This is a genomic window from Peribacillus sp. NPDC046944, assembly GCF_050272735.1.
Lineage (GTDB): Bacteria > Bacillota > Bacilli > Bacillales > DSM-1321 > Peribacillus.
On record NZ_JBNNML010000004.1, the window covers coordinates 288,357 to 346,027 of the forward strand.

General features: G+C 43.1%; 54 protein-coding genes (2 of these 54 cut by a window edge). 51 read left to right on the forward strand and 3 right to left on the reverse strand.

Annotated elements, in window-relative coordinates; all coding sequences use genetic code 11:
• Window positions 1-450, forward strand: the 3' portion of a protein-coding gene (pyrE, locus tag ACQKIC_RS09700; RefSeq protein WP_427591079.1) for an orotate phosphoribosyltransferase. The gene continues 186 nt to the left of window position 1, outside the view; 450 of the gene's 636 nt are visible here — the last part of the coding sequence; its start codon lies beyond the left edge, outside the window; it ends in the stop codon at window positions 448-450.
• Between the two features lie 283 nt (window positions 451-733).
• Here the strand turns inward: pyrE and ACQKIC_RS09705 are convergent, their stop codons facing one another.
• Window positions 734-1,483: an FxLYD domain-containing protein gene (locus tag ACQKIC_RS09705; protein WP_402956233.1), complete on the reverse strand. Its 750-nt coding sequence runs from the start codon at window positions 1,481-1,483 to the stop codon at window positions 734-736.
• Window positions 1,484-1,868: 385 nt separating this feature from the next.
• The gene (locus ACQKIC_RS09710) at window positions 1,869-3,596 is read right to left on the reverse strand and encodes an Rqc2 family fibronectin-binding protein (protein ID WP_427591080.1); all 1,728 of its coding nucleotides are present in this window, start codon (window positions 3,594-3,596) and stop codon (window positions 1,869-1,871) included.
• Between the two features lie 323 nt (window positions 3,597-3,919).
• On the opposite strand from ACQKIC_RS09710, the gene ACQKIC_RS09715 reads away from it, so the two are divergent.
• The 17 genes from ACQKIC_RS09715 (at window position 3,920) to spoVM (ending at window position 21,911) form a co-directional block, all read left to right on the forward strand.
• Window positions 3,920-6,598, forward strand: a complete 2,679-nt coding sequence (locus ACQKIC_RS09715; protein ID WP_427591081.1) for a calcium-translocating P-type ATPase, SERCA-type — start codon at window positions 3,920-3,922, stop codon at window positions 6,596-6,598.
• A 152-nt stretch (window positions 6,599-6,750) separates the two neighbouring features.
• Entirely contained in the window at window positions 6,751-7,626 is an 876-nt protein-coding gene (locus tag ACQKIC_RS09720) for a YicC/YloC family endoribonuclease (protein WP_427591082.1), read from the forward strand.
• 54 nt (window positions 7,627-7,680) lie between these two features.
• On the forward strand, window positions 7,681-7,944 hold the full coding sequence (gene remA, locus ACQKIC_RS09725) for an extracellular matrix/biofilm regulator RemA (protein ID WP_034313813.1): 264 nt from the start codon (window positions 7,681-7,683) through the stop codon (window positions 7,942-7,944).
• Window positions 7,945-7,954: 10 nt separating this feature from the next.
• A complete protein-coding gene (gene gmk / locus ACQKIC_RS09730) occupies window positions 7,955-8,569 on the forward strand; it encodes a guanylate kinase (RefSeq protein WP_402868230.1) in 615 nt (204 codons plus the stop codon).
• Window positions 8,570-8,572: 3 nt separating this feature from the next.
• The gene (gene rpoZ / locus ACQKIC_RS09735) at window positions 8,573-8,779 is read left to right on the forward strand and encodes a DNA-directed RNA polymerase subunit omega (RefSeq protein WP_402868232.1); all 207 of its coding nucleotides are present in this window, start codon (window positions 8,573-8,575) and stop codon (window positions 8,777-8,779) included.
• Between the two features lie 264 nt (window positions 8,780-9,043).
• Window positions 9,044-10,246 (forward strand): bifunctional phosphopantothenoylcysteine decarboxylase/phosphopantothenate--cysteine ligase CoaBC, encoded by a 1,203-nt coding sequence (coaBC, locus tag ACQKIC_RS09740; protein WP_402868234.1) that lies wholly within the window; start codon window positions 9,044-9,046, stop codon window positions 10,244-10,246.
• A 6-nt stretch (window positions 10,247-10,252) separates the two neighbouring features.
• Complete coding sequence (gene priA, locus ACQKIC_RS09745) at window positions 10,253-12,664, forward strand: primosomal protein N' (protein ID WP_402868236.1); 2,412 nt, start codon at window positions 10,253-10,255, stop codon at window positions 12,662-12,664.
• Window positions 12,665-12,746: 82 nt separating this feature from the next.
• Window positions 12,747-13,232, forward strand: coding sequence for a peptide deformylase (gene def, locus ACQKIC_RS09750; protein WP_402868238.1), 486 nt, complete (start codon window positions 12,747-12,749; stop codon window positions 13,230-13,232).
• Complete coding sequence (gene fmt / locus ACQKIC_RS09755) at window positions 13,229-14,188, forward strand: methionyl-tRNA formyltransferase (RefSeq protein ID WP_402987820.1); 960 nt, start codon at window positions 13,229-13,231, stop codon at window positions 14,186-14,188. Before def ends, fmt begins: the two co-directional genes overlap by 4 nt.
• The gene (rsmB, locus tag ACQKIC_RS09760; RefSeq protein ID WP_402868242.1) at window positions 14,175-15,527 is read left to right on the forward strand and encodes a 16S rRNA (cytosine(967)-C(5))-methyltransferase RsmB; all 1,353 of its coding nucleotides are present in this window, start codon (window positions 14,175-14,177) and stop codon (window positions 15,525-15,527) included. Before fmt ends, rsmB begins: the two co-directional genes overlap by 14 nt.
• Window positions 15,527-16,621 (forward strand): 23S rRNA (adenine(2503)-C(2))-methyltransferase RlmN, encoded by a 1,095-nt coding sequence (gene rlmN / locus ACQKIC_RS09765; protein WP_402868244.1) that lies wholly within the window; start codon window positions 15,527-15,529, stop codon window positions 16,619-16,621. The genes rsmB and rlmN overlap by 1 nt, the downstream gene beginning before the upstream one ends.
• 4 nt (window positions 16,622-16,625) lie before the next feature.
• A complete protein-coding gene (locus ACQKIC_RS09770) occupies window positions 16,626-17,375 on the forward strand; it encodes a Stp1/IreP family PP2C-type Ser/Thr phosphatase (protein ID WP_402868245.1) in 750 nt (249 codons plus the stop codon).
• 5 nt (window positions 17,376-17,380) lie between these two features.
• On the forward strand, window positions 17,381-19,399 hold the full coding sequence (gene pknB, locus ACQKIC_RS09775; RefSeq protein WP_402987823.1) for a Stk1 family PASTA domain-containing Ser/Thr kinase: 2,019 nt from the start codon (window positions 17,381-17,383) through the stop codon (window positions 19,397-19,399).
• 25 nt (window positions 19,400-19,424) lie between these two features.
• Window positions 19,425-20,306, forward strand: coding sequence for a ribosome small subunit-dependent GTPase A (gene rsgA / locus ACQKIC_RS09780; RefSeq protein ID WP_402868247.1), 882 nt, complete (start codon window positions 19,425-19,427; stop codon window positions 20,304-20,306).
• Between the two features lies 1 nt (window position 20,307).
• Complete coding sequence (gene rpe / locus ACQKIC_RS09785; RefSeq protein WP_402956252.1) at window positions 20,308-20,955, forward strand: ribulose-phosphate 3-epimerase; 648 nt, start codon at window positions 20,308-20,310, stop codon at window positions 20,953-20,955.
• Window positions 20,956-21,056: 101 nt separating this feature from the next.
• Window positions 21,057-21,710 (forward strand): thiamine diphosphokinase, encoded by a 654-nt coding sequence (locus tag ACQKIC_RS09790; protein ID WP_402868249.1) that lies wholly within the window; start codon window positions 21,057-21,059, stop codon window positions 21,708-21,710.
• A 120-nt stretch (window positions 21,711-21,830) separates the two neighbouring features.
• A complete protein-coding gene (gene spoVM, locus ACQKIC_RS09795; protein WP_034313769.1) occupies window positions 21,831-21,911 on the forward strand; it encodes a stage V sporulation protein SpoVM in 81 nt (26 codons plus the stop codon).
• 199 nt (window positions 21,912-22,110) lie between these two features.
• On the opposite strand, the gene rpmB is transcribed toward spoVM, so the two are convergent.
• Complete coding sequence (rpmB, locus tag ACQKIC_RS09800) at window positions 22,111-22,299, reverse strand: 50S ribosomal protein L28 (RefSeq protein WP_402868250.1); 189 nt, start codon at window positions 22,297-22,299, stop codon at window positions 22,111-22,113.
• Window positions 22,300-22,550: 251 nt separating this feature from the next.
• Between rpmB and ACQKIC_RS09805 the strand changes: the two genes are divergently transcribed.
• The 33 genes from ACQKIC_RS09805 to ACQKIC_RS09965 all read left to right on the forward strand — a co-directional run.
• Window positions 22,551-22,913: an Asp23/Gls24 family envelope stress response protein gene (locus ACQKIC_RS09805; RefSeq protein ID WP_402868253.1), complete on the forward strand. Its 363-nt coding sequence runs from the start codon at window positions 22,551-22,553 to the stop codon at window positions 22,911-22,913.
• 18 nt (window positions 22,914-22,931) lie between these two features.
• Window positions 22,932-24,602 carry a DAK2 domain-containing protein gene (locus ACQKIC_RS09810; protein ID WP_402868254.1) on the forward strand — a complete coding sequence of 557 codons (1,671 nt, stop codon included), beginning with the start codon at window positions 22,932-22,934 and terminating at the stop codon, window positions 24,600-24,602.
• Between the two features lie 238 nt (window positions 24,603-24,840).
• Window positions 24,841-25,503 (forward strand): L-serine ammonia-lyase, iron-sulfur-dependent subunit beta, encoded by a 663-nt coding sequence (gene sdaAB, locus ACQKIC_RS09815; RefSeq protein ID WP_402868255.1) that lies wholly within the window; start codon window positions 24,841-24,843, stop codon window positions 25,501-25,503.
• A gap of 42 nt (window positions 25,504-25,545) precedes the next feature.
• Window positions 25,546-26,430 carry an L-serine ammonia-lyase, iron-sulfur-dependent, subunit alpha gene (gene sdaAA, locus ACQKIC_RS09820; protein WP_427591083.1) on the forward strand — a complete coding sequence of 295 codons (885 nt, stop codon included), beginning with the start codon at window positions 25,546-25,548 and terminating at the stop codon, window positions 26,428-26,430.
• Window positions 26,427-28,478, forward strand: coding sequence for an ATP-dependent DNA helicase RecG (gene recG, locus ACQKIC_RS09825; protein ID WP_427591084.1), 2,052 nt, complete (start codon window positions 26,427-26,429; stop codon window positions 28,476-28,478). The genes sdaAA and recG overlap by 4 nt, the downstream gene beginning before the upstream one ends.
• Window positions 28,479-28,603: 125 nt before the next feature.
• The gene (gene fapR / locus ACQKIC_RS09830) at window positions 28,604-29,161 is read left to right on the forward strand and encodes a transcription factor FapR (protein ID WP_402868260.1); all 558 of its coding nucleotides are present in this window, start codon (window positions 28,604-28,606) and stop codon (window positions 29,159-29,161) included.
• A gap of 25 nt (window positions 29,162-29,186) precedes the next feature.
• Window positions 29,187-30,176, forward strand: coding sequence for a phosphate acyltransferase PlsX (plsX, locus tag ACQKIC_RS09835; RefSeq protein ID WP_427591085.1), 990 nt, complete (start codon window positions 29,187-29,189; stop codon window positions 30,174-30,176).
• Between the two features lie 23 nt (window positions 30,177-30,199).
• Window positions 30,200-31,147 (forward strand): ACP S-malonyltransferase, encoded by a 948-nt coding sequence (gene fabD, locus ACQKIC_RS09840; protein ID WP_427591086.1) that lies wholly within the window; start codon window positions 30,200-30,202, stop codon window positions 31,145-31,147.
• On the forward strand, window positions 31,144-31,887 hold the full coding sequence (fabG, locus tag ACQKIC_RS09845) for a 3-oxoacyl-[acyl-carrier-protein] reductase (RefSeq protein ID WP_402868264.1): 744 nt from the start codon (window positions 31,144-31,146) through the stop codon (window positions 31,885-31,887). The genes fabD and fabG overlap by 4 nt, the downstream gene beginning before the upstream one ends.
• Before the next feature lie 58 nt (window positions 31,888-31,945).
• Window positions 31,946-32,179, forward strand: a complete 234-nt coding sequence (locus tag ACQKIC_RS09850) for an acyl carrier protein (protein ID WP_053345291.1) — start codon at window positions 31,946-31,948, stop codon at window positions 32,177-32,179.
• 251 nt (window positions 32,180-32,430) lie between these two features.
• Window positions 32,431-33,174, forward strand: a complete 744-nt coding sequence (gene rnc, locus ACQKIC_RS09855) for a ribonuclease III (RefSeq protein ID WP_402868266.1) — start codon at window positions 32,431-32,433, stop codon at window positions 33,172-33,174.
• A gap of 20 nt (window positions 33,175-33,194) precedes the next feature.
• Window positions 33,195-36,758 (forward strand): chromosome segregation protein SMC, encoded by a 3,564-nt coding sequence (gene smc, locus ACQKIC_RS09860; protein ID WP_427591087.1) that lies wholly within the window; start codon window positions 33,195-33,197, stop codon window positions 36,756-36,758.
• A 26-nt stretch (window positions 36,759-36,784) separates the two neighbouring features.
• Complete coding sequence (gene ftsY, locus ACQKIC_RS09865; protein WP_402868269.1) at window positions 36,785-37,837, forward strand: signal recognition particle-docking protein FtsY; 1,053 nt, start codon at window positions 36,785-36,787, stop codon at window positions 37,835-37,837.
• A 133-nt stretch (window positions 37,838-37,970) separates the two neighbouring features.
• A complete protein-coding gene (locus tag ACQKIC_RS09870; RefSeq protein WP_427591088.1) occupies window positions 37,971-40,352 on the forward strand; it encodes a hypothetical protein in 2,382 nt (793 codons plus the stop codon).
• On the forward strand, window positions 40,349-41,284 hold the full coding sequence (locus tag ACQKIC_RS09875) for an ABC transporter ATP-binding protein (protein WP_402868272.1): 936 nt from the start codon (window positions 40,349-40,351) through the stop codon (window positions 41,282-41,284). The genes ACQKIC_RS09870 and ACQKIC_RS09875 overlap by 4 nt, the downstream gene beginning before the upstream one ends.
• Window positions 41,281-42,132 (forward strand): ABC transporter permease, encoded by an 852-nt coding sequence (locus tag ACQKIC_RS09880; protein ID WP_402868274.1) that lies wholly within the window; start codon window positions 41,281-41,283, stop codon window positions 42,130-42,132. Before ACQKIC_RS09875 ends, ACQKIC_RS09880 begins: the two co-directional genes overlap by 4 nt.
• Window positions 42,129-43,667 (forward strand): hypothetical protein, encoded by a 1,539-nt coding sequence (locus tag ACQKIC_RS09885; protein WP_427591089.1) that lies wholly within the window; start codon window positions 42,129-42,131, stop codon window positions 43,665-43,667. Before ACQKIC_RS09880 ends, ACQKIC_RS09885 begins: the two co-directional genes overlap by 4 nt.
• A gap of 7 nt (window positions 43,668-43,674) precedes the next feature.
• Window positions 43,675-44,679 (forward strand): AAA family ATPase, encoded by a 1,005-nt coding sequence (locus ACQKIC_RS09890; RefSeq protein WP_402868277.1) that lies wholly within the window; start codon window positions 43,675-43,677, stop codon window positions 44,677-44,679.
• Complete coding sequence (locus tag ACQKIC_RS09895; protein ID WP_427668611.1) at window positions 44,679-45,542, forward strand: DUF58 domain-containing protein; 864 nt, start codon at window positions 44,679-44,681, stop codon at window positions 45,540-45,542. The genes ACQKIC_RS09890 and ACQKIC_RS09895 overlap by 1 nt, the downstream gene beginning before the upstream one ends.
• Window positions 45,543-45,551: 9 nt before the next feature.
• Window positions 45,552-47,318: a vWA domain-containing protein gene (locus ACQKIC_RS09900; RefSeq protein ID WP_427591091.1), complete on the forward strand. Its 1,767-nt coding sequence runs from the start codon at window positions 45,552-45,554 to the stop codon at window positions 47,316-47,318.
• Window positions 47,308-50,094, forward strand: coding sequence for a VWA domain-containing protein (locus ACQKIC_RS09905; protein WP_427591093.1), 2,787 nt, complete (start codon window positions 47,308-47,310; stop codon window positions 50,092-50,094). Before ACQKIC_RS09900 ends, ACQKIC_RS09905 begins: the two co-directional genes overlap by 11 nt.
• A 106-nt stretch (window positions 50,095-50,200) precedes the next feature.
• Window positions 50,201-50,533, forward strand: coding sequence for a putative DNA-binding protein (locus ACQKIC_RS09910; RefSeq protein ID WP_402868284.1), 333 nt, complete (start codon window positions 50,201-50,203; stop codon window positions 50,531-50,533).
• A gap of 11 nt (window positions 50,534-50,544) precedes the next feature.
• The gene (gene ffh / locus ACQKIC_RS09915; protein WP_402868286.1) at window positions 50,545-51,885 is read left to right on the forward strand and encodes a signal recognition particle protein; all 1,341 of its coding nucleotides are present in this window, start codon (window positions 50,545-50,547) and stop codon (window positions 51,883-51,885) included.
• Between the two features lie 150 nt (window positions 51,886-52,035).
• Window positions 52,036-52,308 carry a 30S ribosomal protein S16 gene (rpsP, locus tag ACQKIC_RS09920; protein WP_053345299.1) on the forward strand — a complete coding sequence of 91 codons (273 nt, stop codon included), beginning with the start codon at window positions 52,036-52,038 and terminating at the stop codon, window positions 52,306-52,308.
• Between the two features lie 13 nt (window positions 52,309-52,321).
• Entirely contained in the window at window positions 52,322-52,552 is a 231-nt protein-coding gene (locus tag ACQKIC_RS09925; RefSeq protein ID WP_402868288.1) for a KH domain-containing protein, read from the forward strand.
• 221 nt (window positions 52,553-52,773) lie between these two features.
• Window positions 52,774-53,160, forward strand: coding sequence for a YlqD family protein (locus tag ACQKIC_RS09930; protein ID WP_402956278.1), 387 nt, complete (start codon window positions 52,774-52,776; stop codon window positions 53,158-53,160).
• A 10-nt stretch (window positions 53,161-53,170) separates the two neighbouring features.
• Window positions 53,171-53,689: a ribosome maturation factor RimM gene (rimM, locus tag ACQKIC_RS09935; protein ID WP_402868292.1), complete on the forward strand. Its 519-nt coding sequence runs from the start codon at window positions 53,171-53,173 to the stop codon at window positions 53,687-53,689.
• The gene (trmD, locus tag ACQKIC_RS09940; RefSeq protein ID WP_402956280.1) at window positions 53,689-54,423 is read left to right on the forward strand and encodes a tRNA (guanosine(37)-N1)-methyltransferase TrmD; all 735 of its coding nucleotides are present in this window, start codon (window positions 53,689-53,691) and stop codon (window positions 54,421-54,423) included. The genes rimM and trmD overlap by 1 nt, the downstream gene beginning before the upstream one ends.
• Before the next feature lie 131 nt (window positions 54,424-54,554).
• Complete coding sequence (gene rplS, locus ACQKIC_RS09945; protein WP_402868296.1) at window positions 54,555-54,902, forward strand: 50S ribosomal protein L19; 348 nt, start codon at window positions 54,555-54,557, stop codon at window positions 54,900-54,902.
• A gap of 210 nt (window positions 54,903-55,112) precedes the next feature.
• On the forward strand, window positions 55,113-55,667 hold the full coding sequence (lepB, locus tag ACQKIC_RS09950; RefSeq protein ID WP_402868298.1) for a signal peptidase I: 555 nt from the start codon (window positions 55,113-55,115) through the stop codon (window positions 55,665-55,667).
• 17 nt (window positions 55,668-55,684) lie between these two features.
• Window positions 55,685-56,557 carry a ribosome biogenesis GTPase YlqF gene (gene ylqF / locus ACQKIC_RS09955; RefSeq protein WP_402868300.1) on the forward strand — a complete coding sequence of 291 codons (873 nt, stop codon included), beginning with the start codon at window positions 55,685-55,687 and terminating at the stop codon, window positions 56,555-56,557.
• Between the two features lie 174 nt (window positions 56,558-56,731).
• The gene (locus ACQKIC_RS09960; RefSeq protein WP_427668613.1) at window positions 56,732-57,499 is read left to right on the forward strand and encodes a ribonuclease HII; all 768 of its coding nucleotides are present in this window, start codon (window positions 56,732-56,734) and stop codon (window positions 57,497-57,499) included.
• A gap of 21 nt (window positions 57,500-57,520) precedes the next feature.
• Window positions 57,521-57,671 carry the beginning of a hypothetical protein gene (locus ACQKIC_RS09965; protein WP_427591095.1) on the forward strand. 1,976 nt of this gene lie beyond the right edge of the window, so only the first 151 of its 2,127 coding nucleotides appear in the window; it begins with the start codon at window positions 57,521-57,523; its stop codon lies beyond the right edge, outside the window.

The window sequence follows — 57,671 nt, forward strand, 5'->3', positions numbered from 1 at the left end:
TTCCCGGATACTGAGCTAATCGCTGGCACCGCCACGGCTGGAATACCGCATGCCGCTTGGGTGAGTGATAAAATGGATCTGCCGATGTGTTATGTCCGCTCGAAAGCGAAGGAACACGGAAAGGGCAATCAAATTGAGGGGCGTGCTTTGTCAGGTCAAAAAGTGGTTGTCGTTGAAGATTTAATATCTACAGGCGGTAGCGTCATCACGGCAGTAGACGCTCTTAGAAAAGCAGGATGCGAGGTCCTTGGGGTCGTTTCCATCTTTACATACGAATTAGAAAAGGGAAAAGAAAAGTTTACTGCTGAAAACATTACGAACTACTCCTTAAGTGATTATTCCTCATTGATTAAAGTGGCTAATGAAAAAGGCTATATTACTGCAGGGGAACTGGAAAAGCTAAAAAAATGGCGTGAAAATCCCGAAGACTCCGCCTGGATTTCTGCATAAATAGAGCTAATGGGTTGATGTTTGATAGGTACGCTTAAACAGCACCACGTATTCTCTACTGAATATGGGGTGCTGTTTTATACTTTTTTGGTACCGTACCCCCATGACACATATACTATGCCATTACAGTTTTGGCTATGGTGGAAGTAAAAGGGGGTGATCAGGGTTCGTATTAACATAAAAAAGCACACCACTAATACAAGCGGTGTACCAAAGTTTGTTTCATGTGGAAACATTCTAGTTATCACTTTTTTAATAAAATAGCCTTTTTTATACTATTAAATTACCACTTCCAACTGTAAGCAACAGTTTTTACTTCTTTCGCTTTTCCTTTGACGGTAGCTGGAAGTTCTGGATAGTTCAGTTCGAATGCCGTTTTTCCACCTGCATTCAACCCAATATCTAATGAACCATTCAATACGCCTACCAATTTCCCTTCTCCATCATATAAACCAGATGCCAAACGAATGTCATCCGCTTTTTCATCCCCGTCATTTATCACATTCCCTGTGACAGAATAAGGATTATCTGAAAAATCACCGCTCAAAGCGTTCAACTTAACATTTTCCGTTTTTAAATAGGCTGGTTCCTCATCTGTTGTATCGAAATCTATATTAGAATACGCTTTATTGACCAATTTAGGGTCTTTCACAGAATCTAAAATAGTGGATTCACCAATATACGCCGTTTCACCTGGCATGATGACATCAGGTGTAGCCGTTATCATACTGGCCGTACCAAGGACGCTTCCGTCTTCCCCTTCAAAATTAATTTGGATATCACTTAACGAAGCAGGGGCATTTCCGGTATTTTTCACTTCGGCAGAATAGTTCACCCAAACAGAATCAATAGAATCTTTCCAAGCACCGAATGTTTCTTGCATTATTTCTACTTTCGCTTCTTTTTTATCTTTTTGTTCAGCTTTTGTATTGGTAGAAGAACCTTTCTCAGTTGAAACAGTTTGTTCCTCACCTGAACAGGCAGTCAATAGTAAAACCACCAACAAAAGACTCATACTCCATATTTTTTTCATTGAAATAATTCCTCCCTTTTACAACAGGAACTATATTACCATAGTTTTTACGGATTTGGTTGAAAAAATCAAACCTTCAGTGCTTTACAAATGATGGACTAGAGAAGCATAGATCTTTGAATAGGTATTTATTCCATCTCGATTTCTAAAATATGTATTTATTTTTTTGTTTTACTATTTAACAAGACTTTCGACCTGGTGACATTCAAGGCATCGTTTTTTCATGAGATCAAAAGGGCCCTTCTCTTTACGATTTCTATTAGTATATTCTTCACTTTTACCATCTCTAAGATGATGCTTCAACCAAAATAAAAACTGCACCCCGCTTGTTAGGTCATGTCTAACAAGCGGGGTGCAGTTCACAGGGTATTGTTTTTATTAATACTTATCCTTTTACGTGTGTCGCTTCTTTTAAAGAAATGACCGTATCGGCATCAGGGGTAACATAAACGGTTTGCTGTTGTTCATAGATGACAAACCCAGGTTTCGATCCATTTGGTTTCTTCACATGGCGAACTTGGGTGAAATCGACAGGCACCGAACTTGATTGCTTGGCTTTGCTGAAGAATGCAGCTAAAGCGGCCGCTTCCTTTATCGTATTTTCACTTGGTGATTCATTCCGAATCACGACATGTGAGCCGGGAATATCCTTCGTATGAAGCCAGATTTCATCACGACGGGCAAATTTATTCGTCAAGTAATCATTTTGCTTATTATTTTTCCCGACAAATATGAGGTCTCCATCACTACTGTAATAAGTCTCAAGCTGCGGTTTGGCATTGGCAGGTTTTTTCATGCCCTTTTTCTTTTTCTGGCGGATGTAGCCTTCTTCTTGTAGTTCTTCGCGTATTTCCTCGATATCTTTTGGTGAGGCAGACTGCAATTGCTGATGCAAGGCTTCAAAGTAAGCCAATTCCAGTTGGGCTTTTTCGATTTGCTCTTGGACGACAACGACCGCATTTTTGGACTTTTGATACTTTGAAAAGTACTTCTGTGCATTATCAGATGGGTTTTTTAATGGATTAAGCGGGATAACGACAGTCTCTTGATCTTCATTGTAATAATTGATGACCTCGATTTCCTTCATGCCTTTTTTCATTTGATATAAGTTGGCTGTCAGCAATTCACCGAACAGTTGGTATTGTTCCCCGCGTTCCGTTTCCTTTAGCGTACGTTCCAATTTTCCGATTTTTTTTGAGTTTTTTTCTATTTCATTCGTAATGAAGCGTTCTATATCCTGGCCCTTTTGCTTGACCCGGTCCCGTTCGGCTTTCCCGAAGTAATAGCGGTCAAGCATCTCGCTTAAGGATGGAAATGACCTTTCTTTACCCGTCAGGTGATTCAGAGAAAGCATATAGAAAACTTCTTTACTGCCATCTTGTTTGATGGTCGGGACATACTCTCGATCTGCAATCTCTTTTATGAGGCTAGAGAAAGCAGGTGGAAGTGTCGAACTGTTCGCCAAACCAGCACGGTAAACGGCCTCTTTAGCCGCTAGGGGTGAAACTCCTGAGAAATGGGCTACTAGCTGACGGTCAAGCTTTCCAGCATTAAAGTCCAGCGATTTCCTTATATCATCGTCAGTGGAGTCAAATGGATTTTGCTTCTCCTGTTCTGGGGGGAGAATGTATTCCTGGCCAGGTAATATCGCCCGGTGGCTGTTCACAGCGTGTGATACATGTTTGATGCTGTCTAAAATCATATTCCGCTCTTTATCAACTAAGATGATATTGCTGTGACGACCCATAATTTCGATGATTAGCTGTTTCTGGGAAACATCGCCCAGTTCATTTCTACCTTTCACTTCGAGGATGATCATCCGATCTAGCTCATGTTGATAGATGTCCTCGATTGTATATCCTTCCAGATGCTTCCTGAGCAGCATGCAGAACATTGGTGCCTCTTTCGGATTTTCATAGCTTTCTTCTGTCAGCTGTACCCTTGAATAGCTCGGGTGTGCAGATAATAGTAGCTTTTGATTTTTACCTCCAGCCCGAACCACCAGTATGATTTCGTTTTTATAGGGCTGATGCACTTTATTGATGCGCCCGCCTTTTAATAAAGAAGCGATTTCTTCCGTTATCGCTTTCGTGAATAATCCATCGAATGACATTCATTTTACTTCCTTTACATAAGATTTTCTATAAGGCTCTTTCAATAGCCGTTTTAAAATGGTTGCCTATATTACTGGAATAAACATGGGAATGAGTCTATTCCTGACATTCATTAATCCATCGGTAGGTCGGATAATCCGTTTGTGCAATTTCAGATTAATTATAGCATTTTTTTGGACGAGTCTGAATAATCATGGAAGAAGAGCAGTTGTTTTATGTAGTTTAGTATGCAGGCGGATGAGGGTGAGCAACGCTAAGTGCCTGTTTTGAGCATGTATACTGGGGCCTATTTCATTCTATTCAAAGGGATGTGTGATACTCGATGGAGTTCAAGGAAATGAATAAGCAAGAAATGGAGAAGGCGCTTCAAACGGACGTGAAAGCTGGTTTGAATGAGAAAGAAGTAAAGGACAGGCTGAACAAGCAAGGATTCAATGAACTGAAAGAAGGGGAAAAGCAATCTGCCATTTTACTGTTCTTCGCTCAATTTAAAGATTTTATGGTCATTGTCTTGCTTGCGGCAACCTTGGTCTCTGGCATCTTGGGTGAATATATCGATGCGATTGCCATCATTGCCATTGTTTTTTTAAATGGGGTACTTGGGTTTTTTCAAGAACGTAAGGCTGAAAAATCATTGGATGCCTTAAAGGAAATGACAGCCCCACAGGTTCAGGTATTAAGGAACGGGCAATGGCTGAAGATCCCTTCAAGGGAAGTGGTAGTAGGGGATATCTTGAAATTTGCAAGCGGGGACCGAATAGGGGCAGATTTACGGATCGTCGACCATTCCAGCCTTGAAATTGAAGAATCAGCTCTAACTGGCGAGTCCATTCCAGCCGTGAAATGCTCCGATCCATTAATGGGCGAGGCGGAAAGCATCGGGGATCAGGAAAATATGGCGTTCATGGGAACGATGGTCACTAGAGGAAATGGTATTGGAATTGTTGTCGCGACAGGAATGAACACAGCAATGGGGAAGATAGCGGACCTTCTTCAAACAGCAGAAACCAAGGAAACGCCACTACAACGACGATTGGAACAATTGGGAAAAATCTTAATCATTACCGCGTTGATCTTAACTGGAGTCGTCGTATTAACGGGTGTCCTTCAAGGGCATGATCTTTATACCATGTTTTTAGCCGGTGTTTCCTTGGCTGTTGCGGCCATCCCGGAAGGCTTGCCTGCCATTGTGACAGTAGCCTTGTCTCTTGGCGTTCAACGGATGATTAAACAAAAGGCCATTGTTAGGAAGTTGCCTGCGGTTGAAACGCTTGGATGTGCCACGGTGATATGTTCCGACAAAACTGGAACATTGACCCAGAATAAAATGACGGTTACGAAAATTTGGAGTGGCGGGAAGACATGGGATGTAAGTGGGACAGGATATCATCCGACTGGGGAGTTTTCTTCAGGAGGAGTTTCGGTCGCTCCAAAAAATGAAAAGGCTCTCCTCCAAATGGTGACATTTGGGATTCTTTGCAACAAAGCCGAGGTAAATGAGAGAGGAAAAGGATATGTCCTTGACGGAGATCCGACAGAAGGCGCGATGGTAGTAGCGGCGATGAAGGCGGGTTTGACGAGGGAGCATTTGTCAAACCAGTTCACGATCGTGAGGGAGTTTCCATTCGATTCTGAAAGGAAGATGATGAGTGTTGTAGTCAAGGATGATAAAGAAAACCATTTTGTCGTAGTAAAAGGGGCACCAGATGTTTTGCTAGCCCAGAGTGATACGATTTTAGTGGACGGTAGAACGGACCCGCTAAATCGGGAAAACAAGGAACGGGTTCAACTGAAAATGAATGAGCTTGCATCAAGTGCACTTCGGATGATTGCAGTGGGTTACAAACCACTTTCAAAGGGAACCATTCTACTCCATGAGACAGAGGCCGAACTGAATTTGACCTTCATGGGGCTGCAGGGCATGATAGACCCACCTCGTCCTGAAGTGAAACAAGCAGTGAAGGAATGCCGGGATGCGGGAATTAAAACGGTCATGATAACGGGCGACCATGTTATAACAGCCAGGGCTATTGCTAAAGATCTTGGTATTTTAAGAGGGAAAGACCGTGTACTCGAAGGTCATCAATTATCGGCGATGGAAGTTGACGAGCTCGAAGAAATCGTTGAAGGAGTGTCTGTGTTCGCCCGTGTTTCCCCGGAACATAAGTTGAAAATCGTGAAGGCTTTACAGAATAAAGGACATGTTGTTGCGATGACGGGAGATGGCGTCAATGACGCTCCGGCAATAAAGTCGGCCGATATCGGTATATCAATGGGCATCACGGGTACAGACGTCGCAAAGGAGGCTTCTTCCTTGATTTTGGTCGATGATAATTTCGCCACGATTAAATCGGCTATTAAAGAAGGAAGGAACATCTATGAAAACATTCGGAAGTTTATCCGGTATTTGTTGGCATCGAATGTTGGTGAAATTCTTGTCATGTTTTTCGCCATGCTTTGTGCCTTGCCTTTACCATTGATTCCCATTCAAATCCTATTCGTCAACTTGGTGACGGACGGACTCCCGGCGATGGCTTTGGGTCTCGATGATCCTGAAGAAGATGTGATGAAAAGGAATCCGAGAAATGCTAATGAAGGGGTTTTTGGGAGGGGACTAGGCTGGAAAATCCTCTCACGTGGTTTTTTAATTGGGATCTCGACGTTAATTGCCTTTTATGTGGTATATCGTGCGAATCCTGATAATCTTGCATATGCACAGACCATCGCATTTGCGACCCTTGTACTTGCCCAGTTGATCCATGTTTTTGACTGTCGGAGTGAAAAGTCCATTTTCTCAAGAAATCCGTTTGGCAATCTGTATTTAGTGGGAGCAGTGCTCTCTTCCCTGTTGTTAATGCTTGCTGTCATGTATGTACAGCCGCTACAGGCAATCTTTCACACCGTTCCGATTTCGGGCAGGGATTGGCTATTAGTGGTAGGAATGTCATCAATCCCAACTTTTTTACTGGCGGGAACCTTTTTAGCAAGAAAAGCACAATAAAATATGATATAATCTTTTAGGTGATAGAGTCTTTCTCTATTACCTTTTTATTTTTAGAACCTTTTATTTATACTGATCATGACGTGAAAATGCTGATATAGATTGAATGAACATACCAAGTTACTACATTATGTTTGATTGGAAGTGGAGACATGGTTACCAGTATGACGGGCTATGGAAGAGGAGAATCACAAAACGAACAGGTCAAGGTCTTTGCAGAAATCAAGACCGTCAACCATCGTTTCTGCGAATATACGATTCGAATGCCGCGCCAGCTGTTGGTTCTGGAAGAAAAAGTGAAAAAAATGGCGAGTGAATACATAAGAAGGGGACGGGTGGAACTCTTCATAACGGTCGAAGGGAAAAGCCTGGTTTCTAAAAATGTTGATATCGATTGGAATCTTGCAGATCAATATGTAAGCCTGATGGATGCAGTGAAGGGGAAATATAACCTTGGCGGTTCCATTTCGCTTCAAGATATACTGCAACTCGAATCGATTTTCTTGATGGAAGAAGTAGCGACCGTTCCTAGTGATTTGGAAAAGTTGCTTATGGAATCAGTAAAGGGTGCCCTAGAAAACCTGAAACAAATGCGTGTTCAGGAAGGACAGGGGCTGGCCAGTGATTTGCAAAGTCAGTTAAAGAAGTTTGCTGAGATTGTAGCGGGGGTTAAAACCTATGCGCCTTCTGTTGTAAAGCAATATAAGGATCGACTGACAATAAAGCTTTCCGAGTTGACTGATGGAATGATTGAAAATAGTCGCATTGTCACAGAGGCGGCCATATTTGCGGATAAATGTGATATAAATGAAGAATTGACTAGGCTCGATAGCCATGTGCAACAGTTTTCGGATACCCTTAAGCAAGGCCAACCGATTGGGAGGAAATTGGATTTTCTCGTTCAAGAGATGAACAGGGAAGTCAATACGATCGGTTCAAAGGCAAATGACTCAGCCATTACAAAAGAAGTGGTTGAAATGAAAAGCCTGCTTGAAAAATTGAAGGAACAGGTTCAAAATATCGAATAATCGGTTTATGATAACCCTGTCAAGGCGACAATAGAATATGAATGGGGGACAAAAATGTCAATTAAGCTCATTAATATTGGTTTTGGTAATATCGTTTCCGCAAATCGGATCGTATCCATTGTAAGTCCTGAATCTGCTCCAATAAAAAGGATTATCCAGGATGCCCGTGATCGCGGATCATTAATAGATGCTACATACGGCAGAAGAACAAGGGCCGTTATTATTACAGACAGCGACCATGTCATCTTATCCGCCGTTCAACCGGAAACGGTTGCAGCAAGGCTTCAAGATCGAGATGATAGCGTAGAAGAGGGGTAACTGAAAGATTATGAGAGAAAAAGGTTTATTAATTGTTTTGTCCGGCCCATCAGGTGTGGGTAAGGGTACCGTAAGAAAGGCAATCTTTTCTCAGCCGGGTACGGCATTCGAGTATTCAATTTCGATGACGACACGACTTCCACGGCAAGGTGAGGTGGATGGGGTAGATTATTTCTTTAAAAAGCGTGAGGATTTCGAAGCGTTGATTGAAGAAGGAAAGCTCCTGGAATATGCGGAGTTCGTCGGCAATTATTATGGAACACCTGTTGATTATGTCCGAGAAACGATTGATTCCGGAAAAGATGTTTTTCTTGAAATCGAAGTACAAGGAGCTAGGCAGGTTCGGGAAAAGTTTCCTGAAGGCCTATTCATTTTCCTTGCCCCGCCAAGCTTGAGTGAACTTGAAAGTCGGATCGTAACCCGTGGTACCGAGACGGAGGAAGCGATCAAAGGGCGCATGAAGGTGGCTAAAGAGGAAATAGAGCTTATGGATCTGTATGATTACGTCGTTGAAAATGACCATGTAGATGCTGCTTGTGCTAGAATTAATGCAATTGTAATTGCCGAACATTGCCGTCGGGAAAGAGTTGCTGTTCTTTATAAAAAAATGTTGGAGGCGGAATAAACTATGTTATATCCATCTATTGATTCATTATTACTGAAAATCGATTCAAAATACTCACTTGTATCTGTGGCAGCCAAGCGTGCTAGAGAAATGCAAATTAAAGATAACTGCATGATTGCTAAACCAGTTTCTCACAAATCAGTCGGTCGTGCCCTTGAAGAAATCTATTCTGGTAAATTATCATATGATAATTCATCTGAAGTAAAATAATTGAACACTTAAGCTTGACCTATCGGGCCTGACACCCTAACAGCAAACAGGATGCGTTACTTTTGGAACTTGCTTCCTTCCTGCGGCAAAGGTGTGTCAGGCCTGTTTGTTTTGATTTTGGATAGGAGCAAACAAACAGCAATCCAAAAAGCGGTTATGGACTTTATTGATACTTACCAAGGTTCTTGCGCATATATAATGAAATTTTACCTGTAAACCTTCATAATTAGTTAATAATAGAATGTATAGTTAGGGGAAATTTGCATGCTAATCGATAAAAAGGTTCTACTTTGTGTCACTGGCGGAATTGCTGTATATAAGGCTGCAGCCCTGACCAGTAAACTGACGCAGGCAGGGGCTCACGTTAAGGTGATCATGAGTGCCTCGGCGCGCCAATTCGTGACGCCTCTTACCTTTCAGGCACTTTCAAGACATGATGTTTATACCGATACATTTGATGAAAAAGATTCCTCGGTCATTGCCCATATCGACCTTGCTGATTGGGCGGATATTGTCCTGGTGGCGCCTGCCACAGCGAATGTTATTGGCAAGATAGCCAATGGCATCGCGGATGATATGATCACGACCACGTTGCTTGCAACGGAGGCCCCTGTTTGGGTAGCTCCGGCTATGAATGTCCATATGTACGCTCATCCGGCTGTGCAGAAGAATATGGAGACGCTTCGTACGTTTGGTTATCAATTCATAGAGCCCGGTGAAGGGTATTTGGCTTGCGGCTATGTAGGAAAGGGAAGACTGGAAGAACCGGAAACGATTGTACAACATCTACAAGAATACTTTGGGGAAGTTGGCTTGAAACCACTTAAGGGTAAGAAATTCTTAATCACGGCGGGGCCTACCCGTGAAGCAATCGATCCTGTACGCTTCGTGACGAACCATTCTAGTGGCAAGATGGGCTATGCCATTGCCGAGCAGGCAGCCAATCAGGGAGCCGATGTGACCTTGGTCACCGGGCCCGTGAGTTTGGCTCCGCCTTCGAAGGTGAAGGTCATTCCCGTCGAATCAGCCGCAGATATGTATGAAGCGGTGTTTGAGCAATTTGACTCGAGTGATGTGGTAATTATGACGGCTGCGGTTGCCGACTATAAACCCAAATTCTATCATGAACAGAAAATGAAAAAACAGCCTGGTGAAAATGTGATTGAATTTGAACGGACAAAGGACATTCTTATGGAATTGGGCAAGAATAAGACTCATCAGCTCTTAGTCGGTTTTGCAGCCGAAACGAATAATGTGGAAGAGTATGCAAAAGGGAAATTGGTGAAGAAGAATGCCGATATGATCGTAGCCAATAATGTTACGGTATCGGGTGCAGGCTTCGGCACGGATACAAATATTGTTACGATCTTTAATAAGGATGGGCGTTCCATCGAACTTCCAAAAATGAGTAAAGCGGATATCGCCAAAAGTATTTTGGCAGAAGTATCCTGCATGCAAAAGGATTGATGTCTAATGGATATTGCATCCGTCATAGTGGATGTACCTGCAAAACAAACGGATAGGGAATTCGATTATCGAATTCCTAAGAAATGGATCCAGGTCATTAAACCTGGCATGCGAGTCATTGTTCCGTTTGGTCCCAGAATGGTGCAGGGATTCGTAACGGGGCTAAAAGATAAAAGTGAATTTGCTAAGCTCCGCCATATTAAAGAACTGATGGATTTGGAGCCTGTTTTAAATGATGAATTGCTGCAACTTGGTGACTGGTTGACGAAAGAGGCCATGTGTTTCAAAATTTCGGCGCTGCAAGCGATGCTACCGGCAGCAATGAAAGCAAAATATGAAAAAGTCATTAATATCGTAGACGGTAAAAAGGCCCAGCTGTCCACGATGATACAAGCTCTTTTTGGCAAGCATGATTCGCTATCATGGAAAGATGCGATAGAAGGGGAACATGCTTCCCTTCTTCAAAAAGAGTTGCAAAAAGGCAATTTAGAGTTAGTGTATTTTGTGAAAAACCGTCTCAATAAAAAGACGGTACGGGTTATAAAACCGTTAGTATCTCCAATGGAATTGAAAGAAATGGGTTCGTCGCTATCCGGAAATGCAAGAAAACAGCAGGAGCTCATCCAATATTTCATTGAACACCCAGACCCGATACCGCTTAAGGAGCTTCTTGAATTGGTTAATGCTTCTAGTGGGACGGTGAAGTCCCTTGTGGCAAAAGGGGCATTGGTCGAACTGGAACAAGAAGTATACCGCGACCCTTATGAAAACCGTGTATTTAATAAATCCAATCCCTTCACATTAACAGATGAGCAGGCTGCCGCGCTTGGGCCCATTCAGGAGAAGATTAAACAGGATGAACATGACGTTTTCCTTTTATATGGTGTAACGGGAAGTGGGAAGACAGAAGTGTATTTACAGGCCATCGCTTCGGTTATGGAGAAAGGGAAGGAAGCCATCATGTTGGTTCCGGAAATTTCTTTGACTCCCCAAACGGTGAAACGGTTTAAAGAACGCTTTGGCGAGCAGGTTGCGGTCATGCATAGTGGTTTATCCGTTGGAGAAAAATATGATGAGTGGAGGAAAATTCATCGTAAAGAAGTAAAAGTAGTGGTAGGGGCACGGTCGGCCGTTTTTGCTCCATTTGAGAATCTTGGGATCGTCATCATTGATGAAGAGCATGAGGCGAGTTACAAGCAAGAAGAAAATCCGCGTTATCATGCAAGGGATGTTGCGATTGAACGAGCGAAATCCTATCAATGCCCTGTCATCCTCGGAAGTGCCACCCCTACCCTAGAATCCTTTGCCCGTGCCAAGAAAAATGTCTATCAGTTATTGACCCTCAGTCAGCGGATGAATAAACATGCTATGCCTGCAGTCGATATCGTGGATATGAGGGAAGAACTAAGATCGGGAAACCGCTCAATGTTTTCTGAACTGCTATTTACGAAGTTGCAAGATCGGCTCGAAAAGGGACAGCAGACGGTACTGATGTTAAATAAGCGTGGGCATTCCTCCTTTGTCATGTGCCGTAGTTGTGGATTAGTGATCAACTGTCCAAATTGTGATATTTCCCTCACTTACCATCGCTTTAATGATATAATGAAATGCCATTATTGCGGGTTTGAGGAAGGGATGCCTTCTGTGTGTCCCGAGTGTGAGAGTGACCATATCCGATTCTTTGGAACGGGTACACAGAAGGTGGAGGAAGAACTTGCCAAGATCCTCCCTGATGCAAGAGTAATTCGGATGGATGTCGATACGACGAGTAGGAAGGGATCACATGAGCGGCTGCTGAATGCATTCGGTGAAGGAAAAGCGGATATACTGCTTGGAACCCAAATGATTGCCAAGGGCCTTGATTTCCCGAATATTACGTTGGTTGGCGTGCTTTCAGCCGATACGATGCTGCATTTGCCTGATTTCCGTTCTTCGGAAAAGACATTCCAGCTATTGACGCAAGTCAGCGGAAGGGCAGGGCGACATACACTTCCTGGTGAAGTGGTGATCCAAACCTATACGCCTGAGCATTACAGTATAGAGCTTTCCGCTATGCAGGATTACGATGCATTTTATGAAAGGGAGATGTACATCCGGAGGCAAGCCCATTATCCTCCTTATTATTATGTAATCCTCGTAACGGTTTCTCATGAGGACTTGATGAAAACCGTGAGTGTGACGGATAAGATTACTAATTTCCTGAGTTCGCGACTGCATAAGGATTCTATCGTCCTCGGGCCGGTCGCCTCCCCAATTAGTCGAATCAACAATAGATATCGATACCAATGTCTGATAAAATACAAACGAGAGCCGGAGCTTTATCACCATTTACGAACGCTTTTGGAGCATTATCAAAAGGAAACGGCCCAAAATCACCTGCAGATTTCCATTGATTTAAATCCGCAGATTATGATGTAGTTGTTATGATATCGCGAGCTGTTCAGGCTTGCGTTTTTATATAGTAAGTTTTGTTTTTTATATTAGGAGGGTACTTTTCGCTTTGACTATTTTACCGATTGTCATGTTTCCTGAAAAAATTTTACAACAAAAATGCGCTAAAATAACAAGTTTTGATAAAAAATTGGCAAAGCTGTTAAATAATATGTACGAAACGATGGTTGAAGCGGATGGAGTGGGTCTTGCAGCCCCACAAGTGGGCGTGAAAAAACAAGTCGCCGTCGTAGAGATAGAGGAAGGATCAGGTGTCATTGAATTGATCAATCCGGAAGTGCTGGAAGTCGAGGGAGAACAGACAGGCGTTGAAGGCTGTCTAAGTTTTCCAGACCTATATGGGGAAGTGTCCCGTCCATACCGTGTCAAAGTGCGTGCACAGGACAGGAAGGGGAATTTTTTCGAAATAGAAGCTGAAGGTTTCCTGGCTAGGGCCATCCAGCATGAAATGGATCATTTGCAAGGGGTGCTATTTACAAGTAAAGTGTCCCGATATATTACAGAGGAAGAGTTAGAAAGGTTTGAAGAAAAATGACAAAAATTATTTTTATGGGGACGCCGGACTTTTCAGTACCGGTGCTTAAGCGAATCATTGACGAGGGGTATGAAGTGATTGCTGTCGTCACTCAGCCGGATCGTCCGGTTGGCAGGAAAAGAGTCTTGACTCCACCACCGGTTAAAGTTGAAGCAATCAAACAAGGGATACCCGTTTACCAGCCAGAGAAAATCCGTGAAAAAGAAGAATTGGAAAAGATCATCCGTTTAAAACCGGACTTAGTGGTGACGGCGGCTTTCGGACAAATTCTTCCTAATGAGTTATTGGAAGCTCCTAAATTTGGCTGTATTAATGTACATGCCTCTTTACTACCTGAACTACGTGGCGGAGCGCCTATTCACTACTCCATCTTACAAGGTAAAGAAAAGACGGGAATCACCATCATGTATATGGCTGAGAAATTAGATGCCGGAGATATTTTAACTCAGGCAGAAGTGGTCATCGAAGAACTAGATAATGTCGGTACGATGCATGATAAGTTGAGTAAGGTCGGTGCGGATTTACTTGCCGACACATTGCCGAAGTTATTGAATGGTGAGCTATCCCCAATTAAGCAAGACGAGGAAAAGGCAACTTTTGCTCCCAACATTAAACGATCAGAGGAAAAAATCGACTGGTCGAAAACGGGAGAGGCCATCTATAATCATGTCCGCGGCTTGAATCCTTGGCCTGTTGCCTATACACTCGTAAACGGGTCTGTCCTGAAAATCTGGCAGACAAAGAAAGTTAAAGGGAACGCTCAAACAAGCCCCGGAACGATCATTGAGGTGCTTGATGAAGGAATGGTCGTGGCGACTGGAAATGAAACGGCGATTCTCATCACCGAACTACAACCATCAGGTAAGAAAAAAATGCCAGCGAAGAATTACTTGATTGGTGCGGGTTCATTCATTAAAGCAGGTATAAAGTTAGGAGAAACTAATGACACAAACTAAAAAGGGAGTACGCGATATTGCTCTCGACATCTTGGAATCTGTAGAGAAAAATCAATCTTATAGCAACCTGTTACTTAATAATTTGATTAAAAAGCATCAATTGTCTGCAGTGGATAGTGGATTGTTAACAGAAATCAGCTACGGAACGATCCAGCGGAAGATGACATTGGATTACTATCTACAGCCATATATAAAAAATCCTAAAAAAACGCAAAGCTGGGTCATTAACCTTCTTAGGCTTTCCGTATACCAAATGGTTTATTTAGATAAAGTGCCAGATCATGCGATTATTTTCGAAGCTGTCGAGATATCGAAAAAACGCGGGCATAAAGGAACGCAGTCAATGGTCAATGGGGTGCTCCGCAATATCCAAAGAAATGGTGTTGCATCATTTGATGATATCAAGGACGACCGTGAACGCCTATCAATTGAAGTGAGTCATCCATTATGGTTGATAAACCGTTGGGTTGAGCAATATGGGTATGAGAAAACAAAGGAAATGTGTGAAATTAACTTAATGGCTCCATTACAGACGGGACGAGTTAACTTGAAACAGATTTCCCGCAGTGAATTAATCAGTATTTTGACTGAAGAGGGATATGATGTGGAAGCCAGTGAATTCGTGCCGGAATCCATTATCAGTTACAAAGGGAACCTGGCACATTCCGAAAGCTATAAATTGGGTCTTCTTTCCATTCAGGACGAAAGTTCGATGCTGGTCGCCCATGCGCTTGGTGCACATGATAACGATGCAGTTTTGGACTGTTGCGCAGCGCCAGGAGGCAAGTCAATGCATATTGCCGAAGGTCTGACGACGGGACAGGTATATGCTCTTGACCTTCATGAACATAAGGTTAAGCTCATCAAGGAACAGGCAGAGCGACTAAAGTTAAGGAACAACATTAAAACGCAGGTCTTAGATAGCAGACATGTTCAGGAACACTTCAATAAAGAAGGGTTTGACCGAATCCTGATAGATGCTCCTTGCTCCGGATTAGGCGTCATGCGTCGTAAGCCTGATGTGAAGTATACAAAAACAAATAATGATATAATGAAACTTTCAAACATACAGAAACAATTATTGGAAGCAGCTGCTCCGCTCCTGAAACAAGGTGGACAGTTAGTATATAGTACATGCACAGTGGACAAAGAAGAAAATGACAGAGTAGCAGCGACGTTCTTGGAACAACATCCGGAGTTCGAAAGCGATACAACATTGTCTGAAAGAATGCCCGAAAGTGTTCAACCATTTGTTGAAGGTCATACCTTGCAAGTGTTCCCGCAATATTTTAGCAGTGACGGTTTCTTTATTGCGAGTTTTAGAAAGAAGGTGCTGTAATGGCAGAGATTACGAAATCATCAAGAGTGAGAAAAGACACAACACCAGAAAAACCATCGATTTATTCGTTGGAGCTTCATCAAATTAAAGAATGGTTGGTTGAAAACGGTGAGAAAGCTTTCCGTGCGGACCAAGTTTATGACTGGCTTTATAAAAAACGCGTTTCAAGTTTTGAGGATATGTCTAACCTATCTAAGACATTGCGAGATAAATTGGAAGATCAATTCACTTTCACGACGTTAAAGACATTGATCCAACAAACATCCAATGATGGAACGATGAAGTTCTTATTTGAATTGCATGATGGGTACTCAATTGAAACCGTATTAATGCGCCATGAATATGGGAATTCCATCTGTGTAACGACACAGGTAGGCTGTAGAATCGGTTGCACATTCTGTGCATCGACGCTTGGTGGTTTAAAACGTAATCTTGAATCAGGGGAAATCGTTGCCCAGGTCGTCAAGGTCCAACAAGCACTTGATGAAGTTGAAGAACGCGTTAGCTCGGTCGTTATCATGGGAATCGGCGAACCATTCGATAACTATGATAATATGATGTCTTTCCTTAAAAATATCAACCATGAAAAAGGGTTGAACATAGGTGCTCGCCATATCACCGTTTCGACTAGTGGGATTATTCCTAAAATCTATAAATTTGCCGAAGAAAGCATGCAAATCAATTTTGCTGTATCACTTCACGCGCCGAACACTGAGTTGAGAAGTAAATTGATGCCGATAAATAAGGCTTATAAGCTTCCTGACTTGATTGAAGCCATCAAATACTACACGGAAAAAACAGGACGCCGTGTCAGCTTTGAATATGGTCTATTCGGTGGAGAAAATGACTCAGTAGAGCACGCTGAAGAACTGGCCGATTTAATAGAAGACATCAAGTGTCATGTCAATTTAATTCCGGTTAACTATGTACCGGAACGCAACTATGTACGTACACCTCGGGATAAGATTTTTGAGTTTGAAAAAACATTGAAAAAACGTGGCATTAATGTAACAATTCGAAGAGAACAAGGCAGTGACATTGACGCAGCCTGTGGCCAGCTTCGGGCTAAGGAGCGTAAAGAAGAGACGAGGTGACCCTATGAGGGCAATATTCAAGACTGACCGTGGGAAAGTCCGCCAACATAATGAAGATAATGGGGGAGTTTTTAGTAATCCGGAAGGCGTACGCCTTGCCATCGTTGCAGATGGCATGGGCGGCCACCGTGCCGGGGATGTAGCGAGTGGGATGACGATTGACCTTTTGAAGGAAAGATGGGAAGAGTCAAGTGGTATTGAAACGGCAAATGATGCTGAAAATTGGTTGAAAACACAAATCCTCCTTGTCAATCAATTGCTTTTTGAACATGCCGAAGCGAACCTGGAATGTAAGGGCATGGGTACAACCATTGTTGCGGCAATATGCACAGATAAATTTGCAACCATCGCAAACATCGGGGACAGCCGGTGTTATTTGTATAACGAAAGCGGATTCAAGCAGGTCACGGAAGACCATTCGCTTGTTAATGAGCTGGTCCGTTCTGGTCAGATCACGAAGGAAGACGCTGAGCATCATCCAAGGAAAAATGTGTTGTTGCGTGCATTGGGCACTGAACTGCAAGTGGAAATGGACATTACGACAGTCATTTTCGAAGAGCAGGATATGCTTTTGCTTTGCTCTGATGGCTTAACGAATAAAGTAAGTGAAGTGGAACTCGAAGAAATGGTTAACAATGGACATTCACTTGAAGAAAAGGCACAGTCGTTAATAGAAATGGCCAATAACTATGGTGGAGAAGATAATATCACCCTTGTGCTTGTTCAATTTATTGATGAAAGCGAAAGCAGGTGAACTCAATGTTGATTGGTAGAAGGATCAACGGCCGTTATAAACTGATCGAGATGGTCGGTGGTGGCGGTATGGCGAATGTTTACCTTGCAAGAGATATGATTTTGGACCGTGATGTTGCCTTGAAGATCCTGAGGATGGATTTTAATAATGACGATGAATTCATTAAACGCTTTAATCGGGAAGCGCAATCAGCAACGAGTCTAGCCCATCCGAATATTGTCAGTATCTATGATGTCGGAGAAGAAAATGATATCTACTATATCGTCATGGAATATGTGGACGGGTTTACTTTAAAGCAATACATACAAAAATACTATCCAATTCCGGTTGAAAAAGCCTTAGATATCATGAAGCAAATTACGGCTGCCATCTCCCATGCCCACCATAACGGAATCATCCATAGGGACATCAAGCCTCAGAATATCCTGATTGATAAAGAAGGAACCGTTAAAATCACTGATTTTGGAATTGCCCTTGCTCTAAGTGCCACGAATATAACCCAGACAAATGCAGTTTTAGGTTCTGTTCATTACTTGTCTCCAGAACAGGCAAGAGGCGGCATGGCCAATAAGAAATCGGATATCTATTCTCTGGGTATCGTGATGTTTGAGATTTTAACTGGCAGGCTCCCTTTTTCAGGTGAATCTGCAGTTTCCATTGCGTTAAAGCATCTCCAGTCGGAAACCCCATCGCCAAAGCGTTGGAATCCTGATATACCGCAAAGTGTGGAAAATATTATTCTAAAAGCAACGGCAAAAGATTCATATTATCGTTATGAAAGCGTCGATTCAATGGAAGATGACATTCGAACTTCGCTTGATCCAGAGCGCTTAAATGAATTGCCTTTTGTCATTCCGGAAGATCATGATGCAACAAAAGCCATCCCCATCATCACGAATGACCAGCTGTCAAGTATAGATGAGACAATCATAAGAGGACCGGAAAAAAATGCGAGCGTAGTTGAACAAGATGAACAAAGTGATGAGCCAGCTACAGCGACTAAGCTTAAAAAGAAACAGAAAAAACAAAAAACGAAATCGAAGCAAAAAAGTAATCGGCGCATAAAATGGCCCGCGATTTTAGTTACCATCTTTTTGGTTTTAGCGGTGGTTGCCATTTTATCCATTACCGTTTTTCCATCCATGCTTGGCACTAAAGAAGTGACCGTCCCTGACTTAAAAGGGGAAGAGCTGGATGATGCCATTTCTACCTTGGTGGAATTAGGACTTGTCACGGGGGACACGATTGAGATTAATGATGAAGAGGTCGAAAAAGGTCTCGTCATCAAGACCAACCCTAAAGAAGGTAAGCTGGTCAAAGAAGGCGCTAAAATAGATATCTATCAAAGCATTGGTAAAGAAACGATTACATTGTCTAGCTATGAAGGAAGAAAGTATGATGATATCGAGAGTATGCTCAATAAGATGGGCTTCAAGGACGTTGCAGTGACAGAGGTATTTGATGAAAGCGAGCCGGGGACGATCATTGATCAAGATCCTTCAGGAGGCTTTGAAGTCATTGCTTCGGAAACGGAGCTCGAACTCATGGTCAGTAAGGGTGCCGATCGATTAACATTAAAGAACCTAACGGGTTTCAATGAGACGGCTTTGAATGATTACTCCAATGAAAGTGGAATAAAAATTGCCGTCGAAAAAAAGGTGTATACGGATTCAGTGGCCGAGGGACTTGTTATTTCGCAGGAACCTGCACCATCTACTAAAGTGGACAAGGGAAGTACGGTAAGCGTGGTCCTTTCAAAAGGGAAAGAAGAGATTCCACCAAAGACGGTAACAGAGGAAATCACGATCGAATATGACCCTGTAGAGCCCGGTAAACCACAGCAAGTTCAAATCTTCATTGAAGACATCAATAATAGCATGACAGAGCCCTATGATACTTTTTCGCTCTTGGAAACTGAAGAAAAAGAGATCAAATTCTTGGTGTCCAAAGATAAGAAAGCCGGATATAAAGTCATGCGTGACGGACAGGTGATAAAGGAAAAAACCATCACTTATCCGGAATGAATTTAATCAAATTAGGAGTGTGGCTATGCCCGAAGGAAAAATCATTAAAGCCTTAAGCGGCTTTTATTATGTTTTAGATGGAGAAGAAGTATTCCAATGCCGGGGTCGAGGCGTTTTTCGTAAAAATAAGGTAACGCCCCTTGTTGGTGATTACGTTGTATATCAGGCTGATAATAAGACGGACGGAACGGTAACGGAGGTCAAGCCACGAAAGAATGAATTGGTTCGTCCACCGATAGCGAATGTCGATCAGGCCATTCTTGTTTTTTCAGCAGTCGAACCCGAGTTCAGTCCAGCTCTGCTTGATCGATTCCTGGTCCTCATTGAAGATAATGAGATCGAGCCCATTATTGTCGTGACCAAAATGGACTTGGTAACGGAAGATAAAAAAGAGAAATTGTCTCAGCATATCAAGGACTATCAGAAGTTAGGCTATACAGTGCTGGAAACTTCTTCGATAACCACAGGAGGCGTCAATCAGCTTATTCCTTTAATAGAAGGGAAAACCAGTGTGTTTGCCGGTCAATCCGGAGTGGGGAAATCCTCGTTGTTGAATGCGATCAACCCGAGCTTGGCCCTAAAGACAGACGACATTTCATCTCATTTGGGACGCGGAAAGCATACCACACGTCATGTGGAACTGATTCACATGGGCACTGGCCTCGTCGCGGATACGCCTGGATTCAGTTCACTTGAATTCACGGAAATGGAAGCAGAACGTCTATCGTATTGTTTTCCTGAGATGCATAAGCTTGGTGAGGACTGCAAGTTCAGGGCCTGCCTCCATGACAAGGAACCGAAGTGCGCTGTGAAAGAAGCGGTAGAAACCGGGGTAATCCCACAATACAGGTACGAACATTATATGCAATTTTTAGAGGAAATAAGAGATAGAAAGCCGAGGTATTAGTATGGTTAAAATTGCACCATCCATATTATCAGCTGATTTCGCAAAGCTGGGAGAAGAAATCTTGGATGTAGAGAGGGGCGGAGCCGACTATATCCATGTAGACGTTATGGATGGCCATTTCGTGCCTAACATCACAATTGGTTCATTGATTGTCGATGCTATCAGACCGGTGACGAAACTCCCTCTAGACGTCCATTTGATGATTGAACGTCCAGATGCCTATATCGAGGCGTTTGCCAAAGCAGGGGCCGACTATATCACTGTCCATGTAGAAGCGTGTACCCACCTACACCGCACGATTCAATTGATAAAGTCCTTTGGTGTTAAAGCGGGGGTAGTCCTCAATCCGGCCACTCCAGCATCCGTGATCCAACCGATCATCGAAGATATAGATATGGTTTTATTGATGACCGTCAATCCAGGATTTGGGGGGCAAAAGTTCATCGCTTCTGTACTGCCAAAAATTTCCGAAGTGAAGGCGATGGCTGATTTGTACAATCCCAATCTTGAAATTGAAGTAGATGGCGGGGTAAATGAAGAAACGGCCAAAGTTTGTATTGAACGGGGAGCAACGGTACTTGTCGCCGGGTCAGCCATATATAACCAGGAAGATCGCCAGGCAGCGATTCAGAGAATTCGTGGAAATTAAAAAGAGAGAAAGCCGACATTATCGTATCTATACTACGATGATGATCGGCTTTTTTAAAACAATCAAACATGTAAAGAATCTTAAGAATAGGGTGGCGGAATATGAAAATAAGCATTATGGCTGGAGGCCCAAAGGATTTGTGGCCTGATTTAACGACTTATAAAGAGAGTACTGACTTGTGGGTTGGGGTCGATCGAGGTGTTTGGTCCTTACTTGAAAATGACATTGTTCCTCAGTGTGGGTTTGGCGATTTCGATTCCGTATCCGAAGAGGAATGGTCCAAGATTCAAAAAAGGATGGAGAATATTCATCTTTACCCTCCTGAGAAGGATGAAACCGATTTGGAAATTGCATTTAAATGGGCAATGGAGCAGGAGCCAAATGAAATACATATTCTAGGTGCAACAGGAGGGCGGCTGGACCATTTTCTCGGCAATATCCAATTATTGCAGAAAGATAGCATCCTGCCTTATCACAAGGATATTGATATGTATATAGTCGATTGTCAGAATAGCTTAACCGTGAAGACGCCAGGATCCTACCCCTTGACCTTGGATGAAGAGAGGAAGTATATTTCCCTGCTTCCGGTAACCGAAGAGATCACCGGCATTACACTCTTGGGGTTTAAGTATCCACTTGTTGATGCAAAGCTTGAATTGGGCTCCACACTCTGTGTCAGCAATGAACTAATTTCTGATTGTGGGAATGTTTCATTTGAGGAAGGCATATTAATGGTGATAAGAAGCAGAGATTAAAATTCATGCTTAGAGCAGATTCGGATATACTTTTCATCCTATATCCGCTTAAAAGCTTATGTTGTAATAGAAAAGTTCCACTTCATCTTAAATTTGTGGGATGTAAAGAGGAGGGGCATTATGAAATTTTATACAATTAAATTGCCAAAAGTTCTGGGCAGTTTGGTAAGGGCCATGCTCGGAGCGTTTAAAAAAGGCTAATAAAACATATTTACGTGACACCTTCTATAAAGGGGGTGTTATTTTTTGGTTTGGCTGGGGACAATAAAGAAACGATAGGTTGGACAGGCTTTTAATGGGTGATGATCTTTCTGAAAGAATCAGATTGTCCAATCATCACCCATTATAAAAGCGGCAGCCATTTTCAAATAAAAAGGCATCCTTAGAGGATGCCGTAACATTATACGCGTTCTACTTTGCCCGATTTAAGAGCTCTTGCAGAAACGTATACACGTTTAGGTTTACCGTCAACTAAAATACGTACTTTTTGAAGGTTAGCGCCGAATGTACGCTTGCTAGCGTTCATTGCGTGAGAGCGGCTGTTACCAGAACGGGTTTTTCTTCCAGTGATTACACATTTACGTGCCATGTCAAATTCCCTCCTAACTACAACAAGCTTAAGTTTACGAAGTTGTCTTAAGTCTTTGTGAAATACTTTAATAATTTATCACACCTACCGTGAGAATGCAATACTTCAGTTAATTACTTTCAAGAAAAAAACCTTGACATACCCCCTTTAAAATTGAATTATATTAAGTACCGTATGACATTTACTTTTAAAACAATAGACATTATAGTAAAATGTCTTTAGTTGAGTTAGTTTTGGGAGGGAAAAAGAAAATGTCTATCGAATTACAAACGAAATATGGACAAATTGATATCTCTAATGATGTAATCGCTACTGTAGCCGGTGGTGCTGCTATTGATTGCTACGGAATAATAGGAATGGCTTCCAAAAAACAATTTAAAGACGGCATTGCCGAAATACTAAGAAAAGAAAACTTTACTAAGGGTGTAATAGTCCGACAAGATGAGGAAGAAGTTCATATCGATATGTATATTATCGTTAGTTATGGAACGAAAATCTCGGAAGTTGCACATAATGTGCAATCAAAGGTAAAATACACTCTGGACAAAACTGTTGGATTAGCTGTAGATTCTGTAAACATTTTTGTACAGGGAGTTCGTGTTACGAACCCTTAAGTATAGGAGGAAAGTTTTGTGTCAATTACAAGTTTAAATGGAAAGCGCTTTGCTGAAATGATCATCCAGGGAGCTAATCATTTAGCAGCCAACGCCCAAATGGTCGATGCATTGAACGTTTTCCCGGTTCCAGATGGAGATACAGGAACAAATATGAATTTATCTATGACTTCCGGCGCTAAGGAAGTACAAAATAATGTACAAGAACATATCGGAAAAGTGGGTACTTCTCTTTCAAGAGGTCTATTGATGGGGGCTCGAGGTAATTCTGGAGTAATCCTTTCACAGCTTTTCCGTGGTTTTGCAAAATCTATCGAAAATAAAGCGGTCATCAATAGTGAAGAATTCGCCCATGCTTTTGAGGCGGGTGTACAAACCGCTTATAAAGCCGTTATGAAGCCTGTTGAAGGCACCATTTTAACAGTCGCGAAGGATGCAGCCAAGCAAGCGGTTTCATCTGCTGCCAAGCATCAGGACCTTATCCAGGTAATGGAGGATATTGTCACTGAGGCAAATGCATCTTTAAAAAGGACACCTGATTTACTTCCTGTATTGAAAGAAGTCGGTGTGGTCGATAGCGGTGGACAAGGGTTGGTTTTCGTTTATGAAGGATTCCTAGCAGAATTGAAGGGTGAAGCTTTACCCGTTCGTTCAGCCAATGGCCCAAGCATGGATGATATGGTGAGTGCTGAACATCACATTAACGTACAAGGACACATTAATACGGAAGATATCGTGTTTGGTTATTGTACGGAATTCATGGTCCGGTTGGAAAAGGATAAGCCAGCTGCCCAATCGTTCAATGAAGAGAAGTTCCGGAATGATTTAAGTGAATTTGGAGATTCATTATTAGTCATCTCTGATGATGAAATAGTTAAAGTACATATTCACTCTGAACAACCTGGTAATTGCCTTAATTATGGTCAGACATACGGTAGTCTTATTAAGTTGAAAGTTGATAATATGCGTGAACAGCATACAGCTATAGTCGGCGAAACTAAAACGCCACTTCAAACAAAACCGAAAGCCAAGGATAAATATGGTGTCGTTTCTGTGGCGATGGGTGCCGGTATCAGCGAGCTTTTCAAAAGCATCGGTGCAAAATCAGTCATTGAAGGCGGACAAACGATGAATCCTAGTACTGAAGACATCGTGAAAGCAGTTGAAGAAGCCCATGCAGAAAAAGTAATCATTCTGCCTAATAATAAAAATATTATTATGGCTGCCAATCAAGCTGCTGATGTCCTTGGGGATAACGTGATGGTCGTTCCTGCCAAAACTGTACCGCAGGGAATGGCAGCATTGCTTGCTTTCAACCCTTCATTGGATATTACAGAGAACCAAAAGGTGATGACCGATGCTCTTTCTCATGTTAAAACAGGTCAAATCACATATGCTGTAAGGAATACAAGCATTGATGGTCTTTCAATCGAGAAGGGCGACTTCATGGGTATTGATGAAGGCACCATCAAAGTGAAAAATAAAGACAAGGCTCAGGCTGCAAAGGATCTTTTATCCAAAATGATTGACGAAGATTCCGAGATCTTGACCATTCTTTATGGTGAAGATGCAACTTCAGAAGAAGTGGATGAGCTTGTCGCGTTTTGTGAAGAAACATTTGAAGATGTTGAAGTTGAAGTCCATAACGGTAAACAGCCGTTATATGCTTTCATTTTCTCAATTGAATAAACTAAACCATCTACTTGGGTAAGATCACCTGATTGTCTTTTGCCCTTTAATAGATGTGATATAGAAGTCTCGATAAAAAGTAATAAACTGCATAGGTCATTAGGCTATGCAGTTTATTTTTGCGGACTAAAGGTTATAAAACAGCATGCATGCAGGAACTGTGACCAATCAGAAGATAACCTCTAGCGTTTTTCTTTAGGTTCTTAAAGTCCAGCGCGTAATGAAGGAGGAATAGAACGTGAAATATAGGAGTGTATTTGATATTATCGGTCCCGTTATGATTGGACCTTCGAGCTCACATACAGCCGGAGCTGCGAGAATAGGCAGGGTGGCAAGGAATCTATTCAACAAAGAACCGAAATGGGCCCGTATTTCTTTTTATGGGTCTTTTGCAAAGACCCATAAAGGTCATGGGACGGATGTGGCCATTGTAGGGGGACTACTTGATTTTGATACTTTTGATGAGAGAATCAAAGAATCTCTTGATATAGCCCGTCAAAAGAACATGGACATTGCCTTCCAAGAAGAAGAGGCCGTTCCGGAACACCCGAATACTGTGAAGATAACGGTTGGTGATGATGCGGATGAACTGGAGCTCGTTGGGATATCGATTGGAGGTGGCAAAATCGAAATAATCGAATTGAATGAATTCAAATTAAGGCTTTCGGGTCACAACCCAGCCATACTTGTCGTTCATGATGACCGTTTCGGAGCTATTGCCAATGTCTCTAACGTTTTGGCCAAGCATCAAATTAATATAGGACAGATGGAAGTATCACGAAAAGAAAAGGGAAAGATGGCACTTATGACCATCGAAGTGGATGTGAATATAGAAGAGCAAGTCATCGATGAAATTTCGAAATTGCCTCATATCACCAAGGTCGCAAGGATTGTCGACTGAGTTACTTGAGGCAACCGTTTTCATTAAGGAGGGAAAGAGGACATGTTTCGAAATGTAGCAGAACTAGTAGAATTGGCAGAAGCAAAGCAAGTGAAAATTTCGATGCTCATGATCGAACAGGAAATGGAGGTGTCGGGTAAAACCCGGGACCAAATCATCCACCAGATGGGTGTAAACCTTGACGTCATGGAACAGGCCGTTGAAAAAGGGCTCCAAGGAGTCCGTTCCGTTTCGGGTTTGACAGGTGGGGACGCCGTGCTTCTTCAGAATTATATTAAAACGGGAAACTCATTATCGGGTGAACTTTTGTTGGATGCGGTCAGTAAAGCTGTGGCAACAAATGAAGTGAATGCAGCGATGGGGACGATATGTGCGACGCCAACTGCTGGATCGGCAGGCGTTGTCCCAGGAACTTTGTTCGCTTTGCAGAATAAATTAAAGCCAAATCGGGAACAAAAAATTGAATTCCTCTTCACTGCAGGGGCATTTGGTTTCGTTGTTGCTAATAATGCTTCGATTTCTGGGGCCGCAGGAGGTTGCCAGGCGGAAGTGGGTTCAGCATCAGGGATGGCCGCGGCCGCCATCGTTGAAATGGCTGGTGGAACGCCATCTCAAAGTGCCCACGCCATGGCGATTACATTAAAGAACATGCTTGGTCTGGTTTGTGACCCTGTTGCTGGGCTCGTAGAAGTGCCTTGTGTGAAGCGGAATGCGATGGGGGCAGCTAACGCCATGGTGGCAGCTGATATGGCGTTAGCAGGTATTACAAGCCGAATTCCGTGTGACGAAGTAATCGATGCCATGTACAAAATCGGACAGGCGATGCCATCGGCCTTAAGGGAAACTGCACAAGGAGGATTAGCGGCCACACCGACTGGACGGAAGTTGGAAGCGAAGATCTTTGGCTTGCCGTTAAGTAACAAGTGAGCAACAGCTTACAGGAACCAATTACGGCAGTTAAGGGCATTGGGGGAGAGACAGCTGCTGCGATGCAGGAAATGGAGATCCATACCGTCAATGATCTTCTAGAGCATCTTCCCTATCGCTATGAAGACTACCGGTTAAGGGACTTAGAAACGGTTGAACATGAGGAACGCGTCACTGTAGAAGGGAAAATTCATACAGTGCCGACCTTGGGCTATTTTGGGAAGAAGAAGTCCAGGCTAACGATTAAGTTGTTGACTGGAAGATATTTAATTACGGTTATATTTTTCAATCAGCCTTATTTGAAATCAAAACTTACAATCGGGGAAACCGTGACAGTGACAGGTAAATGGGATCGTCATCGCCAAACCATCACTGGTTCGGAATGCCATGTTGGAGATCATAGCCGGGAAAAGGAATTCGAACCCGTGTATTCCGTCAAGGGGAGCATTACGGTAAAAGGTATGCGTCGCCATATCGCGAATGGTTTTTCCCAATATGGAAATATGATTGAGGAAAACCTCCCACCACAGCTGCTGACAACCTATAAGTTGATGCCACGTAAAGATGCGCTTCGCATGATGCACTTTCCTATATCGGCAGCTGATGTTAAGCAAGCCCGCCGTCGTTTTGTATATGAGGAGTTTTTGCTGTTTCAGCTGAAAATGCAGGCACTTCGTAAAATACAGCGCGAACAGTCAGGAGGGACTGGACAAGAATTTGATAGGCAGCAGGTGAAGGGATTCATTGATACCCTTCCGTTTCCATTAACGACTGCCCAGAACAGGGTTGTCGAGGAAATCCTGACTGACATGGAATCCCCTTACCGCATGAACCGGCTTTTACAAGGAGATGTAGGCTCAGGAAAAACGGTAGTGGCCGCGATTTGCCTATATGCGACCATATCGGCCGGTTTCCAAGGAGCGCTAATGGTCCCGACTGAAATTCTGGCTGAGCAGCATACTCAATCATTGACCGCCATGTTCGAACCAGTCGGAGTAAAGGTGGCTTTATTGACCTCCTCGGTAAAAGGGAAGAAGCGTAGAGAATTATTGGAGAAACTTGAATTAGGGGAACTTGATCTTTTGATTGGAACCCACGCACTGATTCAGGACGAGGTGAACTTCAAGGACCTCGGTTTGGTTATAACGGATGAACAACATCGGTTTGGTGTTGAACAACGACGCGTCCTGCGTGAAAAGGGAGGAAATCCCGATGTCCTTTTCATGACGGCGACACCGATTCCCCGTACACTCGCCATTACAGTGTTCGGCGAGATGGACGTTTCCACAATCGACGAAATGCCGGCTGGACGGAAAGCCATCGAAACGTATTGGGCGAAACACCAAATGCTCGATAGAATCCTCTCCTTTGTAGAAAAGGAACTTCAAAAAGGCAGACAAGCATATGTCATCTGCCCATTGATCGAGGAATCGGAAAAACTTGACTCCTTGCAAAATGTTCTCGATGTCCATGCCATGCTGACGCAATACTTCGTGAATCGTTATAAGGTGGGGCTCATGCATGGGCGTTTGCCTGCGGATGAAAAAGATGAAGTGATGCAGGAATTCAGTTCCAACGAAGCGCAAATCCTTGTTTCCACCACAGTTGTCGAAGTTGGGGTGAATGTACCCAATGCCACGGTGATGGTCATTTATGATGCTGAACGATTTGGTCTTTCCCAGCTGCATCAGTTACGTGGCCGAGTGGGGAGGGGGAGCAACCAGTCTTTTTGCATCCTGCTTGCCGATCCGAAAACGGAAGTCGGCAAAGAGCGGATGAAGATCATGACAGAGACGAATGATGGATTTGTCCTTTCAGAGAAGGATTTGGAGCTTCGAGGTCCAGGGGACTTTTTCGGTAAAAAACAAAGCGGACTTCCCGAGTTCAAAGTGGCGGACATGGTCCATGATTACCGGACGCTGGAAGTTGCTAGGGAAGATGCTGCGAAATTGATAGCCTCAAATAGTTTTTGGCATGCACCAGAATACGCGTCGCTCCGGGCACATTTGGAAGGTACAGGCGTATTGACAGGAGAAAAGCTTGACTGATCGTCTTGATTGAATGAAACAGTAAAACAGATTGTGAGAATTTCCACAAAATCTTGCAATCTGTTTTTAAAATATATATACTACTATTAGTACCTAGTCATAATACTATGGATGGTGACCTTCAAATGCGAAGAAACAAGAAGGAACGCCAGCAATTATTAATCGAAACGATTAAACAGAATCCTTTTGTAACGGATGAGGAGCTGGCTGAAAAGTACTCGGTGAGCGTCCAGACAATTAGGCTCGATCGTCTTGAATTATCAATACCGGAGCTTCGTGAACGTATAAAAAACGTAGCCGAGAAGAAATTCAGTGACGAAATAAGGGCATTGCCATTGGATGAGATCATTGGGGAAGTAATAGATTTGAATTTAGATGAAAATGCAATTTCTATTTTAGATATAAAAAAAGAGCATGTTTTTAAGCGCAATGGAATCGCAAGGGGGCATCACCTTTTTGCTCAAGCTAATTCATTGGCGGTGGCGGTCATCAATGATGAACTGGCCTTAACGGCAAAAGCATCCATTCTATTTACTCGTTCCGTCAAGGAAAATGAAAGAGTGGTAGCTAAAGCGAAAGTTAAAAAGGTGGAGTATCAAGCAGATCGTTCCGTAGTGGAAGTCAGAAGCTACGTAGGAAATGAAATGGTATTCAAAGGTGAGTTCGAAATGTATCGCTCTTAACATGCTTAGAAAAGGATGAACGTTCATGAAAATAACGCTAGATGCAATGGGTGGAGACAATGCTCCAAAGGCACAGGTATTAGGAGCCATGAAAGCAGTCGAGGCCTTTCCCGATGTGGAAATAACCTTAGTAGGGAACGAAGGCGAAATCAACCAGTTCTTAACGAAAAATGAACGGATCAAGATCATACATACGGAAGAAAAGATACTAAGTACCGATGAACCTGTTCGTGCGGTCCGTCGCAAGAAGAATGCATCAATGGTATTAGCAGCCCGCCAAGTGGCCGATGGAGAAGCGGATGCATGCATATCTTCAGGAAATACAGGTGCTTTGATGGCAGCCGGCTTGTTCGTTGTCGGGAGAATCGAAGGAATCGAACGTCCAGCATTGTCCCCAACCTTGCCGACAATAGATGGTAAAGGTTTTGTTTTTCTTGATGTCGGAGCGAATGCAGAAGCGAAACCGGAGCACCTGCTTCAATTTGCGATAATGGGTTCCGTATATGCCCAAAAGGTCCGTGGTATTGAAAAACCGCGTGTGGGCCTATTAAATATTGGGACTGAAGAGAAAAAAGGGAACGAGCTGACGAAGCAGGCTTTCACGCTCCTTCAGCAATCATCGGACATCTCCTTTATAGGGAATGTAGAAGCCAGGGACCTTCTGAATGGTCCGGCAGATGTAGTTGTAACGGATGGCTTTACGGGAAATATGGTGTTGAAAACGCTTGAGGGAACAGCCATGAGTGTCTTTCATATGTTGAAAACCGCGTTGATGAGCAATATGAAGAGTAAGATTGCCGCAGCATTAGTGAAACCGGAACTAAAAGGCATTAAAAATCAAATGGATTACTCGGAATATGGTGGGGCTGGATTATTCGGCTTGAAGGCACCTGTCATCAAGGCACACGGTTCTTCCGACGCAAATGCGATTTATAACGCGATCCGTCAGACTCGGGATATGGTGAGCCATGATGTGATTCCGACCATTGCGAAGACGATAGAAAAAGTCCAATAAATATAGAGATAGGGGAGTTTGGGATGGGTAAGATTGCTTTTGTCTTTCCAGGACAAGGTTCACAGTCAATAGGTATGGGTTTAGACTTATTTGAGGTAAATGAGCAAGCACGGAAAATTTTTCAAACGGCGGATGAAAAACTGGATTTTGCGCTATCCGAGCTTATATTCAATGGCACTCAGCAGGAATTAACGGTAACCTATAATGCTCAACCTGCGCTATTGACTACAAGTTATGCCTTGTTCAATGCTTTGGCGGAAGCGGACATCCAGCCTGATTACACTGCAGGACATAGTTTAGGGGAATATACGGCATTGGTAGCCTCAGGTGCAATTTCTTTTGAGGATGCTGTCTATACTGTTAGAAAACGTGGTCAATTCATGGAGGCCGCTGTTCCGAATGGCCAAGGCTCGATGGCCGCAATTCTGGGAATGGACCGTACGGCACTCGCTCTTGTAACGGCTGATATTACTGATGCAGGTGAATCCGTTCAGCTGGCTAACATTAACTGTCCGGGGCAAATCGTCATTTCCGGAACGGCAGAAGGCGTCAAGCTTGCGAGCGCAAAAGCGAAGGAAAGCGGAGCAAAACGTGCTCTCCCTCTTGATGTAAGCGGGCCGTTTCATTCTGAATTAATGAAACCTGCGGCTGAACAACTTCAAAAGGTACTTGATGAAGTGAGTTTCCGACAGGCACCCATTCCGGTGATTTCAAACGTAACGGGCGAGCCTATCACAGAACCATCAGAGATTAAAAATAAATTAATTGAACAATTGTATTCACCAGTTCTTTGGGAAGATAGTGTCAAAAAGCTGCTTGAATTAGGCGTGGACACGTTCATTGAAGTGGGACCAGGCAAGGTGCTGGGAGGATTGATTAAAAAAATCGACCGATCCGTCAATATTCACTCAGTATCGAATACAGAAACCCTACATAAAACGGTCGAAGCATTGAAAGGGGAACTAGCATGATTCTTGAAGGTAAGAAGGCACTAGTAACTGGTGCTTCCCGCGGTATCGGCAGGGAAGTGGCATTGGAACTCGCACGGCAGGGAGCGGACGTAGCTGTCAATTATGCTGGAAGCGAAACAAAAGCTAATGAAGTGGTCGATGAAATCAAGGCACTTGGGCGAAAAGCATTTGCCGTTCAATGCGATGTATCAGATAGTGAATCAGTAACAGGCATGATTAAAGAGGTCATTGAACAATTTGGCCGGGTCGACATTTTAGTCAATAATGCTGGAATTACCCGTGATAATTTATTGATGCGGATGAAGGAAGAAGAATGGGATTCGGTCATCGATACGAATTTAAAAGGTGTCTTCCTTTGCACAAAGGCAGTCACAAGACAAATGATGAAGCAACGTAGCGGCAAAATCATCAATATGGCTTCCATCGTCGGTGTGATGGGGAATGCGGGGCAGGCAAACTATGTTGCAGCCAAGGCAGGCGTGATTGGCTTGACAAAGTCCACTGCCAAGGAGCTTGCATCAAGAGGGATCACGGTCAATGCGATCGCTCCAGGTTTCATCTCCACGGATATGACTGGTGAACTGACGGAAGACGTGCAAAAAGCGATGCTGTCACAAATACCTTTAGCCCGCTTCGGTGACCCAAAGGATATTGCATCAGTTGCCACGTTTCTCGCTTCAGAGGCAAGCAGCTATATGACGGGTCAAACCCTTCATATTGATGGCGGTATGGTGATGTAAGTTTAGGTTTGATTTTTTTGAAATATAATTTATAATGTCTTGAGGGGAGGTGAACATATTGGCAGATGTATTAGAAAGAGTAACGAAAATCGTTGTAGATCGCTTGAACGTTGAAGAATCAGAAGTAAAGCTTGAAGCTTCATTCAAAGAAGATCTTGGTGCCGATTCCCTAGATGTAGTCGAACTAGTCATGGAGTTTGAAGACGAATTTGATATGGAAATTTCGGACGATGACGCTGAAAAAATCGCCACAGTGGGTGATGCTGTGAATTACATAAAAAGCACTATGTAATGTTAATGTCTTTTGATTAAAAGCTCCGTTTTTTAACGGGGCTTTCTCTTGTAATGTAAGGGTCTGGAAAATACGAATACGTGCAGTTCCGATTAAGTTCCATGTGTCAAGCATCAACGCTGCTGGCTATTTTTCTTTAAGCGGATTATACTGTATGATGGTACATAGGAAAGCTTGACAGGAATTCCTGCCAGGTTTCTTTTTATATGTAGGAAAAATATGTTTTTGAACCGTAGTGGAGGGTTTTTGTGATGCGTAGGAACGTAAATAATCGTAAACCATTAAGTAAGGATAATAAATTTAAAGAGTTACAGGACAATCTGGGTTTTCATTTTGAAGATGAAAATTTGTTGAAAAAAGCTTTTACACATTCATCTTATGTGAATGAGCATCGCCGCAAGCCTTACGAAGATAATGAAAGGCTAGAATTTCTAGGAGACGCAGTACTTGAACTGACAATCTCGAAATATCTGTATCAGAAATACCCGATGATGAGTGAAGGAGAGCTTACGAAATTAAGGGCAGCCATTGTCTGTGAGCCGTCACTAGTCGACTTTGCCAACAGCCTCTCTTATGGGGAATATGTATTGCTTGGTAAAGGGGAAGAAATGACAGGCGGTAGAGAACGCCCTGCCATGCTTGCAGATGTATTTGAAGCCTATATCGGCGCTTTATATCTTGACCAAGGATTAGAGCCGGTTGTGCAGTTCTTGAAAAATGTCGTGTTTCCGAAGATAGACGAGGGTGCTTTTTCTCATGTGATGGATTATAAGAGCCAGCTCCAAGAGCTTATCCAACGGGATGCAATTGGGGTTCTGCAATACAAAATACTGCAGGAAAAAGGACCGGCCCATAATAGAGAGTTCGTTTCGACGGTTTCTTTGAATGGGGAAGATCTAGGAACTGGTGTGGGAAAATCGAAAAAAGAGGCAGAGCAACATGCCGCCGAACACGCATTGGCCGTTTTAAAGAAAAAAACTCAACAAGATAGTTGAACAGTAGAGGGGGAAAGGTCATGTTCCTCAAACGCTTGGACGTTGTAGGATTCAAATCTTTCGCAGATAAAATTTCGATTGAATTTGTACCTGGTGTCACGGCAGTGGTTGGACCGAACGGTAGTGGTAAAAGCAATGTGACTGATGCAGTCCGTTGGGTTCTTGGAGAGCAATCCGCAAAATCACTGCGTGGAGCAAAAATGGAAGATATCATCTTCTCAGGAAGTGACACAAGAAAGGCCTTGAATTTTGCAGAGGTTTCCTTGACTTTGGATAATGAGACCAACACCCTTCCAATTGACTTTCATGAAGTTAGTGTGACAAGAAGGGTATATCGATCGGGTGAAAGCGAATTCTTCATTAATAATCAAGGATGCCGCCTGAAAGATATCATTGAATTATTTATGGATTCAGGACTTGGACGCGAAGCATTTTCCATTATCAGCCAAGGGAAAGTGGAAGAAATCCTTAGCAGCAAAGCAGAAGAAAGACGAGTTATTTTTGAAGAGGCCGCTGGTGTCTTGAAGTATAAAACAAGAAAAAGAAAAGCGGAATCAAAACTGACGGAAACACAAGATAATCTCAACAGGATTCATGACATCCTTCATGAACTAGAAGGTCAAGTGGAACCCTTGAAAATTCAATCTTCCCTGGCCAAAGAATATTTGGATAAGAAAGAGGAACTTGAAAAAATCGAAGTGGCTTTGACCGTTTTTGAAATTGAAGAACTTAATGAAAAATGGGAAAGTCTTACCCAGGAACTTGGGAAACACAATGAGATGGAGCGACAATTGGCTGGAAGGCTTCATGAACGTGAAGAGCATCTTAAAGAGGTTCGAGGAAGCATTGCCGGACTCGAAACATCGATTAACGAGCTTCAAGAAGTGCTATTGAACGCCAGCGAAGAGCTTGAGAAGCTTGAGGGTCGTAAAGAAGTATTGAAAGAACGGAAAAAGAATGCGGCACAAAATAAATCACAGCTTGAAAAAGCGATTATAGAGGGCAAGGCAGCCGTTGAACGTCTTTCTTTACAAAAGGAAAGAGAAACGGAAGTTCTGCATGCATTGAGTTCTGAAGTAAAACAGCTTCAAGAGCTTTTACATGAAAAACAAAAAAGCTTAGGTCTATTCAATACCGACATTGAAGCCCTGATAGAAGTGAAGAAAAGTGACTATATCGAGTGGCTGAACAAGCAGGCTGCCGCCAAAAATGAAAAGCATTACCTTCTGCAGCAACTCACGCAGCAGGAACATAAAAATTCCAAACTGGATCACGAAAATGAAAAATTCCTTACCGAGAGAACGGAAATCACTGCTAAAAAGTCGGAATACTCCAAGCGTAAGGAAAAACTGAGCAAGCAGCTTGAAGACCATGTCACTTCTTTCCGAAATCAACAGAATAAGCTACAAACGGCAAAAGATACGTATCAAAAACAGGAAACGACCCTATATAAGGCCTATCAATTCCTTCAACAGGCAAAATCCCGAAAGGAACTGCTTGAAGAGATGGAAGAGGACTATGCAGGCTTCTTTCAAGGTGTTAAGGAAGTCCTAAAAGCAAAAGGTACTCTAAAAGGCATTGAAGGTGCAGTGGCGGAACTGATCAAGGTCCCAAAGGAATATGAAACCGCCATCGAAACAGCACTAGGTGGGGCGATGCAACATGTGGTTGTGGAGAGAGAAGAACATGCCCGTGAAGCCATTTCCTTCTTGAAGAAAAACAGGTTTGGACGGGCGACTTTCCTGCCCTTATCTGTCATCAAAGGAAGAGAGATTTCATCGAACCAGCTATCGATGCTGAAGAATCACCCTGCTTTTGTCGGGACAGGTTCCTCGTTGATCCAATATGATGAAAGACATGCTTCCATCGCGGCAAACCTGCTAGGAACCGTCATTATCACAAAGGATTTAAAAGGAGCCAACGAACTGGCAAAAATGGTGCAGCACCGTTTCCGCTTTGTTACGATTGAAGGGGATGTCGTCAACCCTGGTGGTTCGATGACGGGTGGAACGATTAAACAAAAATCGACTTCACTACTATCCCGGAAAACCGAGCTTGAAGAATTACATGAGAAGCTAGCCGGGATGGAATTAAAAACGAACCAGCTTGAAAAACAGGTAAAACAGCTGAAGGTGGATGTCGGTGTTCAAGAGCAAACGCTTGAACAAACGAGAAAAACAGGTGAAATGCTACGATTACAGGAGCAATCCCTGAAAGGTGAACTTCGTGAAGTCGAGCTACAAGAAAGAAATGTGAATGATCGCCTACACCTTTATGATTTGGATAAAAACTCCTATTTAGAAGAGCAACAGCAAAAGAAAGCAAGGCTCGAAGAATTGGAAGAACTGTTGAAATCCTGTAAAGTGGAAATCGATGGGCTTGACCGCCTTATAGCGGAAATGACAGAACAAAAACAATCACAGCAATCATCAAAGGAAAGTCTTGCCGAAGAAACGAGCGAGTTAAGGGTAACATTGGCCTCAAAACGCGGTCAGCTTCAAAATCAAAGAGAAAAAATGGAACGGCTTGAGGCGGACTTGGCAAAAGAGACCAGCACCTTAACTGAAAACAAGGATGACTTGGGGCTTTTAACAAATGAAATGACGGACAGTTCGAGTGGGGAAGAAACGCTTGAAGACATGGCCCAACAAAGATTGCTTGATAAGAATGCGGCCATTGAAAATATTTCCGCCAAAAAACAGGAAAAGACCGAAATGCAAACTCATCTCGAAACGCTCGAAATAGCTTTGAAAGAGGAAAGTCGTCTCTATAAAGGTATCGTTGAAGTGGTCAAGGATGAAGAGGTCAAATTAACCCGACTTGATGTGGCGCTGGAAAACCGCCTGGATCATTTACGCGAGGAATATACATTATCCTATGAAGGGGCTAAAGAAAAGTATCCATTAATGATACCTATCGAAGAAGCTCAGAAAAAGGTAAAGCTCATTAAGCTGGCCATTGAAGAATTGGGGACGGTCAACTTAGGAGCAATAGACGAGTATGCCCGTGTAGCCGAAAGGTACGAGTTCCTTCTCGGTCAAAAAGAAGATCTGCAGCAGGCTAAGGATACCTTATTCCAGGTTATCGACGAGATGGATGAGGAAATGAAACGACGCTTTTCAGAAACATTCTATGCGATTCGTGAACAGTTCGAACAGGTATTTAAATCACTGTTCGGTGGTGGCAGGGCTGAATTAAAACTGACAGATCCCAATGATTTATTGAATACGGGAGTAGATATCATCGCACAGCCTCCAGGGAAAAAACTACAGAACTTGAGTCTCTTGTCCGGTGGAGAACGAGCATTGACTGCAATTGCTCTTTTATTCTCGATTTTAAAGGTCCGGCCCGTTCCTTTCTGTATCCTCGATGAAGTCGAGGCGGCACTTGATGAAGCGAATGTAGTTCGTTTCAGCCAATTTTTAAGGAAATTCAGTCAAGAGACTCAGTTTATAGTAATCACCCACCGTAAAGGGACGATGGAGGAAGCGGATGTCCTCTATGGCATTACGATGCAAGAGTCAGGTGTTTCCAAATTAGTTTCCGTTCGTATGGAGGAATCAGAGAACTTTGTTGAAATATAAATCCATGAATTAGAGGAAGTGGGACAATGAGTTTCTTCAAGAAGCTAAAAGAAAAATTCACGGCACAAGAAGAAAAAGAAACAGCTGTAGAAACAAAAGTAGAAGTAGAAGTTGAAAAAAAAGCAACATCCGAAATATCAATCGGGGAAAAGTTTAAGCAAGGTTTAACGAAGACGAGGAATTCCTTTACCGGAAGGGTTAATGAACTCGTTGCCCGTTACCGGAAAGTGGATGAAGACTTTTTCGAAGAACTTGAGGAGATTCTCATCCAGGCTGATGTAGGCTTTGATACCGTTATGGAATTAATCGACCAATTAAAAATGGAAGTGAAACTGCGCAATATCTCTGATACGAGAGAAGTGCAATCTGTCATTTCTGAAAAACTTGTTGAAATTTACCAAGGTGATGAAGAAGGAATATCCAGCTTGAACATTCAACAAGACGGCCTGACGGTCATTCTCTTTGTCGGTGTGAACGGTGTAGGTAAAACAACGACAATCGGTAAACTTGCCCATAAGTTTAAGGAAGAAGGCAAATCGGTCGTATTGGCGGCTGGTGATACTTTCCGCGCCGGAGCGATTGAGCAACTCGAAGTGTGGGGAGAACGTGTCGGTGTCAGTGTCATTAAACAAGGAGAAGGATCTGACCCTGCTGCTGTTATGTTCGATGCCGTTCAAGCGGCTAAGGCACGCAAAGCCGATATCCTGATTTGTGATACAGCAGGCCGTCTGCAAAATAAAGTGAATTTGATGAAGGAATTGGAAAAGGTGAAGCGTGTAATTGAACGTGAAGTGCCTGGTGCACCACATGAAGTGCTCCTTGCCCTTGATGCAACGACGGGTCAAAATGCACTCATTCAAGCGAAAACGTTCAAGGAAGCGACAGATGTAACGGGTATCGTCTTAACGAAGCTTGATGGTACAGCAAAAGGCGGAATTGTCATTGCAATCCGGAATGAGCTTTCCATTCCCGTGAAATTTGTCGGACTTGGTGAAAAAATGGACGATCTTCAAGAATTCGATGCTGAAAAATATGTGTATGGGCTCTTTGCCGATATCATTGATAAAGAAGAAGTATAAAGGTGAATAGTTTTAGCCGGAAGGGATTTTCCCTTCCGGCTTTTTTGATTTTTTTTACTTTTTATATAAATACTGTATACTTTTTCGTGATCTAATCGTCTATTAGGAGTATAGAAAAAAAGGGGGAGTTCGGTTGTTCAGAAAATTAAAGGGAATCGCTGCTTGTTTATTATTTTTAGGCCTATTTTTACATTCATATACAGTTCAAGCAAAAGCAGCGGACACGGACATAAAAATCTCGATTGAAACAGGGTTTGATGGATACATAACCCGGGCCAAGGCCATGCCGATGACCGTACATATCGAAAATAAGGGGGAGGCTTTCAGCGGTACGCTGATTTTTCAATTTCAGGCCGATTACGATTTCGGAGGGTCGCAAATTCTAAAAGTGGAATTGCCAAAGGAAAGCAAGAAAACCTATTCCGTTTCACTTCCAGGGTATACCGACGAAAATTATAATTATAATGGGACCGCACTGGCGAAGTCGATTTATCTCTATGAGGGAGATTGGAAGAATGGTAAAGAAGTAGACTATTCCGGCCCGAAGGTACTGGCACCTAAGTTCTTTGATGAAAGCGAGGACCTGATTGGAGTATTAAGTGAAAATTACGATCGTTTGACGGAATTGAGAGTCTTGCCATCCCTCCAAGCCAGGATGGTCGAGTTGGAAAAAGAAGATTTGCCTAAACAGTCAATTGGCTATGAAATGTTTGATTATTTAATCATTGATGAATTTGCAATTGCCGCTTTGGATGAGGCACAACAGAAAGCACTAAAGGGTTGGATCCGTTCTGGTGGTGTATTGATTTCCGGGTCATCACCAAGTGCCGCTCAATCATACGGGTCCCTGTATAACCTTTTACCGATGAAGATGGATAAAGGAATCAAGATGGATTCATCCTTTCTTACAGAAAAGAAAAAAGATCGACCATCCTTTGAACAATTGCCGGGCTTTACTGGTGAAGTGGAGAAAGGGACAGAAATCATTGCGAAGAGCGGGTCATCACCGGCCGTTGTCAAAAAGCAATATGGAAACGGGATGATTGTCCAGACGGCCTTTTCGTTAGGAGATGAGCCACTTGCCTCTTGGAAAGGATACGGCACGTGGTTTGAAGCGATTTTAAAGAAGGTGGAGTTGAATGCGTTTTCCACTTCAAGTGAATTCATGGACGAAGCAAGATGGGAAATGAATGACCCCAATAGTTACTTTGATGATACGAATTTATCCGTGATTCAATTGGCATTGTTGCTGTTAGTCTACGTTGTGATCATTGTACCGATTTTATTTGTCATTCTGAGGAAAATGGATAAAAGGGAGCACGCTTGGTGGATCATTCCTTTGATTGCCTGCATTACGACGATTCTAACGTTTGCCGTCGGAGCGAAAGATCGTCTTGCCAAACCTCAACTCAATCAATTGGGAATCTATCAAATTGAGGATGACCAAATCATCGGCATCCAATCGAATGTCCTCCTGTCCAATAAAGGAGGCAATTACAACCTGACTTTCCCGAAAAATGAGTTAGTTGCGATGCCAATGACTCAGGAGGGATTAGGTGGAAGCGTGAAAAGAGCACCAATGCTTGAAGAGAAAGCTACCGATATGGAATTGACCTTTCCAAACGTCGAATATTGGTCTACCAGGTCCTTTATAGGAAAGGTTTATAAAGAAAATGCAGGTCAATTGAAAAATGACTTGACCGTTGAAAACAGGACCTTGACAGGTACGATTCAAAATGAGACACCTTATGACCTTAAGGAATTAATGATCCTGACCGGCAATGAACGAATCAATCTCGGAACGTTGAAGAAGGGGGCAGAGATCAAGGTAAATGAAGCGTTAAAGAGTGATTTCTTATTTAAACCGTATGGAACGACATCGTCTTCTTGGAATAATGGAACTATGGGAAAAAAAATCGATATTGAAAAAATGCGCAGGGATCAGCTTCTTTATCTGACGGAGGCGTATTTCGGAGGGGCCTCGACAAAATCCGAACCTGTCATCGGCGGTATAACCGACGATTCAATCGTAGACGTCAGACTATCGAAAAAACCGAAAGTAAATATAGATAATCTGATTTTCCAAACATTCAGTCCGAAAACAATTTTGGCTGGGGAAGTGACATTGTCAAAAGAAATGTTCGCGGGGTCTGTGAATGCCCTCCGGGGTTCAGTTGGCGAAGAAGAAGGATATGGTACGTATTGGTTTGAAAGGGGAGAATATGAATATATCAGTTCAGTTCCAAAGATCATGAAGGACGAAACATTCAAAGCGTCAGAAATGACGATTAAGTTCAGTAAACAAGATGTTAAGTATGAACTCTATAATTTTTCGACTGAAAAGTATGAATCGATACCTAAGGGAGAACGGGAAATTACTTTCAAAGGGACTAAGGATATATCATCCTATGTATCGAAACAAGGGAACATCCAGATAAAAGTCATGATAGATAATGATGATGACCCGAGTGTAAGGATGCCACAAATCACTGTGAAGGGAGTGGTGGAGAAATGATAGAAATTATACAGTTAACTAAACAATATGGCACGTTCACCGCATTGGATCACTTGGATTTGCAAATAGACAAAGGAACCGTGTTTGGTTTTGTCGGTCAAAATGGGGCAGGGAAATCCACGACTTTTTCCATTTTGGCTACCTTGCTTGCACCAACATCGGGGACGGCTTATATCAATGGCTACAATATATCGAAGGAACCTAAACAAGTCCGTAGCCAGATCGGTTATATGCCTGACTTTTTTGGTGTGTATGATCAATTGAAGGCTGAAGAGTACCTGGATTTTTACGGAGCAAGTTATGGTATACCCGTTTCGGAACGGAGTAAACTGATTCCACAACTGCTCGAGCTCGTAAATTTATCGGATAAAAAGGATTCCTATGTGGATCTTTTATCACGGGGAATGAAGCAACGGCTTTGTCTTGCAAGGAGTCTGATACACGACCCCGAAGTGCTTATTTTGGATGAACCCGCTTCCGGGCTTGACCCGAGGGCTCGTGTTGAAATGCGGGAGATTTTAAAGGAATTGAAACATATGGGTAAAACGATTTTGATATCATCGCATATTTTACCTGAACTTGCGGAAATGTGTGATGTGCTCGGCATCATCGATCAGGGTAAATTGAAAGCACAAGGGTCGGTCGCGGAAATCCAACATAAGCTGCAGGGCGAAAAGAGCCTGATTATTAAGGTTCATGAGGATATTGAGCGATCCATCGCTTTTCTAGAAGATAATCCGGATATTAGCCAGATCAATACGCATGTTGATGAAAAAACGATTCAGTTTCTATTCAAAGGAGATGCAGGGGCCCAACAACAGCTGCTGAAGTCTTGTATGTTGCAAGACTTGCCCATTGTCTCTTTTTCGGAAATAGAGACGGATCTGGAGGATGTGTTCATGGAAATCACGAAAGGGGTTGAACTGTCATGAAGAGCTGGCTGATGAATCCGGTTTTGAATAAAGAGTTTAAGCTACGCTTTCGCTCTTTTAAAAGTTTTTTAGGTGTATTATTCTATGTTCTTGCGATTGGTGCCATCGTTATCGGTATGATTTTTATTCAGTCTCTTAGTAGCATGGGCGGGCGCGTTGACCCGGATGCAAGCCGGAGTATGTTTATATTTCTATCCGTTATCCAACTGGCCTTGGTCTTGTTCATTACACCTGGACTGACGGCAGGCGTCATCTCGAGTGAGAGGGAGCGACAGACGTTAAATATTTTATTGACGACTTCCCAAAGCTCGACAGGCATCATTTTCGGGAAATTAATTTCATCCATTTCCTACTTGCTATTACTGGTTGTGGCCAGTTTACCGCTATATAGCATCGTCTTTTTATTCGGCGGAATTTCGCCGAATCAGCTTTTGATGGTGCTGGGCTTCAATGTCTTCACCGTCATCGTATATGGCAGTATCGGGGTGCTTTTTTCTACACTTGTGCGAAAAACCATTCCGGCGATGGTCACGACTTATGGAATCACATTGTTTTTAGTAGGTGGCACAGCTTTATTGACCCTACTATTCACTACCATGGCCGTGGGGAATCAGGTAAATGTGACCACACCAACGACTAACCCATTGCCTTACTTAGCGGCCATGCTAAATACCCCAATCGTATTAATCGGCTTTGTTGAACCGACTTACTCTGAGGAAATCCAGAAGTTATCGGGGATTGATTTTCCACTTTGGGCGTCTCATTTGATTTGTTACACACTTCTACTAATCGGGTCCGTTCTTCTAAGCGTTAAAAAGCTGCGCGTGGGAATGAAGACAAAACGATGAACAAGGATCTTACCCATGATGAACTCCAGTTTCTCAAGTTGATTAAACCCGTTAAGCGGCAACTTTTCATGCAGCATGTGATGAGGGAGGGGCAACTTTTACTCCTTGCCGTGTCTGCATGGACGACTTTACTATTTTTCATGGCACGTATAGTAGTCATACCCTTCGTTTTCCGTTATTTTTTCATTGGAATCATCTGTTTACTTGCTTTTTTTGTCTATAGAATCATTAAAGGAAAACCCGGTAATAAAACGGCTGCTTTGCTGTTTAACCAGTATGTTCCTGATGACCGTGTCGTGACGGGATTCGCTTTTTTAGGGGAGATTGGTGAGCTTAAGTCACTCCAGCTCAGGGATGCTATTCACCATATGAAAATCCATCAGGAGGAGGCCCTCAGAAGGAAGAAAGTATGGGTACATCCGAAATGGCTGACGCTAGCTCTTTGTTTAGCAATAGGAGGTTCCCTATTGGCAATTTTGCCAAATCAGAAAATGGATCAAGCCAGGCAGGCGGAAAAAGAAGTGAAGCTTGTCGAGGAGGTCAAAAAAGAGCTTGATGAAAAAGTGAAGGAAATAAAGGATCCTGATGTCAAAAAGACATTGAAAGATGTAAAAGAGAAAGTTGCGCTAGAAAAAGAGGCTGAGAAGGCCTTAGAGGCACTCGCCAAACAGTCAAGCGAGCTGCAATTAAAAGAAAAGAAGCAAAGAGAAAAGCAAGAGTCACTGGAAACCTGGAAGGATCAGTCAAAAAAAACCGGCCTTACGGAGCTGTCCAAGGCACTTGAACAAAAGGACATGCGACTGGTCGAAAAAGAACTGAAAGAACTAAATGAAAGATGGGATGAGCTGTCCAAGGAACAGAAGCAGGCCCTAGAGAGCTACACAGAGCAGGAGCTTCCATTAACGGAAGAACAATTGGATGCACTGATGCAGCAGTTGGAGGAAGCGATGGAATCGGGAGAACTTGCCAAGCAGTTAGCATCAGCCAATCAAGCTGTTCGTCAAGCGGGATCCCAACTTCAGAATAAAATGAGTCAAGATGGTATTCCTTCTTCTCAAACAGCTTTTTCTAACAGCGATGGAACACAAGGGAAGCAACCCGCCAATCAGCCCCTAGGTCAGCCCTCCTCTACGCCTAATGGACAGCCCAACGCCAATTCTGGGAATAATCCCGGAAGCCAAAAAGGACAAGGACAGGGTCAAGGACAAGGACAAGGACAAGGAGTAAGTGGAACCGGCGGAGGAAAAGGAGGCACGAAGGGGGGTGCTGGACAAGGGTCGAGGGAAATGCTGACGATTCCCGAAAAGACCGATGGAAAGCAGAATATGGAAACCGACAATGGGAAACTTGGTGAAGGGAGTGGCGAGCAGGAGGAGGCCGAGGGTCCAGTATTGAGGGGGAACTTGCGGAATTATGAGGAGGTCTATCAGCAGTATGAGGAATCTTATCGCAAAAGTACGGATCGCCTTAGGCTACCCTCTGATTTGAATGATATCGTCAAGAATTATTTTAATAATCTTGATCCGGAAAGGTAGTGGGAAAATGACGGAAAAAGAACAGCAGTTTAATGAAGCAGGGACTATGATTGAGAGAGTTAAGCAGGAAATCTCCCGTTTTATAGTTGGGCAGGAAGACGTGATCGATCAAGTTTTATGGAGCATTTTTGCAGGTGGCCACGTATTGCTTGAAGGCTTGCCGGGACTTGGGAAGACGATGCTCGTTCGGACGATTTCGGAATGCCTGGATTTAGAGTTTTCTAGAATCCAGTTTACACCAGATCTGATGCCTTCCGATATTACGGGAACCATGTTATTGCAACCTGGAGAGGACGGAAGGCAGCAGTTTACCTTCCATGAGGGGCCTCTTTTTTCTCATATCGTCTTAGCTGATGAAATCAATCGGGCGACGCCGAAGACACAGAGTTCGCTTTTAGAGGCAATGGGGGAGAGAACTGTAACAGTCATGGGGGAAACGAAACAGCTTGATCAGCCCTTCTTTGTGCTTGCAACCCAGAATCCAATCGATATGGAGGGGACGTATCCATTGCCCGAAGCCCAGATGGACCGGTTTATCTGTAAGATTCTTGTCCGTTATCCATCAAAGCAGGAATTAAAGCAGATTGCCCTTCGAACGACAGGCAGGGAAACCATTTCTATTGAAAAAGCTGCCTCCATCAAGGATGTTTTGTTACTGCAGCAACTAGTAAAGGAGGTCCTTATTTCAGAAGAGATGCTGGATTACGCGGTTTTGATTATTTCGAGTACTCATCCAAATGTGGAGGAATCGCCGGAACTTGTCCGGCAATACGTTCAATTCGGAAGCGGACCTCGTGGGTTGCAAAGTTTGATCAAAATGGCAAAGGCAAGGGCTTTATTTGCCGGGCGTTATCATGTTTCTGCCGGTGACTTGAAGCAAACGGCCTATCCTGTGCTGAGGCATCGGATTATACTCAACTTTGAAGCGGAAGCAAACGGGGTTCTCATAGATTCCATTATTTCTGAAGTCGTTGAGTCGGCGTATAAATTAGGAAAAGGAACACCGGTTTGATGGTAGCTTATGCTTTTTTAGAAAGGCTACAGAAAAAGAGATTGCTCGTGAAAACGAGGAAGCGTGGGATGCATAAAGGTTCGAGACGGTCGAGTGCGTTTGGTTCTTCGCTTGAGTTCTCCGATTTTCGGGCCTATCAACCGGGAGACGATGTCCGGCAAATCGATTGGAATGTATTTGGCCGAACCCAGAAGCATTATATAAAAAGGTTCCTCGATGAACAGGAGTTATCTGTGGCCGTTTACCTGGATATGTCTTCTTCGATGCGAGCTCTCCCGGGAAAATGGGAACAGGCGCGAAAGCTCGCCGCTTCATTGAGCTTTGTTGTCCTTGCAAGCGAAGACCGTCTGAATTTTGTTCCCGTCGGTAATCAAGGAGCCCATCCTATTCGACGTAAAGGAGCGGTTCACCGTAAAAGGGTTTTTCGAGAGATAGCTGGATTGGAAGATACGGAGAGAAGCGGGGAGTTTTATGAGCAACTTGGCAAAGTGATGGTGAGGAATCAGCAACTTGCGATTATCATCTCGGATGGTCTTGAGCCCATCGAAAAGGTGGAGGCGACTTTAAGAAAGCTACGCTCGGCAAGACAAGAAGTCTGGTTCATTCAACTGCTGGGGAAAGAGGAACTTCAACCTATGTATGATGGGGACCTGAAGTTTGTGGATAGTGAAATGGAAACAGCGGTCAATGTTAGCCTTAATCCGACCCTCATCGACAACTATCGAAGGAGTCTAGCACACCATAACGAGCAGCTTGAAGCTATCTGTGAAAGTCTTGGCAGCCGCTATATGCTCATATCTGCTGAAAAGGATATACAAACGATTTTATTTCACGACTTTCCACGCCACGGGCTAATGAATTGAGGTGAAGATATGCATATTTCAAACCCACTCTTTTTTCTATTGACCATTTTTATCGGAGCCGTCATTCTGTTTTATTTTTTCCGGAAGCAATATGAGAAAACGAAGATTTCGTCCAATTTATTATGGGAGCAGGTGCTGAATGAATGGCAGGTTTCTCCATGGCTTCATAAATTACAGCATAATCTCTTATTCTGGCTTCAACTTCTCGTACTTCTCCTCCTCATGTTCGCGTTGGTTCGACCCTTTTGGTTTCAAAAGGGCATTCCGGGCGACCACCTAATCCTAATTGTCGACACATCGGCTTCGATGAGTGCAAAAGAAGGGGAGCTCACCCGGTTTGAAAAAGCCAAGCAAGAAGTGGGGGAGATGCTTCAAGCGGTGGATGATCAAGAAGTGACAATCATAGATGCTGGTCAAAAGCCTGTGATACTTGCCAATCACGAAACAAACCGGGCTGAGTTAAAAAAACAAATAAAAGAAATGGAGCTAACATACAGTCATGAGCATGTTGATAAGGCATTGAAACTGGCAGACTCGCTAGCGGCTGGAAAAGAATCGGTCATTCATTTATACTCCGATGCGGTTGTGGAGGAGGACCTTAGGGGGTTATCGGAAGACATTCCCATTGGTGTACATAATTTCAGCAGCCTGACTGGCAATCTCTCCTTGCTTTCATTTGGCACGGCAAGCTCTGAAGGAGGCATTACTGGGGTGGCGGTCATTGAAAATCAAACGAAGCAGGATGAAACGGTGAAATTTCAAGTAACGAATGGAAAAGATGTTCTATTCACAAAAAGGATAATGGTGAAAGCAAGCAGCGAGAAAATAATTGATATACCGGTTCTGAAAGAAAAACCGTATTATACGGCCTCCATCATTGTGGATGATGACTATTCAGCGGACAATGAAATGACGGCCATCCAAACGGCCGTATATGAGAAAGTCTATGCAGTGGGGGATGTGAATCCATTTTTGATTAATGGGCTCGAAACGATTGGCCTTGATATCATCCAGCTTGACGATAAAGAAAAAGTCGAAATGGATGGAATCGTGATTGCCGAAGGAGTGGACTTAGAGGAACTTGGATCGTACCCGCTTCTTTTTATCAATGCCACTGAAAAAGGAAAACAAAAACTGACAGGTCAACCAAAGGGAACGGGTGACCCACTCATGGACTACGTACAAATGGACAAAGTGTATATTGAATCGGCATCCCCTCCGATCAGCAAGCAATGGCATCATGTTACTACAAGTGAGGGTATACCGCTCATTCAAAAAGGTACGTACCAAGGACAGCCGATCATTGCCCTGAACTTCTCCGTTGCGGACAGCGATTGGCCGTTACAACCTGGATTTCCTATATTTTTATATAATTCCTATCAATGGCTGACCCAACAGTCGAACTTTCTAGGTTACTATCAGCCTGGTGAAGAAAAGTGGTTGAATCTTGGAACGGAAACGGGAAAATTGGCTATATTTACAGAGTCCGGAACGAATCTCTTTTCCATTGATTTGCAAAAGGAGGGTTTTCGAGCGCCAAATAAGCCTGGTATATACGAAGCGATGGCGGGAGAACAGGCATTTTACTTTTCGGTATTATTGGACGAAAGGGAAAAAAGAGTCGATTCAGCTCCGTCGTTCAAGATGAATATGAAATCATCAGAGTTGAAAGAAGGGGGAAGCGATACAAAACAGGATATCTTATGGTACTGGCTGGCTTGTATGGCCCTTCTGCTACTAATGGCCGAATGGGAGGTATATCGACGTGGGTATTGATGTTACTTATCCCCTGTTTTTTTTATTGCTGATTCCCTGTGCAGCCCTTATTTATATGCATGTGATAAAATCACGTAATCAAACGAAGCATGTAGAGACGGTCGTTGTGGCCATATTGCGGTCATGTATTTTTTTTCTCATTGTATTGGCACTGAGCGTTCCGCAATTGCTACAACCTATCAAGGGATCGACGGTTGTTTTTTTAGTCGATCGTTCTGCAAGTGTCAAAGACTCTGGCACAAAGTCGCTTGCTTGGATTGAGAAAAGTGTTGAAACAATGGGTAGAGACGACTCTTTTGCGGTGGCAGCCTTTGGGGGCAGTGCCGTTGCTGAGCAGGCGTTGTCGACAAAACATACACCCATAAGCCAATTTAGCGGTGAAGTGGAAGAAGAGGCAAGTCAATTGGATTCAGGCATTCAATTTGCTTCCTCGCTCATTCCGAGCTATTCAAGTGGGAGAATCGTCCTTTTTTCGGATGGCAATGAAACGTCGGGAAGCAGTGTGGAGGAGGCCAAACTACTTGCAAATAAAAATATTGAGCTCGACATCGTGCCACTAATCGAATCGATTGGCGAAGATGTCGCCCTGAAGAATGTAACGATTCCCCCATCTATCTATCAAGGCGAAAAAACGGAGATTTCATTGGAGGTCTTTAGCAATACAGCGAAAAAGGCGACTGTCCGCATTTCACTGAATGATCAGGAAATCATCAAAAAGGCAGTGAGTGTAAAAGAAGGGACTAATTTATTCTCTGTTTCTCATACAGCCGAGAAAACTGGACTACAAGTATATAAGGCCGAAATCATCGCTGAAAATGATACATTTGCGGAAAATAACCAATTGCAGGCAATCACGAATGTAAAAGGCACACCAAAAGTATTGATTGTCGAAGGTGAGTCAACAGGACGGCTTGAAAATATTTTGAACGGCAGCGGGCTAATTGTCGAATCGACGATACCGGAAAAACTGCCGACCACTTTATCCGGTTTTTTACAATACCAATCGATTGTGTTTAATAATGTTCCTGCCACCTCAGTCTCGGAAATTCAAATGAAAATGATAGAGCGGTCCGTTAAGGATTTCGGTAATGGGTTCGTGATGACCGGCGGAGAAAATAGTTTCGGGCTCGGCGGGTATTTCAAGACACCAATTGAGAGATTACTTCCAGTAGATATGGACATCAAAGGAAAAAAAAAGATGCCATCTCTTGGACTGATGATTGTTCTCGACCGATCAGGCAGTATGGATGGAAACAAGCTATCATTGGCAAAGGAAGCGGCTGCCCGCTCTGTTGAACTTTTGCGTGAAAAGGATACGTTTGGATTCATTGCCTTCGATGACCGACCATGGGAAATCATCGAAGCAGCCCCACTTAAGGATAAGGAAAAAGTCGTGGAGAAGATTCGTACACTGTCTTCAGGTGGCGGTACTGAAATCTTCAGCTCGCTTGAAATGGCCTATGATAAGTTAAGGGATGAAAGGTTGCAGCGGAAGCACATTATTTTGTTGACCGATGGACAGTCAAACGCTTCAAGTAATTATGAAGACTTGATTGAAGAAGGAAAGGAAGAGAACATAACCCTCTCTACCGTTTCAATTGGAAATGATGCCGATAAGAACCTACTTGAGGACTTGGCCGACTTTGGTGCGGGGCGCTATTACGATGTCACGGATGCTTCCGTTATTCCGAGCATTTTATCGAGGGAAACCGTCATGGCGAGCCGCACTTACATTGAGGATACCCCATTTTATCCATCTATCAAGGACAATCCGGAATGGAACGGATTGTTTAAGGATGGCGTACCTAAGATGAATGCCTACATCGCGACAACTGCAAAGCAGCGTGCATTACAGTCGCTGATCAGTGAAAAAGAGGATCCCGTCCTTGCCGAGTGGCAATATGGAATGGGAACGACGGCAGCTTTCACTTCGGACATTAGTGGGAAATGGTCGGGCGATTGGCCTGCTTGGGGAAAGTGGGGGACATTTCTCAATCAATTGATCACAAACACGCTGCCCAAGTTCGAAAGTGAGCCGTATATGCTCACACAGGATAATGGTGGGGAGGAAACGGTCATCAACCTTGAATCGTCCACACAAAATCACTTTCCTGTATCGGCAAATGTAGTGTCTGAAAAAGGTGAGGAAGTAGACGTCAATACGAAACTCATCGCGCCGGGAAAATACGAAGTCATCATGCCTAAGCAATCAGGGATGTATTTTCTCAGCATAAAACAAGATACCAAGGGTGGAAGTACGAATCTATATCAAACAGGTTTCACCGTGCCCTATTCAGAGGAATACCTGCAACAAGGCCTAAACAAAGCGCTTATTAAGGAATTATTGGCTGTTTCGGGTGGTCAGGAGTTGAAGGATGAATCTGAGGCATTCCGGCCATTGCAAAATACGTCAAGGCAAGAACAAAGTATTAGTTCTTGGCTGCTTTTATCGGCATTCTTGCTCTTATTTTGCGAAATTGCGGTCCGAAGGTTTGGTTGGCACAGAGTTTCGCGTATCTTTACGGGAAGTCGTGAAAAATCAGAAACCACTTCATCTAGGCAAAACGAAAGAGTCGCAAAACTGAAAAAGGTAAAACAAAAAGTTGGTAAGGAAGAAGCATTAAAGAAGCAGCCTGTAGAAATCGAGCAAAAAAAGGAGCAGGTAAAATCAGTGCCAGCTCGCCACCACAAGAAGGAACCTGTAAATAAACTATCGGAATCGGAACGTGAAGAGCAGATGAAGCGCCTGATTGAAGCGAGAAAACGAAAAAAATAATGATTTTTATCTTGTGGTAAGGAGTTTAGCTTGACATGAAATAATCGACACTATACAATATAAACTTGTAAAGGGTTTTCACTTAACAGCAGGGAGGCTTGCTAACATGCTTGAAAAGACAACGCGGATTAATTATTTGTATGACTTTTACCAATCGTTGTTAACGGAAAAGCAGCAGAGCTATATGGCCCTCTACTATCTGGATGATTACTCTCTTGGAGAGATTGCCAATGAATACGAAGTCAGTAGGCAGGCAGTCTATGATAATATAAAAAGAACAGAAGCAATGCTCGAAGAATATGAAGCGAAGCTATTGTTATTTCAAAAATTTCAAGAGCGTAACCAATGGATTGCGAATGTGAAGGATCTTTTAGAGAAGGAATCCTTTTCTAAAGAAAAGTTGCTTGACGCAATTACAGCGCTTGAGAAGTTAGATTAGGAGGCGGCAATATGGCATTTGAAGGATTGGCCGACCGACTGCAGAACACGATGCAAAAAATCCGTGGAAAAGGGAAGGTCAACGAAGCAGACGTTAAAGAAATGATGCGTGAAGTTCGTTTGGCCCTGCTTGAAGCGGATGTTAACTTTAAAGTCGTGAAGGAATTTGTGAAGCGTGTAAGTGAGCGTTCGGTAGGTCAGGAAGTGCTAAAAAGCTTAACCCCCGGTCAACAGGTAATTAAAGTAGTTAAGGAAGAATTGACTCAGCTGATGGGCGGCGAACAGAGTAAGATTGCCGTTGCCTCCAAACCACCGACTGTCATTATGATGGTAGGTCTTCAAGGGGCAGGTAAAACGACGACTACCGGAAAGCTGGCAAATCTTCTTAGAAAAAAATACAACCGTAAGCCATTGTTGGTTGCGGCTGATATTTACCGTCCGGCGGCGATTAAGCAGCTTGAAACACTTGGCAAACAATTAAGCATGCCTGTTTTTTCCCTAGGTGATCAGGTCAGTCCTGTAGAAATTGCGAAACAGGCGATTGAAAAGGCGAAGGAAGAACATCATGATTATGTGTTGATTGATACCGCAGGTCGCCTCCATGTTGATGAAAATCTGATGGGCGAACTGAAAGATATCAAGGAATTGACCAAACCGGATGAAATCTTCCTAGTTGTCGATGCGATGACAGGTCAGGATGCTGTCAATGTGGCTCAAAGTTTCAATGAACAGCTCGGTCTAACTGGAGTCGTATTAACGAAGCTAGATGGGGATACTCGTGGTGGTGCGGCACTTTCTATTCGTTCCGTTACGGACACGCCGATTAAATTTGTCGGTATGGGCGAAAAATTGGATGCACTTGAAGCATTCCATCCAGAAAGGATGGCTTCAAGAATCCTTGGTATGGGCGATGTATTGACCCTTATCGAAAAAGCACAAGCCAATGTTGATGAAGAAAAAGCGAAAGAATTAGAGAAAAAGATGCGTACCGCTACTTTTACCTTTGATGATTTCCTTGAACAGCTTGGTCAAGTGCGCAATATGGGACCGCTTGATGATATTTTGAAGATGATTCCTGGTGCGAATAAAATGAAAGGGATGGATAACCTTCAGATCGATGAGAAACAGATTGGTCATGTTGAGGCTATCATCCGTTCAATGACGACGCAAGAGAAAGAACATCCAGAAACCATGAATGCATCCCGCAAGAAACGGATTGCCAAAGGGAGCGGAAGATCGATCCAAGAAGTGAACCGTCTACTGAAGCAATTTGAAGAAATGAAAAAGATGATGAAACAAGTTACAAGCATGCAAAAAGGAAAGAAAAAGGGATTTAAATTCCCGTTCATGTAAGTTTTTTTCATGGGAAATGAGCATAAAAATAGGCTGAAACCGCCTATTTAAACACTTTTTTCACCTGTTAAGAAAAAAACCTTTACAAACATACAAGACATTTGATATTATACTATCTTGTGTGAAACTATTCGGAGGTGCTTATTTAAAATGGCAGTAAAAATTCGCTTAAAACGTATGGGAGCAAAAAAATCTCCTTTCTATCGTATTGTAGTTGCAGATTCTCGTTCACCACGTGACGGACGTTACATCGAAGTAGTGGGAACTTATAACCCGGTGACTCAACCAGCTAAAGTTGACATCAATGAAGAGCTTGCTCTTAAATGGTTACAAGATGGAGCTAAACCATCTGATACAGTTCGCAACTTATTCTCAACTCAAGGCATCATGGAAAAATTCCATGTTGCAAAAAACAGCAAGTAATCGACGCTAGTTGATGAAATCTTTAATTGAAACGATTGTTTCAGCACTTGTGGATCATCCGGAAGAGGTTATTGTAACTTCGAAGGAAGAAGCCGACCGGGTTGTTTATGTCCTCTCCGTTCATAAAGAAGACATGGGCAAGGTCATCGGTAAACAAGGGCGTGTTGCTAAGGCGATTCGAACTGTGGTATATGCAGCAGGATCTTCACAGCAGAAGAAAATCTATTTGGAGATTTCCGAATAAGGAGGGCTAATCCCCTCCTTTTTTTGTACTTCAAGAAAAGTTCAATCCCGGGTCTACTTACAATTTCATGGATTCGGGGTCTAATTTTCATTCTTTTGAGACACATCTTTCACCGTTTTACGTTATACTTAAGAGAATGACCCTCATTTTTTCAAAAGATTACCCTATCATACATATTTTTTGAACGAAATAAGAAATCATAGATAATAGGAGGCGCTGGAATGAAAATTCTCCAAAACGTAATCGTTAACCAAGTATTAACGGAATCCAGCAAGAATCAGCTCCTCGATAAGTACAAATCAAAACGACTACAACTTCAAAAAGAAAGTGAACAGCTTCGTTTTGAACTGAAAAAACTTGAAAAGACCCGTAACCTTCAGCCCGCCAGCCTTCGTTCTCATTTTGAAAAAGAAATTAACCAAAGGCAGGAAAAAATCAAACTGCTTGAATTTCAAATGGAACAGTTGGAAATCCTTCCTATTGGAAGCGAACTGAAGGAACGGGAAGTCCAAAGCATTATTGATGTAGAAATCGGGGCAGATTGGGACGATCTTATGACAACGAAGACAATTGTCATTAAAGATGGAATTGTCTCGGAAATTCGTTAGAGGTGAAAGAATGGAAAACTGGTTTAATGTAGGTAAAATCGTCAATACGCACGGTCTTCTAGGAGAAGTCCGTGTTATTTCATCAACAGATTTCCCGGAGAAGCGGTACAAAGTTGGCAATACGCTGTATTTGTTCAGGGAAACAGAGAAAAAACCATTGCCGCTTACAATCAGGTCACACCGGACTCATAAAAACTTTAATCTATTGACGTTTGAAAACTATTATAACGTCGGTCAGGTAGAAGCTTTCCGCAACGGGATTTTGAGAATAAAGGAATCACAGCTTGGCAAACTGGATGAGGGGGAATTTTTCTTCCACGAGATCATCGGCTGTAAGGTCTTCACGGATGAAGAAGAGGAAATAGGAGAAATCGTAGAGGTATTGACTCCAGGTGCCAATGATGTTTGGGTCATTAAAAGGACGGCAGGCAAGGATGTTCTAATCCCGTATATCGATCAGATTGTAAAAGAGGTCGACATCTCGGAGAAAAAGGTTATCATCACGCCGATGGAAGGACTATTGGACTGATGAAAATCGATGTACTTTCTCTTTTTCCAGAAATGTTCGAAGGAGTGCTTGGTTCGTCTATGTTAAAAAAGGCGGCAGAAAAGCAGGCTGTCAGCTATCAAGTGACCAATTTCCGCGATTACGCAGATAATAAACATTCAACTGTTGATGATTACCCATATGGCGGTGGGGCAGGCATGGTGTTGAAGGCACAGCCCATTTTTGATGCTGTAGAAGCGATCAAAGGCCAAGGTGACCTAAAACCTAGGGTAGTACTCCTTTGCCCGCAGGGGGAGCGCTACACGCAGAAAAAAGCAGAGGAACTTGCAAAGGAAGAACATCTCATTTTCGTATGCGGCCATTATGAAGGATATGATGAGCGTATCAGGGAGCATATCGTCACAGATGAGATATCAATAGGCGACTATGTACTTACAGGTGGAGAATTGGGGGCCATGGTCATTATAGATAGTGTTGTCCGCTTGTTGCCGGGTGTTCTTGGAAATGTTGATTCCCCGATTCTTGATTCCTATTCTTCTGGTTTATTAGAGCACCCTCATTACACTAGACCTGCAGATTTCCGGGGCATGAAAGTCCCGGATCCACTCATATCCGGAAATCATAAAAAAATAGATGAGTGGCGGATGAAAGAATCATTACGGAGAACATGGCAGAGACGACCTGATTTGCTTGAAAGCTATGAACTTTCCGATCTTGAGAAAAAATTGCTGTCAGAGATTCAAAAAGAAGAATGATCGCTATTGCATCAATGCATATTGTATGGTAGGATAGACCTTGTGACTTGGGCAAAAGTCCGGTCTTATATCGATGTTCCGCTGCAAAACAATTCAGTATTTGCAAGAGCGTCCAGGAGGAGTTGGAATTCATGCAAAATCTTATTAACGAAATTACAAAAGAACAACTTCGCACAGATCTTCCATCATTCAGACCTGGTGACACAGTACGTGTACACGTTAAGGTTATTGAAGGAACTCGCGAACGTATTCAGTTGTTTGAAGGCGTTGTAATCAAACGTCGTGGCGGCGGAGTTAGTGAAACTTTCACAGTACGTAAGATTTCTTACGGCGTTGGAGTAGAACGTGCTTTCCCTGTTCACACACCAAAAATTGCGAAATTAGAAGTTATCCGTCACGGTAAAGTCCGTCGTGCGAAACTTTATTACCTACGCGAACTTCGTGGTAAAAAAGCACGTATTAAAGAAATTCGTCGTTAATTCTTCGAATCTCTCTATGCGGGTTTACCATGATCCACATAAGGTGCGAAACCAAATCGTATACAAAAAAAGGAGCCTGTTTAACAGGCTCCTTTTTTTATCGATTAAACCATCCGGAAAAGAAGTGAGAGGGTCCTAAACCTGCTCGCTATAGCGTCCGTAACATGTTAAAATGATTAGATGATATGCTTTTCTAAAAGGGTGGTAAGGATGGCGAAAAAGAAAAATGAATTGTGGGAATGGATAAAGGCAGCCCTAATTGCGGTCATTTTAGTAACGCTTATTCGTTATTTCCTTTTGGCCCCAATCTATGTGGACGGCTTTTCCATGATGCCGACTTTGAAGGATACAGACCGTATGCTCGTTAATAAATTCTCTTATTCAGTGGGTGAACCAAAAAGATTCGACATCATCGTCTTTAAAGCGCCGGAAGGCAAGGATTACGTTAAACGGGTCATCGGTCTTCCCGGTGAAAAGGTGGAATATAAAGATGATATACTTTATGTGGATGGAAAAGCATATGGCGAACCATATTTGGATGAATATAAAAAGCAATTGATTGATGGTGGACCATTGACCGAGCCTTTTACATTAAGTGATATCATTGAACAAGAAACGGTGCCTGAAGGACATTTATTTGTTTTGGGAGATAATCGTCGCTTCAGCAAGGACAGCCGCCATATCGGGGTTGTTTCGTACCGGGAAGTGTTAGGCAAAACTAAATTAGTTTACTGGCCAATCAAAGACTTTCGATTGGTGGAATAGTAGAAAGGTGGATTCCATTGACAATACAGTGGTTCCCTGGCCATATGGCCAAAGCGAGACGGGAAGTAACAGAAAAATTAAAACTGGTGGACATCATATTTGAACTTGTGGATGCACGTATCCCGGCATCTTCACGGAATCCGATGATAGATGAGATCATCCAGCATAAACCAAGGCTTATCTTGTTGAATAAAGCCGATATGGCTGATCCGGTAAAAACCAATCAGTGGCTTGATTATTATAAATCACAAGGTAAAACGGCAATTGCCATTAACTCACAGGCGGGAAATGGTCTGCATCAGATTACGACGACTTCTAAAATGCTCTTGAAAGAGAAGTATGATCGGATGGAGTCAAGAGGAATCAAGCCGCGTGCGATTCGTGCGATGATCGTCGGGATTCCGAATGTCGGGAAATCGACGCTGATCAATCGGCTTGCTAGGAAGAACATTGCCAAAACGGGCAACACGCCTGGTGTGACGAAGGCTCAGCAATGGATAAAGTTCGGTAAGGAACTCGAACTTTTAGATACACCGGGTATTCTGTGGCCTAAATTCGAGGATCAGGAAGTCGGTTTAAGACTGGCCTTGACAGGAGCAATCAAGGATACGATTTTAAACTTGCACGAAGTCTCTCTCTATGGTCTTCGCTTCTTGGAAAAAGAATATCCAGATCGGTTGAAATCACGATATAATCTTGATGTTATCCCACAAGAAACGCTGGAACTTTTCGATGCAGTTGGGAAGTTCAGAGGATGTATAGCCTCTGGAGGGTATATCGATTACGATAAGACCGCAGAACTGGTCGTTCGTGAGATCCGTTCTGAAAAGATGGGCCCGCTCACATTCGAGCTACCGCCTAAAGAGGACCAAGAAAACACGCCCGACTAACCTCTGTCCGGGCCAAGCTGTACAAGAGAATAAACACGGAGCGGGACTTTAGGCATCGAAGGTTGTTTTAACCAAAATGATGTCTCTTTTCCGCTCCGTATTTTTGATGGAACTATAGGAATGTAACATTTCTGCCGATACTTATAATGATGGGTGATAAAAATGAAAACAGCCATGAATATTAACGAAATTTCTTCAAGATTAAAATCCATAAGTAATCCGGAAGATCCTTTTTTGCAAGAATGCCGAGAGGATGCTCGCAAGGGAGTCGCCGATTTAATCGGCAAATGGAACAAAACCTACGAAAAAGCTCAACAAATCAGGGATACCTTCTTAAAAATGTCAGAGTTTGAGCGAGAGCTGCGCCAACAAGGGTTTTCGGTTCTTGCCGGTATAGATGAAGTTGGAAGAGGGCCCTTGGCTGGCCCGGTAGTGACAAGTGCGGTTATTTTACCAGATACTTTCTATTTGCCTGGGCTAAATGATTCGAAAAAAATTTCCGAGTCCAAAAGGGAACAATTTTATGAGGCGATTCATAAAGAGGCTATATCAATTGGGATAGGCATTGTACATAGCGAAGAAATCGACGAAATCAATATCTATCAGGCTACGAAAAAGGCCATGATGGCAGCGGTGAACAATCTTTCGGAATTGCCGGATCATTTATTGATTGATGCAATGGAACTGGATATGTCCATTCCTCAGCTCTCGCTAATAAAAGGAGATGCTAGAAGTATTACCATATCTGCGGCTTCAATCGTCGCTAAAGTGACACGTGACAGAATGATGAAGGAATATGGGGTAAAGTACCCGGAGTATGGATTTGAAAAGCATATGGGCTATGGTACGAGCCAACACCTCGAAGCTCTCGATAAGCATGGGCTTACACCATGGCACAGAAGAAGTTTCGCACCTGTAAAGGAAATTGCGGCAAGGAAATAAGGATTAAAGGAGGATGAGGGGATGCAATCAATAACAAATGGTCAGTCTGTTTCTACACCCGTTGAGATACAAGGAAGCACGAATCTAAAGAGTGGGCAAATTCTTTTCGGAAAAGTGAATAAGATCTTTCCGAACCAAACGGCTGAAGTGCAGATTGGCCAACAAAAAATGA

What these genes read in the sequence shown, in the direction of transcription:
- spoVM (WP_034313769.1), top strand. Translation starts at nt 21,831, where the DNA reads ATGAAATTTTATACAATTAAATTGCCAAAAGTTCTGGGCAGTTTGGTA.
- ACQKIC_RS09960 (WP_427668613.1), top strand. Translation starts at nt 56,732, where the DNA reads ATGAATATTAACGAAATTTCTTCAAGATTAAAATCCATAAGTAATCCG.
- ACQKIC_RS09770 (WP_402868245.1), top strand. Translation starts at nt 16,626, where the DNA reads ATGAGGGCAATATTCAAGACTGACCGTGGGAAAGTCCGCCAACATAAT.
- ACQKIC_RS09710 (WP_427591080.1), bottom strand. Translation starts at nt 3,596, where the DNA reads ATGTCATTCGATGGATTATTCACGAAAGCGATAACGGAAGAAATCGCT.
- ACQKIC_RS09890 (WP_402868277.1), top strand. Translation starts at nt 43,675, where the DNA reads ATGACGGAAAAAGAACAGCAGTTTAATGAAGCAGGGACTATGATTGAG.
- lepB (WP_402868298.1), top strand. Translation starts at nt 55,113, where the DNA reads ATGGCGAAAAAGAAAAATGAATTGTGGGAATGGATAAAGGCAGCCCTA.
- smc (WP_427591087.1), top strand. Translation starts at nt 33,195, where the DNA reads ATGTTCCTCAAACGCTTGGACGTTGTAGGATTCAAATCTTTCGCAGAT.
- pknB (WP_402987823.1), top strand. Translation starts at nt 17,381, where the DNA reads ATGTTGATTGGTAGAAGGATCAACGGCCGTTATAAACTGATCGAGATG.
- fapR (WP_402868260.1), top strand. Translation starts at nt 28,604, where the DNA reads ATGCGAAGAAACAAGAAGGAACGCCAGCAATTATTAATCGAAACGATT.
- fabD (WP_427591086.1), top strand. Translation starts at nt 30,200, where the DNA reads ATGGGTAAGATTGCTTTTGTCTTTCCAGGACAAGGTTCACAGTCAATA.
- ftsY (WP_402868269.1), top strand. Translation starts at nt 36,785, where the DNA reads ATGAGTTTCTTCAAGAAGCTAAAAGAAAAATTCACGGCACAAGAAGAA.
- rpmB (WP_402868250.1), bottom strand. Translation starts at nt 22,299, where the DNA reads ATGGCACGTAAATGTGTAATCACTGGAAGAAAAACCCGTTCTGGTAAC.
- ACQKIC_RS09715 (WP_427591081.1), top strand. Translation starts at nt 3,920, where the DNA reads ATGGAGTTCAAGGAAATGAATAAGCAAGAAATGGAGAAGGCGCTTCAA.
- rsmB (WP_402868242.1), top strand. Translation starts at nt 14,175, where the DNA reads ATGACACAAACTAAAAAGGGAGTACGCGATATTGCTCTCGACATCTTG.
- ACQKIC_RS09930 (WP_402956278.1), top strand. Translation starts at nt 52,774, where the DNA reads ATGAAAATTCTCCAAAACGTAATCGTTAACCAAGTATTAACGGAATCC.
- ACQKIC_RS09705 (WP_402956233.1), bottom strand. Translation starts at nt 1,483, where the DNA reads ATGAAAAAAATATGGAGTATGAGTCTTTTGTTGGTGGTTTTACTATTG.
- ACQKIC_RS09925 (WP_402868288.1), top strand. Translation starts at nt 52,322, where the DNA reads ATGAAATCTTTAATTGAAACGATTGTTTCAGCACTTGTGGATCATCCG.
- ffh (WP_402868286.1), top strand. Translation starts at nt 50,545, where the DNA reads ATGGCATTTGAAGGATTGGCCGACCGACTGCAGAACACGATGCAAAAA.
- rpoZ (WP_402868232.1), top strand. Translation starts at nt 8,573, where the DNA reads ATGTTATATCCATCTATTGATTCATTATTACTGAAAATCGATTCAAAA.
- remA (WP_034313813.1), top strand. Translation starts at nt 7,681, where the DNA reads ATGTCAATTAAGCTCATTAATATTGGTTTTGGTAATATCGTTTCCGCA.
- priA (WP_402868236.1), top strand. Translation starts at nt 10,253, where the DNA reads ATGGATATTGCATCCGTCATAGTGGATGTACCTGCAAAACAAACGGAT.
- rimM (WP_402868292.1), top strand. Translation starts at nt 53,171, where the DNA reads ATGGAAAACTGGTTTAATGTAGGTAAAATCGTCAATACGCACGGTCTT.
- coaBC (WP_402868234.1), top strand. Translation starts at nt 9,044, where the DNA reads ATGCTAATCGATAAAAAGGTTCTACTTTGTGTCACTGGCGGAATTGCT.
- ACQKIC_RS09895 (WP_427668611.1), top strand. Translation starts at nt 44,679, where the DNA reads ATGGTAGCTTATGCTTTTTTAGAAAGGCTACAGAAAAAGAGATTGCTC.
- rplS (WP_402868296.1), top strand. Translation starts at nt 54,555, where the DNA reads ATGCAAAATCTTATTAACGAAATTACAAAAGAACAACTTCGCACAGAT.
- gmk (WP_402868230.1), top strand. Translation starts at nt 7,955, where the DNA reads ATGAGAGAAAAAGGTTTATTAATTGTTTTGTCCGGCCCATCAGGTGTG.
- rnc (WP_402868266.1), top strand. Translation starts at nt 32,431, where the DNA reads ATGCGTAGGAACGTAAATAATCGTAAACCATTAAGTAAGGATAATAAA.
- trmD (WP_402956280.1), top strand. Translation starts at nt 53,689, where the DNA reads ATGAAAATCGATGTACTTTCTCTTTTTCCAGAAATGTTCGAAGGAGTG.
- ACQKIC_RS09805 (WP_402868253.1), top strand. Translation starts at nt 22,551, where the DNA reads ATGTCTATCGAATTACAAACGAAATATGGACAAATTGATATCTCTAAT.
- ACQKIC_RS09790 (WP_402868249.1), top strand. Translation starts at nt 21,057, where the DNA reads ATGAAAATAAGCATTATGGCTGGAGGCCCAAAGGATTTGTGGCCTGAT.
- fabG (WP_402868264.1), top strand. Translation starts at nt 31,144, where the DNA reads ATGATTCTTGAAGGTAAGAAGGCACTAGTAACTGGTGCTTCCCGCGGT.
- ACQKIC_RS09885 (WP_427591089.1), top strand. Translation starts at nt 42,129, where the DNA reads ATGAACAAGGATCTTACCCATGATGAACTCCAGTTTCTCAAGTTGATT.
- rpsP (WP_053345299.1), top strand. Translation starts at nt 52,036, where the DNA reads ATGGCAGTAAAAATTCGCTTAAAACGTATGGGAGCAAAAAAATCTCCT.
- ACQKIC_RS09910 (WP_402868284.1), top strand. Translation starts at nt 50,201, where the DNA reads ATGCTTGAAAAGACAACGCGGATTAATTATTTGTATGACTTTTACCAA.
- ACQKIC_RS09875 (WP_402868272.1), top strand. Translation starts at nt 40,349, where the DNA reads ATGATAGAAATTATACAGTTAACTAAACAATATGGCACGTTCACCGCA.
- ACQKIC_RS09720 (WP_427591082.1), top strand. Translation starts at nt 6,751, where the DNA reads ATGGTTACCAGTATGACGGGCTATGGAAGAGGAGAATCACAAAACGAA.
- fmt (WP_402987820.1), top strand. Translation starts at nt 13,229, where the DNA reads ATGACAAAAATTATTTTTATGGGGACGCCGGACTTTTCAGTACCGGTG.
- rpe (WP_402956252.1), top strand. Translation starts at nt 20,308, where the DNA reads ATGGTTAAAATTGCACCATCCATATTATCAGCTGATTTCGCAAAGCTG.
- sdaAA (WP_427591083.1), top strand. Translation starts at nt 25,546, where the DNA reads ATGTTTCGAAATGTAGCAGAACTAGTAGAATTGGCAGAAGCAAAGCAA.
- plsX (WP_427591085.1), top strand. Translation starts at nt 29,187, where the DNA reads ATGAAAATAACGCTAGATGCAATGGGTGGAGACAATGCTCCAAAGGCA.
- rsgA (WP_402868247.1), top strand. Translation starts at nt 19,425, where the DNA reads ATGCCCGAAGGAAAAATCATTAAAGCCTTAAGCGGCTTTTATTATGTT.
- ACQKIC_RS09880 (WP_402868274.1), top strand. Translation starts at nt 41,281, where the DNA reads ATGAAGAGCTGGCTGATGAATCCGGTTTTGAATAAAGAGTTTAAGCTA.
- ACQKIC_RS09900 (WP_427591091.1), top strand. Translation starts at nt 45,552, where the DNA reads ATGCATATTTCAAACCCACTCTTTTTTCTATTGACCATTTTTATCGGA.
- rlmN (WP_402868244.1), top strand. Translation starts at nt 15,527, where the DNA reads ATGGCAGAGATTACGAAATCATCAAGAGTGAGAAAAGACACAACACCA.